The 57,671-nt window shown below is 36.0% G+C and carries 57 protein-coding genes (2 of these 57 cut by a window edge); 42 read left to right on the forward strand and 15 right to left on the reverse strand.

Features of this window, described 5'->3' with window-relative positions:
• From potC to ABN099_RS12575, 20 genes are all read left to right on the forward strand, one after another.
• Positions 1-567: the 3' portion of a spermidine/putrescine ABC transporter permease PotC gene (potC, locus tag ABN099_RS12480; RefSeq protein ID WP_349464136.1), read on the forward strand. It extends 216 nt beyond the left edge of the window; only the last 567 of its 783 coding nucleotides appear in the window; its start codon lies off the left edge, out of view; the stop codon is at positions 565-567.
• 114 nt (positions 568-681) lie between these two features.
• Positions 682-1,725 carry a spermidine/putrescine ABC transporter substrate-binding protein PotD gene (gene potD / locus ABN099_RS12485; protein WP_349464137.1) on the forward strand — a complete coding sequence of 348 codons (1,044 nt, stop codon included), beginning with the start codon at positions 682-684 and terminating at the stop codon, positions 1,723-1,725.
• A gap of 154 nt (positions 1,726-1,879) precedes the next feature.
• Positions 1,880-2,794, forward strand: coding sequence for an aromatic amino acid DMT transporter YddG (gene yddG / locus ABN099_RS12490; protein ID WP_349464139.1), 915 nt, complete (start codon positions 1,880-1,882; stop codon positions 2,792-2,794).
• A 230-nt stretch (positions 2,795-3,024) separates the two neighbouring features.
• Positions 3,025-4,299: a bifunctional O-acetylhomoserine aminocarboxypropyltransferase/cysteine synthase gene (locus tag ABN099_RS12495; RefSeq protein ID WP_349464355.1), complete on the forward strand. Its 1,275-nt coding sequence runs from the start codon at positions 3,025-3,027 to the stop codon at positions 4,297-4,299.
• A 442-nt stretch (positions 4,300-4,741) separates the two neighbouring features.
• Positions 4,742-5,329: a TetR/AcrR family transcriptional regulator gene (locus tag ABN099_RS12500; RefSeq protein ID WP_349464140.1), complete on the forward strand. Its 588-nt coding sequence runs from the start codon at positions 4,742-4,744 to the stop codon at positions 5,327-5,329.
• 26 nt (positions 5,330-5,355) lie between these two features.
• Positions 5,356-6,243 (forward strand): transcriptional regulator, encoded by an 888-nt coding sequence (locus tag ABN099_RS12505; protein WP_349464142.1) that lies wholly within the window; start codon positions 5,356-5,358, stop codon positions 6,241-6,243.
• The gene (locus ABN099_RS12510; protein ID WP_349464143.1) at positions 6,243-6,761 is read left to right on the forward strand and encodes a FidL-like protein; all 519 of its coding nucleotides are present in this window, start codon (positions 6,243-6,245) and stop codon (positions 6,759-6,761) included. Before ABN099_RS12505 ends, ABN099_RS12510 begins: the two co-directional genes overlap by 1 nt.
• A 680-nt stretch (positions 6,762-7,441) precedes the next feature.
• Positions 7,442-7,720, forward strand: a complete 279-nt coding sequence (locus ABN099_RS12515; protein ID WP_004249182.1) for a BMC domain-containing protein — start codon at positions 7,442-7,444, stop codon at positions 7,718-7,720.
• Positions 7,721-7,740: 20 nt separating this feature from the next.
• A complete protein-coding gene (locus ABN099_RS12520; protein ID WP_349464145.1) occupies positions 7,741-8,025 on the forward strand; it encodes a BMC domain-containing protein in 285 nt (94 codons plus the stop codon).
• A 14-nt stretch (positions 8,026-8,039) separates the two neighbouring features.
• Complete coding sequence (locus ABN099_RS12525) at positions 8,040-8,318, forward strand: BMC domain-containing protein (RefSeq protein WP_064721255.1); 279 nt, start codon at positions 8,040-8,042, stop codon at positions 8,316-8,318.
• A 71-nt stretch (positions 8,319-8,389) separates the two neighbouring features.
• Positions 8,390-10,054, forward strand: a complete 1,665-nt coding sequence (locus tag ABN099_RS12530; RefSeq protein ID WP_349464146.1) for an acetaldehyde dehydrogenase (acetylating) — start codon at positions 8,390-8,392, stop codon at positions 10,052-10,054.
• A gap of 26 nt (positions 10,055-10,080) precedes the next feature.
• Entirely contained in the window at positions 10,081-10,344 is a 264-nt protein-coding gene (locus tag ABN099_RS12535) for a EutN/CcmL family microcompartment protein (RefSeq protein ID WP_064721253.1), read from the forward strand.
• 7 nt (positions 10,345-10,351) lie between these two features.
• Positions 10,352-11,500: a 1-propanol dehydrogenase PduQ gene (locus tag ABN099_RS12540; RefSeq protein ID WP_349464148.1), complete on the forward strand. Its 1,149-nt coding sequence runs from the start codon at positions 10,352-10,354 to the stop codon at positions 11,498-11,500.
• Between the two features lie 56 nt (positions 11,501-11,556).
• The gene (gene cutC / locus ABN099_RS12545) at positions 11,557-14,988 is read left to right on the forward strand and encodes a choline trimethylamine-lyase (RefSeq protein ID WP_349464149.1); all 3,432 of its coding nucleotides are present in this window, start codon (positions 11,557-11,559) and stop codon (positions 14,986-14,988) included.
• A gap of 100 nt (positions 14,989-15,088) precedes the next feature.
• Complete coding sequence (gene cutD, locus ABN099_RS12550; protein ID WP_349464356.1) at positions 15,089-16,039, forward strand: choline TMA-lyase-activating enzyme; 951 nt, start codon at positions 15,089-15,091, stop codon at positions 16,037-16,039.
• A 10-nt stretch (positions 16,040-16,049) separates the two neighbouring features.
• The gene (locus tag ABN099_RS19085) at positions 16,050-16,622 is read left to right on the forward strand and encodes a BMC domain-containing protein (RefSeq protein WP_432807513.1); all 573 of its coding nucleotides are present in this window, start codon (positions 16,050-16,052) and stop codon (positions 16,620-16,622) included.
• Positions 16,622-17,266, forward strand: coding sequence for a phosphate propanoyltransferase (locus ABN099_RS12560; RefSeq protein ID WP_349464151.1), 645 nt, complete (start codon positions 16,622-16,624; stop codon positions 17,264-17,266). Before ABN099_RS19085 ends, ABN099_RS12560 begins: the two co-directional genes overlap by 1 nt.
• A 17-nt stretch (positions 17,267-17,283) precedes the next feature.
• Complete coding sequence (locus ABN099_RS12565) at positions 17,284-17,988, forward strand: hypothetical protein (protein ID WP_349464152.1); 705 nt, start codon at positions 17,284-17,286, stop codon at positions 17,986-17,988.
• 35 nt (positions 17,989-18,023) lie between these two features.
• Positions 18,024-18,437, forward strand: a complete 414-nt coding sequence (locus tag ABN099_RS12570) for a DMT family transporter (RefSeq protein WP_349464153.1) — start codon at positions 18,024-18,026, stop codon at positions 18,435-18,437.
• Between the two features lie 63 nt (positions 18,438-18,500).
• Positions 18,501-18,827, forward strand: a complete 327-nt coding sequence (locus ABN099_RS12575; RefSeq protein ID WP_432807514.1) for a DMT family transporter — start codon at positions 18,501-18,503, stop codon at positions 18,825-18,827.
• A gap of 251 nt (positions 18,828-19,078) precedes the next feature.
• On the opposite strand, the gene ABN099_RS12580 is transcribed toward ABN099_RS12575, so the two are convergent.
• Together ABN099_RS12580 and ABN099_RS12585 are read right to left on the reverse strand one after the other, a co-directional pair.
• Positions 19,079-22,156: a MexW/MexI family multidrug efflux RND transporter permease subunit gene (locus ABN099_RS12580; protein ID WP_349464155.1), complete on the reverse strand. Its 3,078-nt coding sequence runs from the start codon at positions 22,154-22,156 to the stop codon at positions 19,079-19,081.
• A 12-nt stretch (positions 22,157-22,168) separates the two neighbouring features.
• The gene (locus tag ABN099_RS12585; protein ID WP_349464157.1) at positions 22,169-23,275 is read right to left on the reverse strand and encodes an efflux RND transporter periplasmic adaptor subunit; all 1,107 of its coding nucleotides are present in this window, start codon (positions 23,273-23,275) and stop codon (positions 22,169-22,171) included.
• Positions 23,276-23,478: 203 nt separating this feature from the next.
• Here ABN099_RS12585 and soxR point away from each other — a divergent pair, with 203 nt between their 5' ends.
• Positions 23,479-23,928: a redox-sensitive transcriptional activator SoxR gene (soxR, locus tag ABN099_RS12590; protein WP_349464158.1), complete on the forward strand. Its 450-nt coding sequence runs from the start codon at positions 23,479-23,481 to the stop codon at positions 23,926-23,928.
• 1 nt (position 23,929) lies between these two features.
• On the opposite strand, the gene ABN099_RS12595 is transcribed toward soxR, so the two are convergent.
• From ABN099_RS12595 to ABN099_RS12625, 7 genes are read right to left on the reverse strand one after another with little or no spacing between them, the layout of a single operon-like run.
• Positions 23,930-24,379: a hypothetical protein gene (locus ABN099_RS12595; RefSeq protein ID WP_349464159.1), complete on the reverse strand. Its 450-nt coding sequence runs from the start codon at positions 24,377-24,379 to the stop codon at positions 23,930-23,932.
• Positions 24,366-25,070, reverse strand: coding sequence for a type III secretion protein (locus ABN099_RS12600; RefSeq protein ID WP_349464160.1), 705 nt, complete (start codon positions 25,068-25,070; stop codon positions 24,366-24,368). Before ABN099_RS12600 ends, ABN099_RS12595 begins: the two co-directional genes overlap by 14 nt.
• On the reverse strand, positions 25,051-25,611 hold the full coding sequence (locus ABN099_RS12605) for a type III secretion protein (protein WP_349464161.1): 561 nt from the start codon (positions 25,609-25,611) through the stop codon (positions 25,051-25,053). Before ABN099_RS12605 ends, ABN099_RS12600 begins: the two co-directional genes overlap by 20 nt.
• Positions 25,595-26,356 carry a type III secretion system inner membrane ring lipoprotein SctJ gene (gene sctJ / locus ABN099_RS12610; protein ID WP_349464163.1) on the reverse strand — a complete coding sequence of 254 codons (762 nt, stop codon included), beginning with the start codon at positions 26,354-26,356 and terminating at the stop codon, positions 25,595-25,597. Before sctJ ends, ABN099_RS12605 begins: the two co-directional genes overlap by 17 nt.
• A 2-nt stretch (positions 26,357-26,358) precedes the next feature.
• Positions 26,359-26,643, reverse strand: coding sequence for a type III secretion system inner rod subunit SctI (gene sctI, locus ABN099_RS12615; RefSeq protein WP_349464165.1), 285 nt, complete (start codon positions 26,641-26,643; stop codon positions 26,359-26,361).
• A gap of 20 nt (positions 26,644-26,663) precedes the next feature.
• Positions 26,664-26,921, reverse strand: a complete 258-nt coding sequence (gene sctF / locus ABN099_RS12620; protein ID WP_349464166.1) for a type III secretion system needle filament subunit SctF — start codon at positions 26,919-26,921, stop codon at positions 26,664-26,666.
• A gap of 29 nt (positions 26,922-26,950) precedes the next feature.
• A complete protein-coding gene (locus ABN099_RS12625; protein ID WP_349464167.1) occupies positions 26,951-28,027 on the reverse strand; it encodes a hypothetical protein in 1,077 nt (358 codons plus the stop codon).
• A gap of 287 nt (positions 28,028-28,314) precedes the next feature.
• Between ABN099_RS12625 and ABN099_RS12630 the strand changes: the two genes are divergently transcribed.
• From ABN099_RS12630 to ABN099_RS12715, 18 genes are all read left to right on the forward strand, one after another.
• A complete protein-coding gene (locus tag ABN099_RS12630; RefSeq protein ID WP_349464168.1) occupies positions 28,315-29,070 on the forward strand; it encodes a helix-turn-helix domain-containing protein in 756 nt (251 codons plus the stop codon).
• A complete protein-coding gene (gene sctC / locus ABN099_RS12635) occupies positions 29,054-30,784 on the forward strand; it encodes a type III secretion system outer membrane ring subunit SctC (RefSeq protein WP_349464170.1) in 1,731 nt (576 codons plus the stop codon). Before ABN099_RS12630 ends, sctC begins: the two co-directional genes overlap by 17 nt.
• Before the next feature lie 3 nt (positions 30,785-30,787).
• A complete protein-coding gene (sctW, locus tag ABN099_RS12640) occupies positions 30,788-31,870 on the forward strand; it encodes a type III secretion system gatekeeper subunit SctW (protein WP_349464171.1) in 1,083 nt (360 codons plus the stop codon).
• Between the two features lie 33 nt (positions 31,871-31,903).
• The gene (locus ABN099_RS12645) at positions 31,904-34,006 is read left to right on the forward strand and encodes an EscV/YscV/HrcV family type III secretion system export apparatus protein (RefSeq protein ID WP_349464172.1); all 2,103 of its coding nucleotides are present in this window, start codon (positions 31,904-31,906) and stop codon (positions 34,004-34,006) included.
• Between the two features lie 8 nt (positions 34,007-34,014).
• Positions 34,015-34,428 (forward strand): type III secretion protein, encoded by a 414-nt coding sequence (locus ABN099_RS12650; protein ID WP_349464173.1) that lies wholly within the window; start codon positions 34,015-34,017, stop codon positions 34,426-34,428.
• Positions 34,429-34,431: 3 nt separating this feature from the next.
• The gene (gene sctN, locus ABN099_RS12655; RefSeq protein WP_349464174.1) at positions 34,432-35,733 is read left to right on the forward strand and encodes a type III secretion system ATPase SctN; all 1,302 of its coding nucleotides are present in this window, start codon (positions 34,432-34,434) and stop codon (positions 35,731-35,733) included.
• Entirely contained in the window at positions 35,717-36,184 is a 468-nt protein-coding gene (locus tag ABN099_RS12660) for a type III secretion protein (RefSeq protein WP_349464175.1), read from the forward strand. Before sctN ends, ABN099_RS12660 begins: the two co-directional genes overlap by 17 nt.
• Positions 36,159-37,508, forward strand: coding sequence for a hypothetical protein (locus ABN099_RS12665; RefSeq protein WP_349464177.1), 1,350 nt, complete (start codon positions 36,159-36,161; stop codon positions 37,506-37,508). The genes ABN099_RS12660 and ABN099_RS12665 overlap by 26 nt, the downstream gene beginning before the upstream one ends.
• On the forward strand, positions 37,505-38,413 hold the full coding sequence (locus tag ABN099_RS12670) for a FliM/FliN family flagellar motor switch protein (RefSeq protein ID WP_349464178.1): 909 nt from the start codon (positions 37,505-37,507) through the stop codon (positions 38,411-38,413). Before ABN099_RS12665 ends, ABN099_RS12670 begins: the two co-directional genes overlap by 4 nt.
• 3 nt (positions 38,414-38,416) lie before the next feature.
• Positions 38,417-39,076, forward strand: coding sequence for an EscR/YscR/HrcR family type III secretion system export apparatus protein (locus ABN099_RS12675; protein WP_349464180.1), 660 nt, complete (start codon positions 38,417-38,419; stop codon positions 39,074-39,076).
• Positions 39,076-39,330: a type III secretion system export apparatus subunit SctS gene (gene sctS / locus ABN099_RS12680; protein ID WP_349464182.1), complete on the forward strand. Its 255-nt coding sequence runs from the start codon at positions 39,076-39,078 to the stop codon at positions 39,328-39,330. Before ABN099_RS12675 ends, sctS begins: the two co-directional genes overlap by 1 nt.
• 5 nt (positions 39,331-39,335) lie before the next feature.
• A complete protein-coding gene (sctT, locus tag ABN099_RS12685; protein ID WP_349464183.1) occupies positions 39,336-40,109 on the forward strand; it encodes a type III secretion system export apparatus subunit SctT in 774 nt (257 codons plus the stop codon).
• Entirely contained in the window at positions 40,102-41,163 is a 1,062-nt protein-coding gene (locus ABN099_RS12690) for an EscU/YscU/HrcU family type III secretion system export apparatus switch protein (protein ID WP_349464184.1), read from the forward strand. Before sctT ends, ABN099_RS12690 begins: the two co-directional genes overlap by 8 nt.
• Before the next feature lie 152 nt (positions 41,164-41,315).
• A complete protein-coding gene (sicA, locus tag ABN099_RS12695; RefSeq protein ID WP_349464185.1) occupies positions 41,316-41,822 on the forward strand; it encodes a type III secretion system translocator chaperone SicA in 507 nt (168 codons plus the stop codon).
• 1 nt (position 41,823) lies between these two features.
• On the forward strand, positions 41,824-44,070 hold the full coding sequence (gene sctE / locus ABN099_RS12700) for a type III secretion system translocon subunit SctE (protein WP_349464186.1): 2,247 nt from the start codon (positions 41,824-41,826) through the stop codon (positions 44,068-44,070).
• A 22-nt stretch (positions 44,071-44,092) separates the two neighbouring features.
• Positions 44,093-44,938 (forward strand): type III secretion protein, encoded by an 846-nt coding sequence (locus ABN099_RS12705; RefSeq protein ID WP_349464187.1) that lies wholly within the window; start codon positions 44,093-44,095, stop codon positions 44,936-44,938.
• Complete coding sequence (locus ABN099_RS12710; protein WP_349464188.1) at positions 44,938-46,164, forward strand: IpaD/SipD/SspD family type III secretion system needle tip protein; 1,227 nt, start codon at positions 44,938-44,940, stop codon at positions 46,162-46,164. The genes ABN099_RS12705 and ABN099_RS12710 overlap by 1 nt, the downstream gene beginning before the upstream one ends.
• Positions 46,165-46,327: 163 nt before the next feature.
• Positions 46,328-47,407 (forward strand): IpaD/SipD/SspD family type III secretion system needle tip protein, encoded by a 1,080-nt coding sequence (locus tag ABN099_RS12715; RefSeq protein ID WP_349464189.1) that lies wholly within the window; start codon positions 46,328-46,330, stop codon positions 47,405-47,407.
• A gap of 140 nt (positions 47,408-47,547) precedes the next feature.
• Here the strand turns inward: ABN099_RS12715 and ABN099_RS12720 are convergent, their stop codons facing one another.
• The 6 genes from ABN099_RS12720 to ABN099_RS12745 form a co-directional block, all read right to left on the reverse strand.
• Positions 47,548-49,500 carry a TonB-dependent receptor plug domain-containing protein gene (locus ABN099_RS12720; protein WP_349464360.1) on the reverse strand — a complete coding sequence of 651 codons (1,953 nt, stop codon included), beginning with the start codon at positions 49,498-49,500 and terminating at the stop codon, positions 47,548-47,550.
• 279 nt (positions 49,501-49,779) lie between these two features.
• Positions 49,780-50,628, reverse strand: a complete 849-nt coding sequence (gene modD / locus ABN099_RS12725; RefSeq protein WP_349464190.1) for a ModD protein — start codon at positions 50,626-50,628, stop codon at positions 49,780-49,782.
• Positions 50,625-51,449 (reverse strand): class I SAM-dependent methyltransferase, encoded by an 825-nt coding sequence (locus ABN099_RS12730; protein WP_349464191.1) that lies wholly within the window; start codon positions 51,447-51,449, stop codon positions 50,625-50,627. Before ABN099_RS12730 ends, modD begins: the two co-directional genes overlap by 4 nt.
• Positions 51,450-51,457: 8 nt before the next feature.
• The gene (locus ABN099_RS12735) at positions 51,458-52,231 is read right to left on the reverse strand and encodes an ABC transporter ATP-binding protein (RefSeq protein WP_349464192.1); all 774 of its coding nucleotides are present in this window, start codon (positions 52,229-52,231) and stop codon (positions 51,458-51,460) included.
• Complete coding sequence (locus ABN099_RS12740; RefSeq protein WP_349464194.1) at positions 52,228-53,226, reverse strand: FecCD family ABC transporter permease; 999 nt, start codon at positions 53,224-53,226, stop codon at positions 52,228-52,230. Before ABN099_RS12740 ends, ABN099_RS12735 begins: the two co-directional genes overlap by 4 nt.
• The gene (locus ABN099_RS12745) at positions 53,223-54,254 is read right to left on the reverse strand and encodes an iron ABC transporter substrate-binding protein (protein ID WP_349464195.1); all 1,032 of its coding nucleotides are present in this window, start codon (positions 54,252-54,254) and stop codon (positions 53,223-53,225) included. The genes ABN099_RS12740 and ABN099_RS12745 overlap by 4 nt, the downstream gene beginning before the upstream one ends.
• 234 nt (positions 54,255-54,488) lie before the next feature.
• Between ABN099_RS12745 and gntR the strand changes: the two genes are divergently transcribed.
• The 3 genes from gntR to gntU form a co-directional block, all read left to right on the forward strand.
• The gene (gntR, locus tag ABN099_RS12750) at positions 54,489-55,484 is read left to right on the forward strand and encodes a gluconate operon transcriptional repressor GntR (protein ID WP_349464196.1); all 996 of its coding nucleotides are present in this window, start codon (positions 54,489-54,491) and stop codon (positions 55,482-55,484) included.
• A 377-nt stretch (positions 55,485-55,861) separates the two neighbouring features.
• On the forward strand, positions 55,862-56,413 hold the full coding sequence (gene gntK, locus ABN099_RS12755; protein ID WP_349464197.1) for a gluconokinase: 552 nt from the start codon (positions 55,862-55,864) through the stop codon (positions 56,411-56,413).
• On the forward strand, positions 56,410-57,671 hold the 5' portion of the coding sequence (gntU, locus tag ABN099_RS12760; RefSeq protein WP_349464198.1) for a gluconate transporter. 76 nt of this gene lie beyond the right edge of the window; the window shows 1,262 of its 1,338 coding nt (coding positions 1-1,262); its start codon is at positions 56,410-56,412; the stop codon falls past the right edge of the window. Before gntK ends, gntU begins: the two co-directional genes overlap by 4 nt.

Consider the following 57,671-nt stretch of genomic DNA (forward strand, 5'->3'; position numbering starts at 1 on the left):
TTTGCTACCTTAATTGGTTCATTGGCGGCAGTTGCACTATATCGCTACCGTTTTCGTGGCAAGAAGTTTGTCGGCGGAATGTTGTTTGTGGTGATGATGTCCCCAGATATTGTTATGGCAATATCACTGTTAGTTTTGTTTATGATACTGGGTGTTTCATTAGGTTTTTGGTCGCTGTTAGTTTCGCATATTACATTTTGTTTACCCTTTGTTGTTGTAACGGTTTACTCCCGATTAAGTGGTTTTGATGTAAAAATGCTAGAAGCAGCAAAAGATTTAGGTGCGGGTGAATTTACTATTTTACGTAAAATTATTATGCCTCTTGCAATGCCTGCAATCGCTTCAGGTTGGTTATTGAGTTTTACATTATCGATGGATGACGTTGTGGTTTCCTCTTTTGTAACGGGTCCTAGTTATGAAATATTGCCATTAAAAATATACTCAATGGTAAAAGTTGGTGTATCACCAGAGGTTAATGCGCTCGCAACCATCCTATTAGGTCTATCATTAGTATTAGTATTAATTAGCCAGTTGATCTTAAGAGACAGAACAGGAAAAACGGCATAATTTACACGTATTAGTACGATTTTTCGTACTTTTTGGGGTCTATATGACCAATCTGTTGGAGGTAGGCTGACCGCCTATTTGATATTAACGCATCAACCACTGAAGGAAACATAAATGAAAAAGTGGTCCTCTGTGCTTGCTGCCAGCGTAATGGCATTAAGCATGGGCACAGCATCGGCTGATGATAGTAAAACATTATATTTTTATAACTGGACGGAGTATGTGCCGCCTGGTTTGCTTGAACAGTTTACGAAAGAAACTGGGATTAAGGTGATTTATTCTACCTATGAATCCAACGAAAGCATGTATACCAAACTAAAAACCTATAAAGATGGGGCTTATGATTTGGTAGTTCCTTCAACTTATTTTATTTCTAAAATGAGTCATGAGGGAATGCTACAGAAAATCGATAAATCAAAATTAAGCAATTTTGCTAATCTTGACCCAAGCTTATTACATAAATCTTTTGATCCTGAAAATGACTACTCCATCCCTTATATTTGGGGAGCAACAGCGATAGGGATTAATGGCGATGAAATTGATGCTAGCAGCGTCACTTCATGGGCTGATTTATGGAAACCTGAATATAAAGATAGCCTACTGCTTACTGATGATGCGCGTGAAGTATTTCAAATTGCACTGTTAAAGCTAGGATATTCTGGCAATACCACTGATCCTAAGCAGATTGAAGAAGCTTATAAAGAGCTACAAAAGTTAATGCCAAACGTATTAGCTTTCAACTCTGACAACCCTGCGAACCCTTATATGCAAGGGGAAGTTAATTTAGGGATGATTTGGAATGGCTCGGCATTTATTGCACGAGATGCTGGTGCTCCTATTGATATGGTGTGGCCAAAAGAGGGGGGTATTTTCTGGATGGATAGCCTCGCGATCCCTGCTAATGCAAAGAATGCTGAAGGTGCCCATAAACTTATCGACTTCTTACTGCGTCCTGAAATTGCTGCAAAAGTCGCTGAAAATATTGGTTATCCAACACCTAACTTAGCAGCACAAAAACTACTGCCAAATGTTATTACTGAAGATAGCTCGCTTTATCCAAGTGAAGAGATCATTAATAAAGGTGAATGGCAAAATGATGTGGGTGATGCCACCATATTATACGAAAGCTATTACCAAAAACTAAAAGCAGGGCGTTAATATTTAGCTTATTTTGAAAACCACCTATTAAGGTGGTTTTTTTTATAAGAAAAGCGTAATACTTTCGATGTACTTGAGCGCGTGATAAGAAATTGACCACAATTTATTTTACTATTCTACGTAATGGCAACCATTTAAACATAAAGGCACAAAAATGTTATCTAGTTCATCAAAAGGGACATTGTATGGTGTTGTTGCCATCTTACTCTGGAGCACGATCGTTGGATTAATTCGTAATATCAGCGAATACTTTGGGGCTGTGGGGGGAGCTGCTCTGATTTACTCGACGGGAACGCTTTTTCTTCTTTTGATCTTAGGTGTGCCTAAATTATCACTGTATCCCAAAAAATACCTTTTCTGGGGTGGTTTACTATTCGTTACCTATGAAGTCTGTTTATCATTAGCCCTTGGTTTTGCTTCAGATAGAACACAAGCAATAGAGCTTGGTATGGTTAACTATTTATGGCCAAGTTTTACGCTGGCATTGGCAGTCTTGCTTAATAAACAGCGTTTCTCTATTTTATTGATTATCGGATTATTATGTTCATTTAGTGGGTTAGTTTGGGTTGTTAGTGGGGATAATCCTCTCACTATTGAAGGTTTATGGCAGAATGTTCAAAGCAATCCATTAAGTTATATATTGGCTTTTTCAGGGGCAATATTATGGGCGTTTTATAGCAATTTAACTCGCCTTATATCTGGTGGTTATAACGCAATAGTGCCTTTCTTTTTACTCACCTCGTTGGCGCTTTGGGGACAATATCTGTTTTCATCCCCCGTTGAATGGGTAATAAACAGTAAAAGTATCACTCTGTTATTGGTAACGGGTGCCGCTATTGGACTTGCCAATGCAGCGTGGACAGTTGGTATGATAAGAGGCAATGTGACATTACTTGCAACGCTTTCTTATTTCACCCCAGTTATCTCTACGGCATTCTCGTCTTTATTACTATCAACAGCGCTCTCTTTCTCTTTTTGGCAAGGTGTAATGATGGTAACTGGTGGCTCTTTAATTTGCTGGCTAGCGACTCGTCAAAAAACGATTAAACCCGTAAAAATAGCCAAATAATACCTAATTTACCCCTTTAATCAGCCAAATTGAGCACTAATCAGTGAATGGATTTAACCAGGCTAATTTGTATATTATTAGAAGTTGAAATTTTTTCACTATGCGACAAGTGAAATATCGGCTTATCTATATTACTTATAAAATGAATAGTCACACTTAGAACATTCTAACTAAATAGAAAGAGTGGGCTAAGTAATATGATAAGAGCAAATGCAACAAAAGGGATTGCCATGAAACTTGAAACACTTTCTGTCCACGCCGGTTATTCACCTGATCCAACCACAAAAGCAGTCGCTGTACCTATTTATCAAACCACGTCGTATGCGTTTGATGATACCCAACACGGTGCTGATCTGTTTGATTTAAAAGTTCCCGGAAATATTTATACCCGCATAATGAACCCAACCAATGATGTATTAGAAAAAAGGGTTGCAGCATTAGAAGGTGGAATTGCATCTGTTGCAGTGGCATCCGGTATGGCGGCGATTACTTACGCTATTCAAACTATCGCCCAAGTAGGAGATAATATTGTCTCTGTCGCTAAGCTTTATGGCGGCACCTATAACTTAATGGCGCACACTTTTCCCCGCATTGGTATTGAAGCACGTTTTGCACCTCATGATGATATTGCAGCACTGGAAGCACTAATTGATAAGAACACCAAGGCAGTATTTTGTGAAACCATTACAAATCCAAGCGGTAATATTGTTGATATTAAAGCATTAGCTGATGCTGCTCATCGTCATGGAGTGCCACTAATTGTTGATAATACCGTTGCCACTCCTTATTTATGTCGTCCTTTTGAACATGGTGCCGATATTATTATTCACTCTTTGACTAAATATATTGGTGGTCACGGTAACTCTATTGGCGGCATTGTGGTGGATTCAGGCAAGTTCCCTTGGGCTGAACATAAAGCACGTTTTGAAATATTAAACACACCGGATGTTTCTTACCATGGTGTCAATTATGTTGAGCACTTTGGTGCAGCGGCATTTATTGCCCGATGCCGCGTAGCGCCACTTCGTGGAACAGGTGCTGCATTATCACCTTTTAATGCTTTCTTGATTTTACAAGGTTTAGAAACGCTGGCGTTACGCATGGATAGGCATACTGAAAACGCGCAAAAAGTAGCGGAATATCTGCAAAGTCATCCTCAAGTGGTATGGGTAAAATATGCAGGATTAAGCAATCACCCCGAACATAATTTAGCCGTGCGTTATATGTCAGGTAAGCCAGCGGGCATTCTCTCTTTTGGTATTAAAGGTGGAGCAGAGTCTGGGGCGAAATTTATTGATGCCCTGCAATTAATTGTACGCTTGGTCAATATTGGTGATGCCAAATCACTGGCTTGTCATCCAGCATCAACTACCCATCGCCAATTAAATGATGAAGAGTTAGAACGCGCAGGTGTATCACGAGATTTAATTCGCTTATCAATAGGTATTGAACATATTGACGATATTTTAGAAGATCTAGAGCAGGCATTAAAATTAAGCATTTAAAATTTAAATAACGAATTAATAAAAAAGAACCTCATTATATTTAATGAGGTTCTTTTTCGATGGGAATATTTTAACGAAACTCAAATACTCATTTTCGTTAATTAAAATAGTTATCAAACATAATATATTCATGATGCAATGGTATTAATTTTTTTTAAATTACTTTTATTATAGGTAAGTAATATTATTGATAAAAAATAAACCATTATTTCTAATGGTTTTTATTTCTTGATAATTATCAATTGTTATTGTGTTTTACTTAAGTGATTATATTGTTTAAATCAATCTTTACTATTTTATTTTATATTTTCAAAAATAGTATAGTTAAATAAATAAGGGAGTGTGAAGTGAACGACATTATTTATAATTAATCGACTTGAGTCTAAAAGGGATTGATTTCGATCAATAAGGAACATACCGACTGGTCGGTATCATCCATATTATGAATACAACTGCGCATCACCGAAAAAAAGATCCTATCCGAGTTCAAGAGCAATTACTGGAAGCGGCTAGTGTTATTGTTGCTAAAGATGGGATCGCGTCTTTATCTTTAAACGCAGTTGCAAAACAAGCTGGCGTAAGTAAAGGCGGATTGCTTCACCATTTTCCGGGCAAATTAGAGCTAGTTCATGCGGTATTTAAGCGTTTGTTAGCTATTATGGATAGCCGGATTTCAGTGATTATGGAACAAGATCCTATTAATGCTGGTCGCTTTTCACGTGCATATTTAACCTATATTTCGGATTTAAAAGAGTCAGATGAAAGCCGTCAATTGGCAATACTCTCTTTAGCGATGCCAAACGAGCCTATTATGCGTAAATGCTGGCGCGATTGGATGCTAGAACATTTAGCTAAAGGTGATGAATTAGATAATAGCTATTTAGGTACGTTAATTCGTTATGCCGCTGATGGGCTTTGGTTATCTGAATTAACGGAAGGTCCAACTATTTCACAAGAAGAACGTAATGCATTAGTAGAAAGATTATCAAAGATGACTTTTGACTATATTTCTCATACAGCAAATCAGTAATTTTAATCAGGATGAATGAGGGCACAATGAAATACAAAATAAATGCCTTGATTTATTACGACGCAACGGATGGCGCAATATCATTAGAAAAAGAGAGTGTAGATACACATCTTTCTATTACCGCTAATGCGTTACTATTTTACTTTATTCAGCATCCAGGTGTGGTCAATCGTGATGATGTATTAAAATGTGTTTGGGATGACAATGGGCTTGTCTCTTCAAATAGCAATTTAAACCAATATTTGAGTTTATTACGAAAAACGTTTCGCCATTATGGTATTGAAAATATTATTGTCACTATTGCCAAAGGACGATTAGAGTTTAATCCGGATATATCTGTTGAGTTAATTGATGACTCAACATTATTGCCAGCAACTCAATTCAATACAGAAGTAGCTGTCGCTGAGAATGAACAACCGTTATCGGAAAAAAACACAACGGATGTTATATCAGCAGATATATCAGCACATATAACATCAGAAGAGAGCCAAAGTAGTAAAGAGGATCTGTTATCGGAACATTTGCAGCAAAAAACAACGCGCCCAGATATTTGCTGGTATTTGGCAAGTGCTGGCTTTCTTTTTGCAGCACTCTTTCTTGCTATTGTCACTTTCTTTAATCAACACCACTCAAAACCTATTACGCTTACACCATTAACGCATAATAATTGTGAATTACTCTCTAATGAAGCGATGATTAATTCAGCAGTAAGCGATAATTATGTACAAAATTTTGATGCCGTAAGAAATAAGCTCAATTTACAATGTGTGAACGGTGAGCGTTTTGTCTTTTTCTATGGCGACAAATTACAAACCAATGGGTTAGGGCGCGTATTTCTTGCCCATTGTGCAAAGAATGAAGATAACCCTTTTAGTTATTGTGATAATTACTTCTACTATTCTTGGAAATACTAATGAAAATCTCAGGGAAACTTTTATGCCTGCTTTCGGCCCTGATTTTTATCTTGGTCGCATTATATTCAGCAACAACATTCCTTTCTGCAAAGAGTGAGGGGGTGATGGTCTGTTCTACAAAAGGCATTATGCGTTTTGAGAATATGGAAGCTGAAAATGTAAACGGCAATTTTCACTTCTCATTTGGTGCAAATGGCAAAGGTTCTATTGTTGTTGAAGGCTATACAGATTCGAAAGCGGGTTGGCTCTATTTACAACGTTATGTGAAATTTGATTATACCACGAAGCGAGTTTCACCCACTGAACGCCACTACTTTGTTAGTCAGTGGGAGTCTAGTGCTTCTTCTATTGATGAATCTCCAGATGTTATTTTTGACTATTTTATGCGTGAAATGTCAGATAGCCATGATGGGCTGTTTCTTAATGCTCAAAAGCTTAATGAAAAAACCATCTTATTAAGTTCGCTTAATTCTCCACTCTATATTTGTACCTTAAAACCGGGCAGTAAATTTGATTAACTGTCCTGATTATCTCATTCTATTTTTATAAGGTGGCATTTCTATTGCCACCTTTTTCGTTTATTTAAAACCTGATTTATTGCTTTCAATCCACTGACCTTATTCTGTTTATTATCGTGTTACTACTTCGACTCCTCTTATTCTCTCTTATCCACCTTTGTTATTCGTATCGATTATCTGAATGGCTTTTATGGTAGAGAATGATAATGCCCGCTTTTTTATAGCTGCCACGAAGATTGAGATTTGATAAATACGTTATCAATAAAAAATAGCACGATTTGTATATAGACTTGATTTAGCCTTTTTCGATTATTGATCTCACGTTGAAATATCAGTGATATCCCGCACATCTTTCCTGACTTTCTATACTGGCTTTTTGCACCTTTTCAACATCCTCCTAACAAAGTTAATTCGTCTTTTTTTTAATCTATTTTTTATAAAACCCCATAAATTTAAAACCATGTAAAAAGGAAATTATCAGCATTAATAGATAAATGCGGGCATAAATAACGCTAAATACCAGAGTTAAATGCTATATGTTTCAACATTCTGGATTTATATGTTGTTTTGTTTTTTAGCCGTTATAGTGGTTTTGAAACCAAAGTCTGCGTTTAAAAAATCACCACGCAGACACAATGGGCAAACGTAAACCGTTAAACGGCTTCTCGGAGGAAATGAAAATGGGTGATGCATTAGGTCTGATTGAAACCAAGGGTCTGGTGGCATGTATTGAAGCCGCTGACGCTATGTGTAAAGCCGCGAATGTTGAACTAATTGGCTATGAAAATGTTGGTTCAGGTCTCGTGACTGCGATGGTGAAAGGCGACGTAGGCGCAGTGAAAGCTGCTGTGGATTCAGGTGTGGAGTCAGCACAACGCGTGGGTGAAGTGGTTACATCGCTCGTGATTGCTCGTCCTCACAATGACATCAACAAGATTGTTATCAAGCACAAGGCATAGTTTTTGCCGCAGGAGAACGTATGGGTGATGCATTAGGACTTATTGAAACTCAAGGCTTAGTTGCTTGTATTGAAGCAGCTGATGCGATGTGTAAAGCCGCCAATGTTGAGTTAATTGGCTATGAAAATGTCGGATCTGGCTTAGTAACCGCCATGGTGAAAGGTGATGTAGGTGCAGTGAAAGCTGCCGTAGAGTCCGGTTTAGAATCAGCTCAGCGTGTTGGCACAGTAGTGACTTCATTAGTAATCGCTCGTCCACACAACGATATTCAAAAAATCGTTGCCCAGTACAAAGTGACTGAATAACGAAGGAAATTGATATGAAAGAAGCTCTTGGTCTTATTGAAACCAAAGGTCTTGTGGCATGCATTGAAGCGGCTGATGCAATGTGCAAAGCCGCCAATGTTGAACTGATTGGTTATGAAAACGTCGGTTCAGGACTGGTTACTGCAATGGTTAAAGGCGATGTCGGTGCGGTAAATGCAGCGGTTGAGTCTGGTGTTGAAGCGGCAAAACGTATCGGCACTGTGGTGACTTCTCGTGTTATTGCAAGACCACATAACGATATCGAGAAAATTGCCGAGCAGCACAAAGCCTGATTATTCAGGTGCAGTAAAGCAAAAAAACAAGTTATTCAGCTAAATTTTTTAACTCCTGTTTGGGGGATACCATGGTTGCATTAGATAAAGATTTGCAATCCAGACAACTGGCTCGTGAGCTAGTTCGTAATGCGAAAAACGCACAGCAAATTTTTGCTAAATTTTCGCAGGAAAAAATCGACAGTATTGTAAAACACATCGCATTTGAAGCCGCTCGTCATGCAGAAGAGTTGGCGAAAATGGCAAATGAAGAGACAGGCTTTGGTAAGTGGGAAGACAAAGTACTGAAAAACACCTTCGCGTCATTGCGTGTGTATGAACATATGAAAGATATGAAGACCATTGGCATTATCAATGACGATAAAGTAAAAAAAGTCATGGATGTGGGCGTGCCTTTAGGGGTTATCACTGCACTGGTACCTTCAACTAACCCAACTTCAACCATTATCTATAAAACGTTGATTGCCCTAAAAGCGGGTAATGCGATTATTTTCTCACCACACCCAAATGCAAAACAGTGTAGTTTTCGCACATTAGAAATTGTGAAAAAAGCGGCATTAGAAGCGGGTGCACCAGAAGGTATTGTTGATGGTGTGACATTACTGACTCTGGAAGCAACCAAAGAATTAATGCACAGCAAAGATGTGTCATTGATCCTCGCGACGGGTGGTGAAGGCATGGTACGTGCGGCTTATGCTTCAGGTACGCCAACGATCAGCGGTGGTCCGGGTAATGGTCCTGCATTTATCGAACGTAGTGCAGATATCAAAAAGGCAGTGAGCGATATCATCACCAGTAAAACATTCGACAACGGTGTTATCTGTGCATCAGAACAGTCCATCATTGTAGAACGTTGCATTTATAACGAAGTACATCGCGAATTATTAGCGCAAGGTGCTTACTTTATGAATGACGAAGAAGCAGCAAAAGTCGCTTCAATGTTACTGCGTGCAAATGGCACCATTAACCCAGCGGTTGTGGGTAAAGATGCAATTTATTTAAGCCAACGTGCGGGCTTTAGCGTACCAGCAACGACGCGTGTATTAATTGCGCTGCAAGATACGGTTTCACCAAAGAATCCGTACTCACGTGAAAAACTGTGCCCAATCTTAGGGATGTATATTGAAGAAGATTGGAAATCAGCCTGTAGTCGAGTGGTTGATTTGCTGACTAACGAAGGTTTAGGTCACACCTTAGTGATTCATACCCAAAACGAAGATGTTATTCGTCAGTTCTCTTTAGAAAAACCAGTAAACCGTATTCTGATTAATACCCCAGCGGCATTAGGCGGTATTGGTGCAACAACCAATATCACACCAGCATTAACGCTAGGTTGTGGTGCTGTTGGTGGTGGATCTAGTTCTGACAACGTAGGTCCAATGAACTTGCTGAATATTCGTAAAGTCGGTTATGGCGTGCGTACTATTGAAGAGCTAAAACAGCCTTGTCCTTTAGCACAAGAAGCTGCTCAGCCAGTTGTTCCTGCTTGTTCTGCTGCAAGTTCAAATCATCAAACAAGCATCCTTGAAGACGCTCGTTTTCAATCACCTTCTTTAACGCCAGTTCATGCTGAATGTGCAACTGCACAGCGCCAAGTACAAGGTGATGATCGCTTCGGCGCAACATCTTCCTACGCTGTAGCAAGTACATGTGTGCAACAAGCAGCACAAGGTGATATTACCGAAGAAAATGTGGAACGCATTATCAAGGAAGTTCTCGGACGTCTGAGTAAATAACTCATTGATATAAGGCGATATAAACCATGATCCTCGCAAAGGTAATCGGACACGTAGTAGCGACACAAAAAAGCCCTGAGCTCAAAGGCAGTAACTTACTGATGATAGCAACTTTGGATGATGAGCTTAAGCCACTGAAAAACAAAACCTATGTTGCAGTGGACAGTGTAGGTGCAGGTATCAACGATGTTGTGTTGGCTGAAGAGTACTTTGCACTGAACAAAGATCGTTACAAGGCGATGTCAGTGGTTGCCATTGTTGAGAAGGTTTATCGGGACAGTAAGGAGTAATAACGACATGAGTGAGTTTCTGATAAAACCCAAAATTCAGTTTGGCACCAATGCACTGAGTTTTCTCTCTGGGTTAACTGCCCGCCGCGCATTTGTGGTGACAGATAAAGCAATGGTGAAGTTTGGCTTTGCAAATAAAGTTACCGACAAGTTATTGCAACGGGGTATCGAGTTTCAAGTCTACGATGATGTGGCATCTGATCCTGATATTTCAGCCATTGTCAGTGGTATGAAAATCATGGATGCCAACTATCCTGATTTGGTTATCGCACTCGGTGGTGGATCAGTGATTGATGCCGCGAAAGCCGTTATGTACTCCCTCTGGCACACCCGTAAAGAGAGCAACAGAACAAAACCACAATTTATTGCTATTCCAACCACCAGTGGTACAGGTTCGGAAGTGACCTCTTTTTCAGTCATTAAGTCACGCAGTGAAAAGCTGGTATTAGTTGATGAGTTTATGTTGCCTGATGTTGCCATTCTCGATCCTGAGCTGGTGAAATCTGTACCACCTGCAATTACCGCAGATACAGGTATGGATGTGCTTTGTCATGCATTAGAAGCCTATGTTTCTAAAGCGGCATCTGATTTTACCGATGCGATGGCAGAGAAAGCCGTCAAGTTAGTGTTTAGCCATTTGATTGATTGCCATCATCAAGGTGAAAACCTGTTAGTGCGCGAAAAAATGCATAACGCCTCTTGTATTGCTGGCATGGCATTTACTAACGCCTCACTGGGAATTACCCACAGTCTTGCACATGCTTTAGGGGGTGTTTTCCATGTACCTCATGGTCGAGCTAATGCGTTATTGATGACCCATGTTGTTGCCTTTAACGCCAATCTGCATGGTGATTGTGGTAGTGAAGCAGCAAAACGTTACGCCTATCTTGCTCAAAGCTTAGGACTTCCGGCTAATACGGTAAGAGAAGGGGTAACCAGTTTAATCGTCGCCATTAATGTATTGAAAGATGAAATGGGTATGCCGAAGAGTATTCGCGATACCGGTGTCAGTGAAACGGATTTTTATGCCCGTTTAACGGAGATGGTCGGACAGGCTTTACGTGATAGTTGTACGCCGACAAATCCGCGTGACGTGAACACACACCAATTAGAAACATTGTATCGTCAGGCATTTGCCGGTGTATCACACAGTTAATGCTCAACCGAATGAATACCGATTAGGTCAAGTAAAGAACATCAGGAGAGCCTCACATGGCCAAATATTCTTTGACGCCACGCGTAAAAATGCTGGCAGAACGTTTAGTCTCACGTAATAGTTCGATAAGCACAGAACGTGCAACCATTTTTGATTCATTAGACAGCAGCATTGCTGGTGTGCCACAAGCAATTAAACCCGCACAACGTTTTTATGAATTTATTCGTCATTTTCCAAGCTATATTGCACAAGATGAACTGCTCATTGGTAGCCAATCATCTACACCACGTGGTGCTATTTTTCATACTGAAGAAGAAGTACGCAGTGCATCGATTTACCGCTTTTTAAGTGGTCAGAATAGTATTGGATCGCCAGATTATATGCTGGTGGTTAACCAAGGCTTTTTAGCGATCAAAGCACAGCTTGAAGAGAGAATTAGAAGCATTGGCAGTGCCGTAAACCGTAGCAGTATGGATGAAGCGAATTTCTGTAAATCAGCCATTTATGCTTGCGATGCAGCACTCTATTTTGCCCAAATTCTTTCTGCTAAAGCGGAGAATTTAGCGGCGATGGAAGGTAATCCATACCGCAAAGCTGAGCTACTGGAAAGTGCCGCGATTTTACGTAAAGTACCTGCAAAACCTGCAGAAACATTTAAAGAAGCAAGCCAAGTATTCTATTTACTGCAATTAATCTTACATCTGGAAAACGGCAGCTATGCGGTTAATCCAATGGGATTTGATAAAGCGTTATATCCATTCTATCAGCGTGATATTGACCAAGGTCGTTTAACACAAGCACAAGCTTATGAAATTGTTGAAAGTTTATGGCTGAAATTGGCTGAGCTTTCAGAAGTTCGTGCAACGAAAGAAGTTGATGGCTATCCGATGTTTGATGCGATGGTACATGGCGTTGATATCAATGACTCTCGGGTTAGCATTAATGAGTTATCTGAAATGTTATTGTCAGCACGCGCTAACCTGTCAACATTACACAGTTCACTGCAAGTTCGTTTATATAACGGACGCATGAATAGTCAGCCTCAATACTCAGCACCATCAGCAGGTTTTGTTGCACCAACGGCACAAGCGGATAGCGAATGTAAAGTAATGGAAGGTTTAACGCCTCGTTTACAACGTTTACGTAACCGTTATTTAGAAGCGCGTCCAAGTGTCTCTATTTATAGGGCATTAGCGTTTACTGAAATTGTGCGTGAAAACCCAGGCTTACCGCCAATTTTACTGCGTGCTAAAGCATTCCGTCGTGCTTGTGAAACTGCACCTATCTTAATTCAAGATGAAGAGCTGATTGTTGGACACCCTTGTGGAAAACCGCGTGCTGGCGCTTTCTCTCCTGATATCGCATGGCGTTGGGTTCGTGATGAACTAGATACCATGAGCACGCGCCCACAAGATCCCTTTGTTATCTCTGAAGAAGACAAAAAAGTTATCCGTGAAGAGCTAGTTCCTTTCTGGGAAGGTCGCTCTCTTGATGAGATTTGTGAAGCTCAATATCGCGAAGCGGGTGTGTGGGAGTTTAGTGGCGAAACGTTTGTCAGTGATCTCTCTTATCACCAAATCAATGGCGGTGGCGATACTTGTCCGGGTTATGACGTCTTACTATTCACTAAAGGTATGAATGGTATTAAAGCCGATGCTCAGGCAAAGCTGGCTGAATTAAATATGGATAATCCTGCTGATATCGACCGCATTTATTTTTATAAAGCATCGATTGAAAGCTGTGAGGGTGTTATCGCTTATGCGCATCGTATTGCTGAACATGCGCGTGAATTAGCATCAAAAGAGAGCAATCCACAACGTCGTGAAGAGTTACTGACCATAGCGCAAGTTAACGAAAACGTACCCGCTAATCCACCAAAAACGCTGCAAGAAGCACTGCAAAGTATCTGGACTGTTGAATCACTGTTTGAAGTTGAAGAGAACCAAACAGGTCTCTCTTTAGGTCGTTTAGACCAATATTGTTTCCCAATGTATGAAAACGATATCAAAACAGGGGTTTTAACTCGAGACCAAGCACTGGAAATGATGCAAGCCTTTATCATCAAATGTGCTGAACTAATGTGGATGTCGAGTGAGTTAGGTGCGAAATATTTCGCTGGCTACCAGCCATTTATCAACTTAACGGTGGGTGGACAAAAACGTACTGGTGGTGATGCCTGTAACGACTTAACATTCCTTATTATGGATGCGGTGCGCTTTGTAAAAGTGTATCAACCATCACTGGCGTGCCGTATTCACAATCAGTCACCGCCACAATATATGGAAAAAATCGTTGATGTCGTTAAAGCTGGTATGGGCTTCCCTGCATGTCACTTCGATGATTCTCATATCAAAATGATGCTACGTAAAGGCTTCGACTTTGAAGATGCGCGTGACTACTGCTTGATGGGTTGTGTTGAACCACAAAAATCAGGTCGTATTTATCAATGGACTTCAACAGGTTACACCCAATGGCCTATCGCCATTGAGTTTGTGCTTAACCGTGGTCGTATGGTGCTGTTTGATAGCTACCAAGGCTTAGATACTGGCGACCTACGTGACTTACGTACCTATGAAGATTTCGACAGAGCAGTTAAAGAACAAATTGCGCATATCGTTCGTTTATCCGCAATTGGTACGGTTATTAGTCAGCGTGTACACCGTGATGTTGCGCCAAAACCATTAATGTCGCTGTTAGTTGAAGGTTGCATGGAACAAGGTAAAGACGTTACTGCGGGTGGTGCGATGGTTAACCACGGTCCAGGTCTTATCTTCTCTGGCTTAGCAACGTATGTCGATTCAATGGCGGCTATTCGCAAACTGGTTTACGACGATAAGAAATATACCTTAGAACAGATCCGTGATGCGCTATTAGCTAACTTTGAAGGTCATGAAGAGCTATTACGTGACTGCTTAAATGCGCCGAAATTTGGTAACGATGATGATGTTGTTGACCAATATGCGCTAGATATTACGGAATGGACTGAGCGCGAATGTCGTAAATACAAAATGCTCTACTCCACATTGAGCCACGGCACGCTATCTATCTCTAACAACACACCAATTGGTGAATTAACTGCAGCGACACCAAATGGCCGTTTAGCGTGGAAACCATTATCAGATGGTATCAGCCCAACTCAAGGTGCTGATAAACATGGTCCAACGGCGATTATCAAATCAATAAGTAAGATGAATGTTGAAACTATGAACATCGGTATGGTTCATAACTTCAAATTCCTAAAAGGCTTGCTAGATACCAATGAAGGTCGCCAAGGTTTAATTACCCTATTAAGAACCGCTTCAATTCTGGGTAATGGTCAGATGCAATTTAGCTATGTCGATAATGAAGTGCTGAAAAAAGCGCAAATTGAGCCTGAGAAATATCGTGATTTAATCGTCCGTGTTGCTGGCTACAGTGCTTACTTCGTTGAATTATGTAAAGAAGTTCAGGATGAAATTATTAGTCGTACTGTGATTGAGAAGTTCTAAATCACCCTAAAGGGATGGCAAAAAGTCATCCCTTAAATCGACAAAATAAGATTTAAATTTATCGAACAAGGACGTTTGATGCTGATTTGGAGGCGTAATGATGGAGACGGCAGCAGAAATTAGAGGGCGGATATTTAATATCCAGAAATACTCTATTTATGATGGTGATGGTATTCGTACTCTGGTTTTCTTAAAAGGCTGTAATATCCGCTGCCCTTGGTGTTCAAATCCAGAAGGTCTTAGCAGTGAATTTCAAGTGATGTACTCCCACGACAAATGTGTTGATTGCGGTAAATGCGTCGATGTTTGTCCTGCCGGTGTGCATTACATGGCAACCAATGAAAATGGTAAACAAGTTCACCGTGTTGATCGCGCAATAGATTGTATTGGTTGTCGTAAATGTGAAGAGGTCTGTATTTCAGATGCACTTGATATTATGGGAAAAGATGTCTCTGTCTCTGAATTAATGTCGATCATTATGCAAGATTACGATTTCTATGTCTCTTCAGGTGGTGGCGTCACTATCGGTGGTGGTGAGATGAGTTTACAGACTGATTTCGCTGTTGCGCTGTTGCGTGAATGCAAAAAAATGATGATCAATACCGCTGTGGAAACACAAGCGACCACTAACGTGGCGAATTATGAAAAATTAGCGGAAGTCGTTGATCAATTTCTTATTGATATCAAACACATTGATACTCATCAGCATAAAGCGTTATTTGGTATTGGTAATGAAAATGTCCATCGTAATTTAGAAAGATTAATGGAGTTAGGCGCAAATGTGGTTATTCGCATGCCATTAGTGCGTGGTTATAACGACTCTTACGATGCCATTACAGGGGCGATTAATTACGCAATGGAACTCTCAAAACGCGGCAATATTCAGCGTATTGATATTCTTCCTTATCACCAATTTGGACGTAATAAATACCAAAAATTGGAAATGATCTACCCAATGAAAAACGATCCAAGCTATACGCCAGAAGAGTTAGATAGTTTAGAAGCCTTCTTTAAGAAGTTTGATTTCGATATCCGTCTTGTCCGTCACTAAGTAGGAGAGAATGATGAAAAGCTTAGGTGTTATTGAAACACGAGGATTAACCGCCGCCATTCAAGCCGCAGATGCAGCTTGTAAAGCGGCAAATGTTGAAATTATTGGATACCGAAAAGTAGGCTCAGGATTGGTATCTGTCTGTTTCCAAGGTGAAATCAGTGCCGTTAAAACAGCGATTGATCATGGTGTTGAAGTGGTAAGTCAATCTGAATTAGTGATTGGATCACTGGTGATCGCAAGACCTGAGCCAAGTGTTATCACTAAATTATTGACTATTAAAGGTAAGAAAAAAGACCAACATGCTGAGGCTGTTAAACCTCATGTTATCGCTAGCAAAACGGTTAATACTAAAGTTGTAGATGCTAAAGCTGTTGAAACTGAATTGATTAAATCAACAGTAGAAAACGGTGTAGAAAAATCAGCAGAACAAGCGGTAGAAAAACCAGCAGTATCTTTATCAGTAAAAGCAGCGGCTGATCCTCTTATACAAAATGTGGCATCTGAAACTAAAGCAGTAACAGATAAAACAGGGCAGAGTAAGAAAGAGAATAAATCAGAGAGTCGTAAAGGTAAAAAATAATGATAAATCAACAGCTCATGGGGAAAATACTTTCACGATTACCCACTCATAGCGATGTTGTCGGTAATCTTAAAGAAATGGCAATTCCCGTTGGTATTTCTAATCGCCATGTACATCTTTCACAACAAGATGTTGAAGCATTATTTGGCAAAGGTTACCAACTCACCCCGTTTAAAGATCTTAAACAACCGGGTCAGTTTGCAGCAAAAGAGTGTGTGATTGTGGTGGGATCTAAAGGTTCAATTAGCAAAGTGCGTGTTTTAGGACCTGTTCGACCACAAAGCCAGTTAGAAATTTCGAAAGCGGACTGTTTTGCTTTAGGTGTTAAAGCGCCAGTACGTGAATCGGGAGATTTAAGGGGCTCGGGTCAAGCTGTATTAATGGGACCTGCGGGGCATGTTGAACTAAAAGAGCAAGTGATTTGTGCCCAACGCCATATCCATATGAGCGAAGTTGATGCAGCAGTATTAAATGTCACTAATGGGCAAAAAGTACATGTCAAAACAGAAGGTGAACGTAGCCTGATTTTTGATGAAGTGGTTGTTCGCGTAAGTAGCCAATTTTCCTTGGAATTTCATATTGATACTGATGAAGCAAATGCGGCTGGTTTGCGTAACAACGATAGCGTATTTATTGTCAGTTAAGGCAATGAGGTGGCGTAATGGATAATCAATTAATAGAAAGGATTGTTGCCGAAATAGAAAAGAGAATGAAAAAATCGGTGTTGTTGGCATTAACACCCGCTGCGGGATATCAAGACGAAATTTGTCAGCGTATCGGGACTTTTTCAGCACTTCGTTTTTCTCTTTTTGTCACCGAGTCGGCAAAAGATTATCACGATTTGGCAAAGTGGCGTCATCTGGGGGATATGCACAGTGCTAATGAATTTAATTTAAATTTATTGTCGCCTTATCAAGCACTGTTTATCCCTTTTTTAGATAAGAAGCTGGTGGGTGAAATTGTTAATGGATTATTTATTAGTGAAGAAGGGCAGCTAATCCACGCGGCTCTTGCACAAAATATTCCTATTATTGCATTACCTTATTTCTGCCAACCAGAAAGTGAATTAAATGAGATTTTAGGTTTAAATAAAAATAATCAATATAACCTGCTTATTCAGGAAAATATTAATCGATTAAAATCAATGGGTGTGATTTTTTGCTCAATGAATGAAGTTGAAGATAACTTAGCTAACTATGAAATTAATAATAGAGCTAGCCCTGAATATAAACCTGAAATAAAGAAAGAACATAGTGATCGCTATATTACTTTGAACGAAGTAATGAATAAGCCCGGAGAATATAGTTTATCTCAAGATAAATTAACTGATTCTGCAATTGAATATTTAAAAAGTTTTAAAAATTAATCTTAATCTATACCCAATAATTCAGGAGCTTTATTATGTCACCAAAAGCAAAATCATGGCTTTGGATGCTAGCGGTTATTATTTCAGAAACATCCGCCACTTCTACATTAAAGATGTTTGATAATAGTGAAGGTACAACCAAAACATTACTATTAGGTCTTATTGTTGTTCTTTATGTTATTTGTTATTACTCATTATCACGTGCAGTTAAAAATATTCCTGTTGGTTTAGCTTATGCTACATGGTCTGGTACAGGTATTTTAGTGGTCTCTTCTTTAGGGATGGTTTTTTATGGTCAGCACCCTGATACCGCAGCAATGATAGGTATGGCAGTTATTGCCAGTGGTATTGTGATTATGAATCTCTTCTCAAAAATGGGCTCAGAAGAGGAAGAAGAAACCGCACAGACACCACCGGTTAAACAAGCTACATCGTCAGCCAATAAATAACTCTATTTATTCGCAGATAAATAATAAATAAAAACGTTATTAATATAAATAAGGATAACAATTATGCTTACCGGATTCTTATGGCTGGCGCTCTCTATTGGTTCTGAAATTACGGGAACCTCTATGATTAAAAAAACCAATGGCTTTAGTAAATTAGCGCCTTCTATTTTAGTTATTGTTGCTTACTGTATCTGTTATTTTGCATTAACTCGCGCAATGGGATATATCCCAGTAGGTGTCGCTTATTCTTTGTGGTGTGGATTTGGTATTGTTGGTGTGACTTTAGTTGCCATGATCCTATATAAACAAAAGCCAGATTTACCAGCCGTATTTTCAATGGCATTAATTATCTCTGGTGGGATAATTATGAATACATTCTCAACAATGTAATTACACTATTAATTATCTTTAATAGAAATACTGATGCTATATGAAATAGGATCAGTGTTTCTATTTTTTTAAATATAAAACTATTACATTGTATTTTAACACGATGATTTTTGTTAATGATTTTGGTTAATAATTTTATTTTAAAAGTAAGTAGAGCTTACCTTGATAACATTAAAGATAACATCCCCATGCATTCACAATGGGGATGTTTCTACGACATTACTGCTTGTAATTGCTTTTTATTTTGTAGGCTACAACTCTCGGACTTGCTGTAACTGCTTTTGACGTTCCGTTTGTGCGCTGATTTGATGGTTTCGGGCTAAAAAACTGTACATTGTTGGCAAGACAAACAGAGTAAATAGTGTGCCGACTAACATACCCGACACAATTATCAGCCCTAATCCATAGCGGCTATTAGCACCTGCACCACTGGCAAATAACAGAGGGATAAGCCCAATGACCATCGCGGCAGTGGTCATTAATACTGGGCGTAAACGAATTTTAGCGGCTTCAATAATCGCATCATGGCGATTAAGATTTTTATGCACCTGTAACTCATTAGCAAATTCCACCATTAAAATACCGTGTTTACTAATCAGCCCAATTAATGTCACTAAACCAATTTGCGTGTAGATATTTAACGTCACCACACCCAATGCTAAAGGCACTAATGCCCCACAAATAGAGAGTGGAACAGTGATTAAAATAATGAGTGGATCCACTAAGCTTTCATACTGGGCTGCTAATACCAAATAGATAATGATCAGTGCCGCAATAAAGGCAAAGATTAATGTATTACCTTCTTGCTTAAATTGGCGAGAGTCTGATTGCCAGTCATGGCTAAAGCCAGTAGGTAAGTTATCTGCCACCGTTTCCAGAAAATCAACTGCTTGCCCCATGGTGACGCCAGGTGCAGGAATCGCTTGGAAAATGGCGGCATTTTGTTGGTTAAACTGGATTAATTTATTAGGTTCGACTTGAGTCGTAATATTTACCACAGTCGATAGCGGAATTAACACATTATTTTGAGTTCGAATATAGTGACCTGCAAGTGCAGCAGGAGTTAAACGCTGATGACGCACACTTTGTGGAATAACATCATAAGAGCGGCCGTCCATACCAAAGCGATTGATATAGTGTTCGCCTACTAACAGAGAAAGTGATTCACCAATATCTTGCATACGAATGCCTAGGCTATTGGCTTTAGCGCGATCAATAGCGACTTGAACCACGGGATTGTTGTAGTCTAAATCACTATCAACCACCACAAAGAGACCGCTTTCTCGTGCTTGTTGTTTGATATTTTCCATGGTTTCAAATAAAACGGGATAACCTAATGGGCTACGTAATACCATTTGTACTGGTAATCCACCAACAGAGCCGGGTAATGAGGCTAATTGGAAAGCAAAAATACTGGTACCTTCAACATCACTCACCCGATTTTGTAAGTCAGCTTGAATCTGATCTGCTGTGCGCTCACGACCTTTCCAACCATCAAAGTTAATACCACCAAAACTTGCTGATGGTCCATCAGTGCCGTTAATTATCCATGTGCTATCTGTTTCTGGCAGACTCCTATAAATATCATCGAGTTTCTGATTAAAACGCTCTGCATAAGTTAAGTTTGCATGTTGTGGTGCTTTTACGGCGGTTAATACGCTCGCTTGATCTTCTGATGGTGCTAATTCTTGTTTTGCTTGACCATATAAAAACGGCAGACTAATAAATACGGCTAGGGCAAAAGTGGCAGTTAACCCGCGATGTGTTAGCGAAAAATTGAGTAAATAGCCGTAATAGTGCGCTATTTTGTCAAAAACAAATTCCGCAGCTTTTGCCATTTTGCCTTCGTTCTCTTTAGGCTTAAGCATGAGTGAACTCATGACGGGTGATAATGTTAAGGCGACAATACCAGACACAATCACACTGCCAGCAAGCGTGATGGCAAACTCTTTAAATAAGGCCCCCGTTAAACCAGCCATTAAGCCAATAGGTGCATAAACGGCGGCAAGTGTAATTGTCATGGCAATGACCGGACCTGCGACTTCTCTTGCACCGACTAAAGCGGCTTGAACAGGCGATAATCCCTCTTCAATATGGCGATGGACATTTTCAACCACCACTATCGCATCATCCACCACAAGACCTATTGCTAATACCATCGCTAATAGGGTGAGTAAATTGATACTAAAACCGAAAGCAAGCATTAATCCAGCTGCGCCCAGCATTGATAATGGGATCGCTAATACTGGAATTATCACAGAACGAAATGATCCTAAACAGAGATAGATCACCGCGATCACGATCAAAATGGCTTCAATTAAGGTCTGAACCACTTGATCAATAGAAGCTTTAATAAAACGTGAGGTCTCAAATGCTAGTTCGACTTTAACACTGGGTGGTAAGGTTTTTTCGATATCAGCAAGATTTTCACGAATGCCATCTACTATCACCAATGGGTTACCTGTTGGCGTGGGAAACAAGCCTAAAAATACTGCTTTTTTACCATTCATTATGCCGCTGGTTTCTGTTGCTGCGGCACCTAATTCAACAGTACCGATATCTCGTAAACGTATTAGGCTATTGCCATCATTACTGATAACCATATCTTTAAACTCTTCGACATTGGTTAAATCGGTATTAACGTAAACGTTAGCAATAACAAACTCGCCTTCAACTTTACCGGGTGCTGCTTGATAGTTATTACGGCGCACGGCATCGGCAACATCACTGGCGGTTAAATGACGTCCTGCTAATTTTTCACTATCTAACCACAAACGCATTGCTAGTTGTTGACCACCAAATACTTGAACTTTCGCTACACCATTAATTGATGAAAACATCGGTTCAACAACACGAGAAAGATAATCTGTTAACTCAGGGATAGAGAGCTGTTCACTAGAAAAACCAACATATGCAACGGCAGTAGATTCACCCGATGAAAGTTCTACAACGGGATCATAAGCCTGCTCTGGTAATTTATAACGAACCTGATTCACCTTTGCCATCACTTGCGTTAGTGCTTGAGTCGGGTCGCGGTTTAGCTCCATTCTTACTGTAACTAAGCTTTTTCCTTGTACTGAAGATGATGAAATATAATCGACACCTTCAACAGAAGAGACCGCTTGTGTAATAGGTTGAGTCACAAATCCTTGCATCAATTCTGACGATGCACCGGGATAGTCTGTTGCAATGGTGATAGTCGAGTTTTTTAGCATCGGGTATTGGCGAATTGGCAATTTACTGAATGCAAAGGCACCCAATAAAAAAATCAGGGTACTCACTACTAATGCCAATACAGGACGCCGAACAAAAATATCGGTAAATTTCATTATTAACTCCTGTTATGGCTTAGTGCTGATTGATTGTGCCAATGTGAGTGTATCTTGCTCAATGGGCTCAATAGTCATGCCATCACTGAGTTTGATTTGACCTGATGAGACCACTTGATCACCAAGAGATAATCCCTCTTTAATCTCAATAATGCCGTTGTAGCGCAATCCAACTTTCACAGAGACACGCTTAGCGATAAGGTTTTTTTGATTGTCGAACTGCGCTACAAACACGGTATCTCCATAGGCTGTATAGGTAACAGCGGTTTCCGGTACAGTTAATACTGACGGACTATTAGGAGATGTCACTTGAACGCGAGCAAACATACCCGCCTTCAGTTGGTTATCTTTATTTGGCAAAACAGCTTGTACTTGAACAGTACGAGAAGAGCCTATTAGCGGATCAATGGCATTAATTGAACCTGTAAATACCCTGTCAGGGTAAGCATCTACTTCGATCCTAATTGGCTGTTTGGTTGAAATTTTGGGTGCCACTTGTTCATCTAATGAAAAATTTAATTTTAGATGGCTAGCATCAACTAAAGAGGCAACACGCTCACCCGCATTAAGATATTGCCCTTCATGAACAAGCCTTATCCCGACAATGCCATCAAAGGGGGCTTTAATGGTTTTTTGTGCAATACGCGCTTTTACTTCACGAATTGAAGCGGCAATCATATCACGCTCAGATAATGTGCTATCTAACTGCGCAGCTGCGGCAACATTTTTACTATAGAGTTGACGAGTACGAGAATAGAGTTTTTCCGCATTGGTAAGTTGTGCTTGAAGCCGTAATAATTCAGCTTGTTCAGGCTCATCATTTAGTTTTGCCAGTACCTGACCCGCTTTAACAACTTGTCCTGATTCAAAATTTATAGTGGCAATACGGCCATTTGTTTCAGCGGCAAGATAGATCTGCCGAGCGGCTTCTAATTCGCCAACACCTTGCATATTATTCGGTAGTTTGGAGGATTGTACTGTGGCTAATGCCACCTTAGTGGATGGATAAGCAACTTGCTGTTTTTCATCTTGTTCTGATGATGTTGTTGCGTAAACCATGGCACCTGCACTCACTAAAAAGAGTGAGGCGCAAACAATAAGAGTGAGTTTTTTATTCATTTTATCGCCGATCCCATAGTAAAAATTTTTCTCTATTTTTATGATGTTATGTGTTGGTTTTTCCATTAGCGCTGAAATAAGCCGCCATTGCTGTTGTCGCTAATTCTCAATAATTTTAAACATAACAGCCAACATCCCACTGACTTGACTTAATGAGAGGAGAGGACTATAAAACCTCAAGTTAAGTTGAGGTCAAGAGAAAAATGGAAAAAGAGAAAATAGATTTTAATCGGGCATTAACCGTCGGTGAGGTTGCAAAACGAAGTGGCGTGGCGATATCAACACTACATTTTTATGAAGCGAAAGGATTGATAGAAAGTTACCGAAGTGCAGGTAACCAGCGGCGATATCCACCGGTTGTGTTGCGCTATGTGGCAATTATCAAAGCAGCGCAAAGTACAGGTATTCCATTAAAAGAGATCCAAGAAATTCTTGGAAAATATCCACCTAATAGCAAATTAACAGCAGATCAATGGCACGAAATATCAACGGATTGGAAAGTGAGGTTAGATGAACGAATTCGCCGGCTTAAGCGGCTACGTAATGGGCTTGATCACTGTATTGGCTGTGGATGCCTCTCTTTAAGTGATTGCCCACTACGTAATCCCGATGATGTATTGGGTGAAAAAGGACCAGGAGCACAAATTTTATAGCTCAGAATGAGAATGTTGCACTATCTGGTTTGAAAAACTCTGAATATTCTTCTTGGTTATCTATTATCCCAACCATTTCTAATACAAATTGATGATAAAAACCTTGATAGGAAATATAAGCAAGTAAAGCCTGGTTAATGATGCCTTTATTTTCAGTATCTTCTAGCTCGCTTTGTTGATGAGCATAAGTTAATAGAGCAAGTTGACGTTTTTCTTTTAATGTTTGATTACCCTCGTTTTTTACATCAAAATTTTTAAGAAAATCCAACACATCTTTTGGTGTATTAATTTGTGTCTGTTGTAGCAGTTGATAAAAGTAAGGGTTTAATATCGCCATTAAAGGATCAAGCTGATCATCTCCCATTGCAGCGGAAGAGAGTGATGCAGGTTGTTGTATTGACTGTTGATTATATAAATTATGGGGTGCGTTTAAGCCATCAATCTTCATCATTAACCTCGCTTTTTATATAGGGATCTGAATCGTTTGATAATTGAGTCTCATCGAGCACATCGAATTTAGTAATATAATTTATGAGTAAATCTTTTATTTCTTGATTAAAAACAGGCTGATAGCTTTCAGAAAATGGTTGGTGAAATTGCGACTGTAGATCTCTCATTAAAAGAGCGGGATCAAAAAATGCGATTTGATCACCTGTATTTATTGATATAACCGTACTGTTATGAGTAATAAATTCTATGTTTTGGTTATTAAGTGCTTTTTCGAGGTGATCCTTCAACGTTGCAGGTATTTCTAAGGTGATTTTTTTATCTGCTGGTGATGTGGCAATCAGGCGTTGAGTTAACTCAAGTTGTATTTCTGGTGACTGAAAAAATTGGGCAATAGTTGCTGTTATTTGCTCTCTCTGCTTTATTTCATCTTGTAATAATTTATCTTGGTATTGTGCACAAAATCGTAATATATCCGCTAATAATGCTTTTAATCCCTCACTATATGACTGCTTTATAAATAGTGCTCTTTTTGACTCTAGCTCCTTATTTGTATCAAGAATAAATTTTTTGGCACTATTTTTTGTTGCCAGATTTATTTTATGAATTTTATCCAATTGTCGGATATAACGAGCTCGAATAATTACACCTTCACAGGTATATTTTAACAGTGTTTCAGGCAGTGAGCGCAGCATAATTTAATACCAAAAGAAAAAGAGAACGAGATAAACCAATAGAGTCAGGTAATGTTATTTGTGATATTTCGACATCAAAAAGTAAAATAAATCGTTGAGATAACGCTGTCGAGATAGAAGAAATAAAATGAAATAACAAGTGATAACCAATGGTAAGTGCTGGTATTCCTTGAAGTTGGTTATCATCATCCTTATTAATATTAACAATAGGATAAAGTGATAAAAATGCCTGTAACGATTTATCTAGACGATAATAATTTTCTGATAATAAAAGAGAATTACGCGAATAAAAATAACCTAAAAATAGAGCACAACGAGGGAGGATGTGCCAAGAACTAACGATTTTCTCTACAATATCGTCTGTTGAATAATCTAATTCAGGGAGTAATTTATATTGTTTAATTAATTCATGATTAGCGATTTTCTGCCAAATTAAAGAGTCATCTTTAGAGGCTAATGTAGGATAACTAGAATGAATATAACTTAGCGGTTCATACATAACATTAGCGAATAGTTCAAATTGCTTAGGTGTTAGGTTCATTCTTTCCCTCTACTATGGTCACTTTTTTGTGGCGATAAACCATATAGATAATGGTAAAAACAACAGCAATTCCTACCAATAATAGACTGAGTAATATCCATGGATTAAAGAATAGAGAACTATTTTCTGATGAAGGTTTAGCTTTTATCACATTGAACTTATTAATATTTCTTGGATACAGCAATACAGTTATATTTTCCTCATCCATATCACTAAATGCATTATGGATAAAGGCACGTATATCTTCACCAAGTTGATCGCTATTAAGTACGCTGTCTTCATAAAAAATAAGCGCAGAAGAGTGAGGTTTTGGGATCACTCGCTCTGTAGGTGATAGCGGATAACTGATATGAACTCGCGCATCAATAATACTATCAATAACAAGTAAAGACTGTTCTAGTCGCTGCTCAATTGCTGAAATAAGCCGTGCTTTTTCTGCTTGTGGTGATGAAACGAGTGCATCAGAAGGAAAAAGCTGAGTCACTTCAATTCGTGCAACAGTAGGTAATTGATATTCTTCTAGTATTTGAATCGCAAGTGCTACATCTTCTTGCTTTACTGTAATATCAAATAATCCTTTTCCAAGTGCTGCACGTGTACTGGATATTTGATGTTTTTGTAAAACAGCTTGAATTTCAGTCGCTTGACGTTGATCTAAATTAGTGAGTAATGATTGCTCTTTACAACCACTTAGCAATGAAACCAAGCTGAATAGAAAAACAAAGAGTAAATATCTATTTTTCATTACTATTGTGCCTTGAGTAATGTTTCAACGATATTTAGTGATTTACGAGCAAGTGTGCTAGCTAAATTCATCGTGATGGTATAATCATTTAGCGTAGTTTGTAATTTTGTATAACTTTGAATATCAGAAAGTTGGCTTAATGTGGCTAGCTTTTCTTGAATTTGCGCCTCATATTGAAAGCCACTGGTAATACTTCTTGTCATCATTGATGACAAAGTATCACTCTCATTGTTATTTTTATCTGACAGTGCAGATAAATTGACCGAAGTAACAGGGGTAATTGCCATATATTTTCTCCATTTAATAATTAACGCATATTCCCGATGATGCTCATTGCAAGATCTTTTACGACCTTAATAGAGGTAGATTGGGCATTACGTGTAATATTATATTCAGCAAGTCTTGCTTGATAATCAGCTAATGAAGCCGCATTTGAAGTATCCGCTTTTAAATTATCAAGTGCATCTTTTAGAGCATCACTTTGATCTTTTACTGGTTCTACAAAATAATCATTAACAGTTTTGATTGCACTGACATCATCATTTGCTGGCGCATTTGTAGCCATAATATAATTCCTCTTAATTTTAGTTTGCTCTATAGTCCTTGTGGAAAATAGCGATGTTGGTTGTTAATAAAAATATAGCCTTTCTCTTCTTTTAACGTTGCTTGATAGTTTGAATCAGGATTACTTATGTTCTCATGATAAGTAATAAATTTTCTTCCGAAAATTGCAGTTTGTTTTTTTATATAGTTATCAATAATGGTTTTATTCTCTGAGGTTAAGCTGTCATCAAAAATAAATATTATTCCATTCTTCTTTTCTTGAATGGTATAACTAGTTTCTTTTATGAAAGAAAGTTTATTGATATCGTCAATGATTTTAGGGAGCGATAAACCATAGCTATTTATTTGGCAATTTAAAGGAATAACTTTATTTATAGCTTTTATGATATTTGTTTTTTCATATTCATTGTGATAAATGAAGTTTATTGTAGGTTTTTGCTTATCTTTTAATATTAGGTTGTAAATTTTATTATTATTTTCCTCATTAAATAATGAATTTATATTACTTGTGTCTATATATATAATGTTACTATTAGTCTTAGTTGATTTCATTTCATCAGGAAATAAATTGTCATAAATACAATAGTAATCATTCTCACCATTAAATCCTTTAAAATTTAAACTATCTAATGACGTTGAAGCTATTTCTTTTGGCTCGGAATGAGGCATAAATAAAGTAAATACAATTAGTGGTAGTATTATTAATGCAAATATTCCTACTATCATTTTTTTTGTGTCAAATTTTCTTTTAAATTTTTTAAAATGAGAGGGAGATAGAGGTGAGTTATTTTTATTGCTAATTAAAAAAATAGGAATATCATTCAGATAAAATATTTTATCTATCTCTAATAAAAAGGGTTTCTCTATATCATCTTTTATTTTACTGTTTTCAATTTTAATTGTATTATTTTTTATATTATCTTTATCCAGTGTAACAGAGAGTGTTTTTTCTTCTACTTTATCATCACAAGGGATGTAAAGTGTCGCTTTATCATTATTGATGTTTTTAGATTTATTTTTATAAAGAGAGATAAAATAACGGTCAGAAGTTAAGGGGAATATTGTACCCTTTAATGGACCGTGAAGAATATATATATAATAGAACATAGAGTTAACCTGATGATTATTTATTATTAATTTGCTATTGATATAGCTTAATGATTTGCTGATAAAAATTCTTTTAAAAAAGACACATGTTTTTTATTTGTTATTTCATTTTATTTAATAGGCTCTTTTTTTTTAAATAATAAACGAAAGCATCTTGAGGATTGCTTTTATAGTTAATTGTTGGTGATATTATTGTGAAAATATATAAAATAACAAGAGTAAGATTCCTTTCATTAACTAGTCTATGTAGTGCATTGTTTTTTTTAAATTATTTTGAGGTATTCCGCATGTTGATTAATGATGTAAAAATAAGTGGTAATAAAAATATATTAATGGGGCATTCATTGTTTTTTTGTATCCCTGAAGGCAATGAGTTTCCTATAAAAATATGTGATGAAAAAAACAATAAAGTAATAAAAGGAAATGCATTTATTTATAGTGCAAAAAATAGTGATGTCGTTTTTCAATTTGAAAATAACTCTTGGAAAATAGAAAAACGCTCTTTTTTTATTTGTGCAAGATTATTGGCATTTATTGATTATGCTCGTGATTTTTCAAAAATGACAGCAATAGGATCTGAATTTGATATTAATCAACAGATTTTTTATATAGAAAATATAGATAAGAGTTTGGAGTATGTTCTGATTAGCGAAGCATTAAAAAAGGAAAGCCAACTAGAGCCACTTTTTGTCACGATAAGACATAGTGAAAGTTATTGGCTTATTTTACATCTCATTAGTTATTTAGATGAGAAAAAAAGCAATATTGCACAAATAGGAGAACGATATGGAGTATCTGGCACACACTTTAGGCGGTTATGTAAGCGCTATTTAGGCAACTGTGGCAAAAGCCAATTGCGTTCGTGGAGAGCAGCATCGTCTATTTTAACTACATTATCAACGGATGAATCCTTAACTCAAATTGCCGTAGATAATGGATTTAGTTCGGCATCTCATTTTTCTAATGAAATTAAGTTGCTATTTGGTATTACCCCGACTGAATTTCGTCGAATTGGTCATCTTTTATATGAAAATAAAAAATAAGATCCTTTGTATTATTGCGCTAACTCTATGTTGTAGTTTTACAGTTCAAACTCAGGCAGCAGAAGGTAAAGTGATTTATACACATCAGGTTAAAAAGCCGGATATGTTTATTGCTGTAGATACGAGAATTGAACAATTTTTTTATGTGTTATCAGATAAACTAAATAAACCATTTATTCTCAGTAGTGCGGTTAAAAAGATGAGAATAACAGGAAATTTTGATATTTCTTCGCCTGAAGATGCTTTTGAACTGATAGTGAGAAGAATGTCATTACTCTATTTTAATGATGGTAAATCAGTTTATGTTTATGAAAGTAATGAAATACGTCAAGAGCTTTTTCAAGTCAAAAACATAGGAATGAATGAGCTTAAAGACTATTTACAAGATGTTGGGTTATATGATCAACGTTTTCCATTACGGTCTGGCAGAGATCAAAGAACCTTCTATATTTCTGGTCCACCAATTTATATTAAATTAGTAAAAGCCGCGGCTGATTATCTAGATAGTGATGCTCAAGAGCAAATGAGCGAAAGTATTAATAACCAAGTGCCAATAGGAAGTTCTCGCTATGGTGATGATTTTGTCCAAATTTTTCAATTAAAAAATACATTTGTTCAAGATAGAACATTTTCTTTGCGCGACGAGAAAGTAGTATTACCAGGTATCACTACTGTTTTACAGCAACTATTTATGCCAACAACAAATGGTATACAAAAAACAAGACCTAGCCAAATAATAGAACGCACAGATATATCATTAGAAAATAGCGGAGAAATTAGTGAGGAACAAGGCAATCAGATAGATAATTTATCAAACCCATCTGTAGCTACAAAAATAGGTCAATATAATGTTGAGTTAGTACCATTACCGGCGTCAAATAGCTTATTAGTTAAAACTAGTCGAGAAGGATTAGCGTTAGTCAGTGCTTTGATTTCTCAATTAGATAAACCAAAGCGACAAGTAGAACTGTCGTTATGGATTATTGATATTTCTAAAAATAGTGCAGATAGCTTAGGCGTAAATTGGCAAGCAAGTTATGGCTCAAATAAAGGCTCATTCTTTTTTAATTCAGCCAGTCTAAGTGCAGCATCTGGTTTAAATTTCTTAGCAAAGATTAAAGCATTAAGTGAAAATGGCGAAGCACAAATGGTCTCTCGCCCTATTATTTTGACTCAAGAAAATACACCTGCCATTTTTGACAACAACACTACCTTTTATACCCAAATTAAAGGTGAACGCGTTGCCACATTAGAATCAACGACTTTTGGAACCATGATAAGTGTATTACCTAGAATAGGTGAATTGAATAAAGATATCGAAATGATCATTAATCTTGAAGATGGAGCAGGAAAAAAAGATGGAGATGGTGATGATGAAAAAATTGAGAATTTACCCGTTATTAATCGAACAAATATTAGTACCGTTGCCCGTGTTTCAGAAGGTGGCAGTTTATTAATTGGTGGCTATACCCGTGAAGACAATATTAAAGCTGAGTCTAAGATACCTGTATTAGGTTCAATTCCTTTAATCGGTGGATTATTCCGTTATAGCTCTGATAATAATAAGAAAATGGTGCGTATATTTATGTTGCAGCCTCGTTTATTAGAAAAAACGGATACAGAGTTAATGGAATCTTTGACTGAAAATCCATTTCAACCAATTAATAATAAAACGTCACAAGCATTGCAACAACTTCAAGTTTTTATGAGGTAAGTAATGATTGGATCGATTAATAGCACAACACCTAGCACGGTAATAACTAAAGAGAGTACAACCAGTAAAAAGAGTCAACAAGAAACAGAATATAAACAGCCAAAAATAAGTGAAAAGCAAAATTATCAAAATCAATTAGCTGAAATTGCTGATGATATGTCTATGGTTGCGACACAGTTCTCACAAAGTTTTGGTAAGCGGTTAGATAGAAAAGCGGAAAAAGGTAAAAGCACTCTTTATATAACAGAAGAAGGAGCAGACAAAAAACTTGATAAAGTAATGATGATGTTTAAAAAATCAGGGCGAAGTTTGCAAGAATTACTTAATTTTTTACGTAAAATGTTCCCTGATGAAAGTGACCTCGTTATGGTATTACGAGAGTTATTAAGAAAAAAAAAGTTAGGTGCACAACTTGATGCTGGTATAGAAAATGAAATAAATCGCTTAATGAATAGCGAAAATGCAAAAAATATTCGTGCGGGGATAAATATTGCTCTTCAGGCGAGAACATTTGCTAAATTACTTTCTTTAAATCCATCATCTTTACGAGAACTATATCGTAGTTATCTTAATCTTGATCTCGACCCTATCTATTTTTTTCAAATGTGGATTGATGAGTATGATATTAATCAATGTACTATTATATTAAATTTTCTTACTCAAAGTCTGATTTGTGATATGCAGTCATTAATGCCAAGTTGTTCTCAAAGTACAGAGTTCGGTCAATTATTAGAGAGAGTTAATAAGCTACGTAGCTTATATAGTTTTATTGATATAAGTATGAAAGTTTTTTCTAAAAAAGAGCTTAAAAATACAATATCAGAAAAAGATCTTTATCAGCTAATATTATATGGAATGACATATCCAGAAGAAATGCAGGATTTCTTAAGTACTTTGTTAAAAGATAAATGGTTCGACTTTCTTATAAATATAAAGATGAGATTATTACAAGAAATAAAAAATATGTTTAAAACTTATCCTGAGTCATTATATTTATCTGATGACTTTAGAGATAGTTGCCAAATAATAGTACAAAAATTTATAGATAAATATATATCTGTGGAACAATATCAAATAAGAAAATAATATAATAACTAATAATTATTAATGGATAATTCTATGATTTATAGATTTCTTTTGGCAATAAAAAACCGACCAGAGCTTATTGTATTATCTATTATGATCCTTGTGATCATGATGTTAATTATTCCATTGCCAACTTATATTGTTGATTTTCTAATAGGGCTAAATATCACTATTGCTCTACTTATTTTTATGAGTTCATTCTATATCACTAGAATATTGAACTTTATGACTTTCCCTGCACTATTACTTATCACCACTCTTTTTCGTCTCGCCCTCTCTATTAGTACTAGTCGATTAATTTTATTAGATGCCGATGCTGGTGAAATTATTACTTCTTTTGGTGAGTTTGTTATTGGTGAAAATTTAGTAGTAGGGTTTGTTGTTTTCTCTATTGTTACTATTGTGCAATTTTTAGTTATTACAAAAGGTTCTGAACGTGTTGCTGAAGTGGCGGCACGTTTCTCTTTAGATGGTATGCCAGGAAAACAGATGAGTATTGATGCTGATTTAAAATCCGGCATCATTACCAATGAAGAAGTTCAAATAAGAAGAAAAGAGCTAGGGCAAGAAAGTCAGCTTTATGGTTCCTTTGATGGTGCAATGAAATTTATTAAAGGTGATGCTATTGCAGGTATTGTGATTATTTTTGTTAACTTAATTGGTGGTATATCTGTTGGTATGGCTCAAATGGATTTATCTATTTCACAAGCCTTACATACTTATACATTATTAACAATTGGTGATGGATTGGTTGCACAAATACCAGCATTGCTGATTTCTATTAGTGCTGGTTTTATTGTAACAAGAGTAGGTGGTGAAAATAAAAATTTGGGCTTTAGTATTATGAATGAGCTATTAGCTCAAGATTTTGCTTTGCTTGTTACTGCCATTCTCGCTTTTGTTATTGGCTTTTTACCGGGATTTCCTACACCTGTTTTTCTTATATTATCTGCAATATTAGGAAGTTACTTCTTTAGAAAAACATGGAAAAATAAGAAAAAAGAAATAACAACTACATCTAGTAATGACGCTAGTGAAAATACAGCAGAAGAAGGCGAAGGTAAAAAAGGATTAATTTCAAATCTTTTTTCAGGTAAGAAAGAAGAGGCGGAAAATAGTTTATTAACCGAAAACATTTCACTTTTGCAAGCAGAAACAGTACCTTTAATTATTACCGTATCAGCTAAGAAAAAAAACTATCTAACAAAAATCGTATTTGATAAGTGGTTGAAAAAAGAGTTTATATTACAATATGGTGTTTTGTTGCCCGATATCATTATTCATTACTCTGAACTGGTTGATGAAAATAAAACGCTTATTTTGATTAATGAAGTAAAAGCTGAAGAATTTGATTGTCCATTTCCTTTAAATTATGTTGAAAATCCTAATGATGAGTTTCTTTCTCTCTCATTTGAAATAACAGAAATTAAAGATGGAAATGTAAAAAATTATTGGGTTGATGAAAAAGATAAAGACAAGCTAAATAGCTTAGGATATATATTAAATTCGTCAGAATCTTATTTCTATAAAAAGTTTTCTAATTTAATCACATTAAATATTGTTGAGTTTTTAGGAATACAAGAAACAAAAAATATTTTAGATAAAATAGAAGAGAAATCACCTGAATTGATGAAAGAGTGTTATAGGCAAGTTTCTATTCAACGTATTAATGAAGTACTACAACGCCTTATACAAGAAAAAATACCCATTAGAAATATAAAAACAATTATTGGCGGATTAGTACAGTGGGGAGGTAAGGAAAAAGATCCAATCCTATTAACAGAACATATTCGCTCATTACTTTCACGCTATATTAGCCACTTTTTCTCAAAAGATAATTGTATTAACGTTATTATATTATCTAATGAATTAGAAGATGTTATTCGTAGTGGCATAAGACAAAGCTCTTCAGGAACATTTCTAAATTTAGAACCTGCAGAGCTTGATATGGTAATAGAAAAAGTAACACTAGCAATTGATGATATAAAATATATTCAAAATTATGTGTTTTTAACTGCAATAGATATAAGAAGGTTTGTAAGGAAATTGCTGGAAACTCAATATCCACAATTATCAGTATTATCTTATGATGAAATATCATCTGATATTGAAATTAATGTTTTGCAATCTATTTAGGAGATATTATGTCTTTTGATCTTGCCAGTTTAATAATGGATGCGATGAATGTAATTGGTCGCAATGATCTTTTTTCAGAAGGGAAGTCTATTGATAACCATTCTACAATTACAATTAGTTTAGGAGATATGCCAGACATTAATTTATTAGTCGTAGATGAAGTTCCTATGATTTGGTCAGTACTATATGAATATGATGAAAATTTATTAAAGCAATGTAGTTTTGAATTATTACTCGATAATATTAATAACCAAACTGAAAGTTTTCATCCTGGTCAACCCGCTTTAGTAAAAGTAGAGTCAGAATTAGAATTACGAGCTTCTTTTATGCCCGTTGCTCTACAAAATGGAGAATCTATGGCAAAAGCAATTGATGAGTATTTTCAAACTATGAATAGAATACATCAACAATTCATCGATTAATAAATGAATAACGTACTTTCTATTTTTCATTACGCAGCACACCCAACCCGAATACAAGGAAATATTCTTGAGGTGATGTTGCGTAATGTATTTATTGGGGAAATTTGTTACATAAAAGAATCGATTACTAGTGAAGAGAATATTGGCGAAGCGATTGTTATTGGCTTTCGTAATGGTATTACTATTTTAAGTATGATGGGAAGCCCACAAGGATACTCTTTACAAATAATCATAGAGCCAACAGGAAAAGCATTTTCTGTTGCATTAAGCCTTAATATATTGGGAAGCATGATCGATATAAAAGGCAATTGTTTGCTCCGTTTTAATGATAATGAAGTTTCTGAAGATGTATTTTATACAAATTTTCCTATAGAAGGTAATCCCCCTTTATTTAGTGAAAGGAGACCGATTACAACGGTATTTGAGTCAGGAGTGCGTGCTGTTGATGGATTATTGAGTTGTGGATTAGGTCAACGGATGGGCATTTTCGCCAGCGCAGGAACGGGTAAAACAATGTTGATGAATATGTTTATTCGTTTTTCTCAAGCAGATGTTTTTGTTATTGGACTGATTGGTGAAAGAGGTCGAGAAGTTACCGAGTTTGTTGAAGAATTAAAGCAAGACAAACGATGTGAAAAAACGGTATTGATTTGTTCAACATCGGATCAGCCAGCAATTGAACGCTGTAATGCTGCTTTAGTTGCAACAACAGTGGCTGAATATTTTCGAGAACAGGGAAAGAATGTTGTTCTGTTTATTGATTCTATGACTCGCTATTGTCGAGCATTGCGAGATGTTGCGCTTACCGCTGGCGAATTGCCGGTTCGTAAAGGTTATCCCGCTTCTGTGTTTGATAAATTACCCGCAATTTTAGAACGACCGGGAGTGACAAAAAGTGGTTCTATCACTGCATTTTATACTGTTTTATTAGAAAGTGATGATGAACCTGATGCTATTGGTGAAGAGATTCGCTCTATTCTTGATGGGCATATTTATCTTTCACGTAAAATTGCCGCTTCTGGTCATTATCCGGCTATTGATATTTTGGGTAGCGTCAGCCGTGTTTTTCAACAAATTACGAGTGTTAAACAACAACAATCCGCATTAAAAATAAGGCAAATTTTGATGCGTTTGCAGGATATTAAATTGCTGCAAGAGCTTGGTGAGTATCATCAAGGTGAAAATGAATTAAATGATGATGCTGTTAATAAGCAAGCTTTAATAGAGGCTTTTCTAGTTCAATCATTTACAGAAAACGCTGAATTTCAACAAACATTGAAACAACTTTATGCGCTTGCCCCTTAATCAGAGAGTATTAATTAATGCTATCGCTAAACGTCAAAAAAGAATAGAAAAAGAGCAACGAAAGCATCAGCAATTAATTATTGACGCTGAAACGAAAAAAGAAGAGCAACAACAATTAGCGCTTGCATTGAAAAAAGAAATTTCTGCTTATGAAAAATCAGGACTTTACTCTTTAATATCATTAAACCAACAAAAACGTAAACAAGCGATTGTTTTATCATCATTAAATATCTCTACTGCTCAACTTAAAGAGATTGAATATAAATTAATTCAATTGAAAAGTGGTAGCCTTGAATTAAAAAAGGAAAGACTACTGGCTATAAAAAAACAAAATAAAATGAAGCTTTATTTTGAAAGAAAAGCATTAGAAAAAGAGTTATACATTGAACGATTAGAACAAAATGAAATACAGGAGATGGCATTATATGACTCAAATAATATCGAATGGTGATAAAGTAATTTTAAATTCAATGAATGACTTGGATAGAAATAGTGATTTTAAAACCTTATTGAAAATGGCTCATGTAATGCAGGGTGATTCTAATAATTTAAAGTTATCGCCTGAAAATATAAAAAAACTAAAGCAAAAACTAAATTTGATGGAGGGTCTTAGTGGAAAAGAAGATGTATTAATAAATGACACTTTATCTGAAGAGGTAAAAGAGAGTGAAGATTTTACAACGAGTAAAAATGAGAAAGAACAACTTGAGAATATTGAGGGTTTGTTATTAAATCAAAAACCTTTTTTTCTTCATAAGTCCGGTAATTTAAGAGCGTCACAGAGAGTACAAGACGTAGATTTTATTAATAATAAAGCGCCTTATATGCATGAAAAGATGATGAAAAAAGACTTTTCTGAAGATACGCTTCAATTAAGTAACCAAAAGAGAAAAAATTTATCTCATCTTCATGCCGAAAAACAAATATCTGTACCCGTTAAAATAGCAGAAAAAAATAATACCATTTCTGCTATTGCACAAAAAAAAGCAGAAAAAAATAATGAAGAGATTAAACCAGTTAAAACCGTAATAAAGGATAAATCATACGTTAATAATGCAGACATGGTGGCAATCAATTTACCTTCTTCTGAAGAAAAAACAGTATTTAAAGATATAGATAAAGATATAGATACGGTTTTAACTAAGAAATATGCCATGGTAGATCTTCAACCAAAAAAAAATAGCATTGATTTAGAGTCAATCGAGAAACAACATGAGAGCTTTTCAGCTATTCAAACTGAAAATATTGAAGATAATAAAAATATTTTTAGCTATAGAGAAAATCAAAATAGCCATAATCTAAACAATATTAAGAATAAAATAATATCATCATTAAATAGAGTAATAGATTCTGATATAAAAATAGATGGAGGCAATAAGAAAGAAAGAACAATAGATTCTAGAAATATTGCACTCTCTAATATTCAAAATCCTCAAATTCAACCATCAGTTATATTGCCAAAAACAGCAGATAAAGTACTTGAAATTCCTTCTTGGAAAATTTTACATAAAAAAATATCAACAATTACACAGCCACCAAGTATTACTTATGTTTTCAAACAGTGGGGAAGTGATACTCATCAAATGCAAATTAACTTTATAGATAGACAGATTCAGTTAGTTGCATCAACGGGGCGTGTCTATCAATCGTCTTTGGATAATGTTAATCAATATCAAGGTCGGTTTACATTAGCATTAAATTCTGAAGATAAAAATGCACATTGGCACATTAATGCAATTGATACTAATGCGGATAAAGAGAGAGAAAGAGAATGATTAGCGAGCTCGATTCAAAAGATACAGAGCTCAATAATAGAGGTAATGATGCGATAAAAATATTGTCATCTTTATTTATACCTCAAGCAGTAAAAGTATCTGAACGCTATTTTTTAATAAAGGGAGAGAGCGCTTTGGGCTCTTTAACTGGCTTAGTGGCAGTTAATCAAGCGATGGATATTGCTTATCCTAAAAAAAATATTGATTGGCTCCAAGTTCCTTTTTCTTATTTACAATCACTTTTTTCTCAGGTTTTCTCACAATTATTACTTCCTTTTTCAAAAGAACCAATGACATTATCTGTCGATAATATCTGGGTAGAAGAGCAAAAGAGAATACTTTATCCGGTTGTGAACACGGAAATAGGTGATGTATTTATTTGCGATATAAAAGGTAAGTATGAATGGATCCCTTTATCAGAAAACAGAATAGGTTCAGTAGCTAAATTTAATTTTGGCTATAGTAAAATATCTATTTCATTATTAAAAACACTCTCTTTAGGTGATGTTTTTTTAATTGATAACGTCTCTTTTTCACTATTTATTGGTGAGAGGAGATGGATGGGATTTAAATGGAAAGGGGAAGATACCGTGGAATTAGAAGAATTATCTGATAGCTTAGAAATAGAAGAAAAAAAAGATATTGAAGAAGTAAAAAAAGAAAAAATAGACCTAAAATCTATTGGTATTATTCCTGTTACCGTCTCTTTTTTATTGGCAAGTAAAGTTTTATTGATTGAAGAGATAGAAAATTTAAAGCCCGGACAACAGATTACATTATCAGAAAATGTTTCTCGTCATATTACATTAGCTGTCAATGGAACACCAATTGCTCGAGGTGAGCTGATTAAGGTTGGTGATAGATTTGCCGTTGAGATTCAGCACTCATATTCTTCATGTGAATAATTTATGGATAGTTCAACAAACTTAATTTTAACACTGGCTATTGCAACGTTAGCACCTTTTATTATTGCAGCAGGAACATGCTATTTAAAATTCTCAATTGTTCTTGTTATGACGCGAAATGCGCTTGGTGTTCAGCAAGTTCCATCTAATATGGTTCTCAATGCTATTGCTTTGATGATGGCATTATTTGTTATGACACCTATAGCAAAAAATACTTATCAATATCTTGTCGAAAATCCTATTGATATATCATCACCTGATTCTTTTGACAGATTCTCTGATGATGCCTTAGGAGAGTATAAACGGTATTTATATAAGTATTCTGATCCAGAATTATTAAACTTTTTTGAAGAGGCTCAAGGTAATAGACCTAACAGTTATGGAGATAAAGAGAATATAGAAAACTCTTTATTATCCTTGTTGCCTGCCTATGCATTAAGTGAAATAAAATCTTCTTTTATTATAGGGTTCTATCTATATTTGCCTTTTATTGTTATTGATTTGGTTGTGTCATGTATTTTGTTAGCACTTGGTATGATGATGATGAGCCCAATTACATTATCTGTACCATTAAAATTAATTTTATTTATTGCAATGGATGGCTGGACATTATTATCAAAAGGATTAATTAATCAATACTTGGATTTAATGGCGGTAAATTAATGGATATGATCTACGCTGCAAATAAAGCCATTTACTTGATTATTGTGCTTTCTGCTGGACCTATTGCAATAGCAACCTTTATTGGACTTGCTATCGGCTTATTGCAGACTATTACTCAAGTACAAGAACAAACATTACCCTTTGGTGTTAAATTAGTGGGTGTTTTCGTTTGCTTATTAATCACTATGGGATGGATGGGTGATAAAATATTAGTGTACGCAAAAGAGATGATAGCAATAGGGCTATCAGGATAAATCGTATGTTAATATTATTTGAGAACATAAAGATTTACTTAGTCGATCTCTTATTGCTTGCTGCGAGATTGATTCCCACTTTTATGTTTATACCCTTTTTAAATAGTAAGGTTCTTAATAGCCAATTATTAAAATATGTTGTTATTTTTTATATTGCTATGGGGATAAAACCCAGTATTACAATTGTTGATTCTACAAGAAATTTATGGGGTGTTATTTTAATCAGCGAATTAGTTATTGGTATTTTTATCGGATTATTACTTGCTACACCATTTTGGATAGCCTCTGCTTTTGGTGAATTTGTTGATAACCAGAGAGGGGCGAGTATTGGTGATACTATTAACCCTACCACTGGTATTGAGTCTTCTGAATTTGCATCATTAACTGGACTTTTTTGTGTTGCTTATTTTTTATCAACAGGTGGTCTATCAATATTAATGAATACATTAAAAGAGAGCTACGAAATTTTTCCAATGGGATATTTTAATAGCGAAATCGGCTATGCCTTTATTGGTCAATGGTTGAATAATATGGTAAAAACCGCCATTATTTTAGTCTCTCCTGTACTTATTATTATGTTTTTAAGTGAAGTCGCACTAGGCGTGTACTCGTTATTTTGTCCTCAGCTAAATGCATTTTCATTATCATTATGTATAAAAGGTATAATCGCATTTTCAGCATTATTACTCTTTTTTACTTCTGCACTGACAAATGAATTATCTGATTTTTTTAATAATAGATACTTTTATGATATTTTTATGAGTATTTATCATGGCTGAAAAAACAGAAAAGCCAACCCAGAAAAAACTTGATGACTCGGCAAAAAAAGGGCAAACATTTAAAAGTAAAGAACTAACATCGGGTTTAGTTTATCTCATCGGTGTTATGTATTTATTTCATCAAGTTAATTTAGATGAATTTAGTCGGTTTTATCAATCACTATTACTTTATCCTAATAATATTACCTTAAAAAGTTATGTGGAAATAATATCAAAAATATTTTTTGATATTGTATTACCTATATTAGTTGTTACTATTTTATCTGGAACAATCCCTTCATTATTCTCATCTCGATTTAAGCTTGCGACAGAAGCTATAAAGATTGATCTTAATCATATTAATCCCATATCTGGCTTTAAAAAAATATTTAGTATGAGAACAATAAAAGATCTTTTTAAAACGTTATTTTTCATACTTATATTTCTGATTACTTGTTCTTTATTTATTGTTTTGCATGGATCTGAGATATTTTTATTATATCGCTCTAGTTTAGAACAGATTATTGATAAATGGTGTTCACTGGTTGTTAGTTTTATATTTGTTTTTTTTATTTTATCTATCCCCATCCTTATTTTAAATATTATTGCTGATTTTTTACTTTTTATGAAAGATATGATGATGGAAAAGCATGAAGTAAAACAAGAAAACAAAAATATGGAAGGTGATCCAGAAATAAAATCAACACGAAAACAGTTACACCAAGAATTACTTGATGAGCCGATGAAGCAAGTTATTCGTGATTCATCCGCTGTCATTGTTAACCCTACGCATGTCGCTATTGGTATCTATTTTGATCCAGATAATGGAATTATGCCTTTGGTTTCATTGCGTTGTAAAAATGCACAAGCATTAGCAGTTAAGGCTTATGCAAAGAAAATAGGTACACCTGTTGTTCGTTATCCTGAACTAGCGAGAAAAATTTACCATAAATATCATTTATTTGAAGTAATGATAGACAAGGATTTATTAGATGTTATGGATATTTTAATTTGGCTTAAGAAAATAGAAATAGAAGGTATGTTAAGAGAAGAGATGGATTATATAAATGAATAATTTAAAGATAATAACAAGCTAAGTTTAAATTATATAAAAAAAATCATATTTATTTTTATAAATATGGGCGTGTGTTTTATTAAAGTAATTAAATAACCGTTATTTTAAAATATCACCATTAATTATTCATCTTAGATGAAAGGATTAACACAATGTCATTATATGAAAAAATGTCAGAAAAAGAACTTGATCAATTAGCAAGCTATATCGTTTCTATTGTTCAAAATGGGACTTCACTCAAGGACGAAAGCTCAATTCCAGAAGGATTTATGGAAGGAATTTATTCATTCGCTTATGACTTCTACCAGAAAGGAAAACTGGACGAAGCTGAAGCTATCTTTAAATTTTTATGTCTTTATGATTTCTACAATGTTGATTATATCATGGGATTAGCCGCTGTTAATCAATTGAAAAAACAGTATCAGGCTGCAGTTGATCTTTATGCGCTAGCTTATCTTAATGCTAAAAATGATTATCGACCTGTTTTTTATGCCGGGCAATGTAATCTATCTTTAGGTGAAAAAGAGAAAGCAAAATACTGTTTTAATCAAGTTGTTGAAAAAATAAATGATGAATCAATAAAAGAGAAAGCGATGGTCTATTTAGAATCGCTAAAAGATGTTCCTCTCGTTGTAATTGATGAAAGTAAGGACGAATAGCATGAATAGTAAAATTAATAGCGATATTAACTACGAACGGAAAGTTTCTACTTTCTCACCATCTAAGGAGGTAGAGAAAGTAAATAAAGAGAGTGTGAAACAAGCTCAGATAATTAATACTATTACCAATGAAAAGGTAATTAATGAGGTTATTTTAAAAGATAAAAATATTACTGAATATCCTGTTTTAAGAGCACCAATAGAACAAGAAAAAAGTAATAAAAAAATTGATACCAAATCAGATTTAAATTTTAATATAAAAACTGCAGAGCAGCAAGAAGCTAAGGCACAGCTATATCCGCAGAAAACACAAACAGAAGAAGTATTAAATAGCCCTACAGAGTCAAATAAAAAAGAAGAGGTTTTAGTTAATCAAAAGCATCTATATGATGAGCAAAAGCAGCGCAGTGCAACCCCAAATGTCCGCTCAAATCAACCTACTGTAACCGAAAAACCTTTATTAGATTCTGCTTCAAATCGGTCGAAAAGTTCTTCATCAAAAGGAACAAACGATTTTCTTTATCTACAATTATCATATCAAAACTTAATAAATCAGAGTATTTTAGATAAACTTAAAAATGTCGATAATTTGGATTACTATCTAGAAAAACTAGATAAGTTATCTCAAGGTGTTGATGGACTAAAAAATGATTATCAATCTATTTTAGATGATATGAATAAATATAAAGATGCTTATACTGATTATTGGATGGAAATCTATAATCAAATTAAGGATCATAAGTTTAAAACCAAAGAAGAAGTTATTGCCTTTTTAAAAAATAAAAATATTCCTAATTCTGTTATTAATAAATTACTCTCTACAAAGATTAATAGTAGAGAGGAGATGGAAGCTTTTCTTAAAGATAACTTTCCCTTTATGGATTTACCTGATAGCACTAAAGATTATACTTTAGCTGATATTGATAACTTATATAATAAATTAGCTCATTTTTTAGATGAAGCATTTAAATATATGCCAAATGTTTCTATGAGCAATGATAAACTTAATTCAATTACATCAAATCATAATGAATTAAATTCATTAATTAATAAAAAAAATGATGAGTCAATCAAGAATAGATTAGATAGTGCAAAGGATATTTATCAAAAATTAACGGAATCACAAAGTAAAATAGAACTAGAAATTGCATCGCATTCACTATCGGGAATGGCACTGCTAACTTTCTTATTAGCTAAATTGCGAGAGCTAACACTAAAAGTCACCTTAGAACGTGCTGAAGGCGAGCAAAAATTATTTGATGAAATGCAGGAAGTTACCACTAAATCATTAAAACAAAAAATTGAAGATCAAAAAGCTCAAATTAAAAAACAGGAAGAAATTCAATATTGGGCTGGAATTGGGTTAAAGATACTCGGTGGATTACTGACACTTATTGCGGGTGTTGCTTCAATTTTTACTGCGGGTGCTTCACTGGCTTTGGTTGGCGTTGCTGTGGTGATGATGGCAGCCAGTGTGACTTTAACGGTTGCCGATGAAATTTATCAAGCGATAAATAAGAAATCATTTATGGATGAGGCAATGGCACCTGTTACAGAGGCGATAGGTGAAGTTGTCGATAAGATTGTTGATGCGATTGTCGATATGTTGAACTCTACCTTAGATGCATTAGTCGCTCTAGGTTTAGATAAAAGCACCATTCAAAAAGCTAAAGAGGCAATGCAAGAAAAGCTAAAAATGGCGGTAAAAATTATTGTCACCATCGCGCTTTTGGTTGGTGGTGTTGCCTTAAGTTTTGTTGCGGGATCAGCGGCTAATGCAGTGACAAACGTAGCTAAAAAGATATTTACTGAACAAGTTAAAATGACATTAAAGAAAATGATGCATGATTATCTTGAAGCTATGTTAGGTAAAATGGTTAAAGAGATAATTATGGAGACGCTGGAGAATCTTTTAAAATCAATTAATAAAGTGCTATCTAAAGATTTTACTGCTCATGGATTAAAAACCTTAAATAGAACGGTTGTGATGTCAAAATTAGGCACAGCATCAGCTTCAAGTGCTGTTAATATATATACAGCAACGATTACCGATAAAATTATTAGATCAGTTGCGGATACTAAAAAATTACAAGCCATATTAGATATGATCCAAAAACTAATAGAGAAAATTATGGATAGTTATCACGATCAAGTAGATACATTAACTGAGATATTACAGAATATGAGTGATAGTTTATCTGTAAGTAATAAAGCAAGAGCTAATATTGTAAAAAATATTACTATTTAATTCCTTTAATAGGAGTGAAATTATGATGTCTAATGTAAGTAATAACTTAAATAATATAAGTGTTATAAAAGAACTTTTAAAAAATAATATAAACGAGCAAGAGGGTGTTGAGCTTAATAATAAAATTTATAATGATAAAGAAGGTGAGAAAAAAATAAAAGATATAGTTAAAAAGGATATGGAACAAATAAGTCGGTCAGTTCCAGAATTAAAAAAGCCAGAAAAAGAAAAACAAAATATCCAATACTTAATTGATGAGTTACAGAAAAACAATCGGTCACAAAATAATAATCCAATAAAACAAGGTGGTTTTAATTTTATTTCTAATGAAATGATGAGTATTATTAACTTGATGATTGATTATTTAAAAATCATGATCAAAAAATATGAGTCATCAAGAGAATTAGGAAACTTGTTTATGACTATGCAAGTGGATATCGCTAATAAAATAAAAGATGATCTATATAAAAAAGCAGATCTTATATTATCTGCTGCTATTTCAAGTGCTGCGGTTTCCATGGCTATTCATGGTATTGGTGCTTTTACCTCAATAAAGGGAATAAACAAGGGAGTATCCCCTGGTGAGACAACTAATAAGACTATGATTAAAGGTACATTTATTTCATCAACGGCAGATCCTGTTTCAAAAGTAGTTGATAGTTCTATACAAAATGATGCATTACGTATAGAAGGAGATATTAAAGTATTAGAAGCCAGAAGTCATGCAACAGGGCAAATTGATAGTAATAATTCTGAAATTCAACGTGAAGCTTTAGATATTATTAAAGCGCTAATACAAGCTATGGAGGCAATTATTCGCGCAAATCAAGATGCTGCTTCAACGATTTCGGGTAATGTAAGAGGTTAATGTTAATAGTGGTAAACCCAACTAGCTATAATAATATCAAATATAATGAATTTATGTTAAATAATATTGATAAAAAGAGTGATTCTATTTCAGAGGATAATAAAAAAATAAGAGTAGAAGATTTTAATAGAGAAGGGAATGAAGTTAAATTAAAACTACAGGGTAATCTTGATAGGTATCTTTTATCAGATTCTGAAAATTTTAAGAATCATCACTCAGTAAAAGAAAATATCATTGTTAACAAAAATAAATATGCAAAAAATAGTCATAATGCAATAAGGCTAGAAAAACAGATATCAGATTTACAGCATATAGATTTAAAAATAAATTCTTCACAATCTCATTCTTTGCGTGAGTTTTTTAGTGAAGTAAAAAATTCTATTGTATGTGGAAAATATGATTATTTAGATATATTTAAAGATACCTTTTCTAACTATATGAATTATGTTAATGACCTTAAAATAGCAACATCTTCATTAAGTAAATATACAAAACCAGGTAGTAAGTCTGAGTCTGTAAATGTCAAATTTTCCTTATTTAAAGATAGGATAGTTGACATTAAAAGAAAATATGAAGATATGGCTGGAGCTAAATATTTTTTTCATTCTCGTTTGCTTTTTCAGCATAAAGAGAATGGAAGTTATCTTCGTAAAATAGATGTTCACAGCATATCTTATATTAATAAAAATCAAGTAGATGATGCAATATGCTCAATAGAAAAATTATTAAAAGATATTAAAGGGATAAAAATAATAAAAAATGATAAATCATCAGAAAATAATCAGGATATTGATATTAGATTTATAGGTAATATTGATTTTTCTGATATAGATCGCTTTATTAAATCTATAGATGATAGTGTGTCAACTGTAAAAGGTATACTCTCTGATAACGAGCTTAAAGAAAAAAGGAAAGAATTATTAAAAGAAAATACAAGTTTATTTGGTGTTGTAAGACCTGGGTTTGATATTGAAGCTGAAATGGATAAAGTTATTAAAGAAAACAATATTAAAAAAGAGGAGTCTAAAGGACGTAATATATTACAGCATGAATTTGATTTATTTAAGAAATCATTAGATGCTTTAGAGAAAAAAATAAATACTAATCTTGATGAGCTATCTAAAAAATACAGCACCGCAAACAGTAATTACGATAACTTTGTGAAAATAGTCAGTAGTACAATGAATACATTACTGGAAATGGCAAAAGGATTTTTACGTTTTTAATCAAATGGTTGTATTTATTTTATAATTATACTAAAACAAATTTATAGTTTTGACTTTAGGTAAAATAGTAGCTAAAAATGCTGATACTTAACTTGTGGCTCTAAATATAATTTTATAAATTATAAGGAGCTACTTCTTTTATTTAAAATATAAGAGGTTAGTTATGAGCAGTCAAGCAATTAGTAATGTTAATAGTCTTGAGTACAATAAAAAATTACTAACAGAAAATCATTCTTCTGAAAATAGCCGTTATATTGGTGAAAAAGGAGATATGAAATTCGCGCAAGAAGATTTTAACCAAGAAGGATATAAAGTAAAAGAAAAACTACAAAATAAAATTAATGATTTTATTCCAATGAAATCTACTTATTTAGTCAGTAATTACTCTTTAAAAGAAGAGGAAATGATTAATAGAAATAAGTATGCAAGAAATATCAACAATACCAAAATACTAGAGCAAGAGATATCTAAAATTCAACATGCAGACGCTAAAGTGAATGGCAGAAGTGGCTCAAATACTGATTCATTACATGATTTTTTTAAAGAAGTAAAAGATTCTATAGTGACAGGTAAAAGCGATTATTTAGATATTTTAAAAGATATTTTTTCTAAATATATGGATTATGTAAATAAATTAAGAACTATATTATCTCAATTAAGTGAAATGACTAAGGCAGGAGAAAAAGATAATACCGTTAATGTGGATTTTTTCAAATTATTTGATGCTTTAAAAGATTTAAGAGATAATTATACCGAAAACCCTAATTCTAATAAGCACTTTTTTAAAATGAGTATTGATTTTATTAGAGATGAAGACGGTCGTTATTTTAGAGTAATAGATGGAGAGAAAATATATTATGAAGATGTTAATCAGGTCAATAATGCAATAGACGCAATAAAAGACTTGTTTAAAGGAATAAAAGGCTTTAATTTTAAACCTAATATTAATGATTTTTCACCCTCTGTTTTCGCTGAATTTACTATGGCTATAGATTTTCATGATTTAGATAAAATTATTGAAAATGTAAAAAGAAGAGCTGAGGGTGATCATGACATATTACAAAGTGAATTTAATTTATTTAAAAATTCATTAGATGCTTTAGAGAAAAAAATAAATACTAATCTTGATGAGTTATCTAAAAAATATAGTGCAGCAAATAGCAATTACGATAACTTTGTTAAAATAGTCAGTAGTACAATGAATACCTTATTAGAAATGGCAAAAGGTTTTTTGCGTTTTTAATTTCGCTTCTCGTTTTAATGGACGAATTTACGCGAGATATTTATTATGGATGATAAATCATGGATGGTAAAATAAGCGCTGTTATTATAAAAATAACAGCGCTTCTCTTTTATTAAATTTTAATCATTTAATTGAAATAATTAAAACTTGTATTCAACGCCTAACCAGTAATTACGACCATCTTCCATATAACCTTGTGTATATTCGTAAGATTTATCGAATAGGTTATTGATTGATGCATTAGCAGAAACGCCATAACCAAAATCATAATCTAAACGCAGATCTGTTTTTGCATAACCTGCCAGTTTGTCATCTTCATCAATGCGGTTATAAGTCCAGCCTTGAGCTTCTTCCATAATGGTAAAGCGAACTTGTTCAACAGGAATAAAAGTAACCCACATATAGGCTTTATGTTTTGGTAAGCCCTCAATGTGTTCGATCTGTTTAGGATCACTGTGGATATAGCTATAGTTTACGCCAAGCTCTAACCAATCCGTTACGTTACCTTTAGTACCTAAATCTAAACCAACATAGTCAATACGTCCGCTATTTTGGTTTTGGAAGAAAGCAGTACCATTACGATAAACGGTGTGTGCCATAATCGCATCGCTGACACGATTGTAGTAAACGCTAGTTTGGTAACCCCAGTTATCGGTGATGTGACCTTCATAAGTTAAATCGAAAGATAAAGCGCGTTCAGGATCTAAATCAGGATTAATAATCCCTTTTGATCCATCTTTTGGTTTCTCAGTGGTGTAACGCTCTTTTTGTGTAGGGAAACGGCTACGATCAGAAACAGAGAAGCGCACTGCGTCATTGTTCACTAAGGTGTATTTCGCCATCATCTCCCAGTTAAACGCGGTCTGTTTGTTATCATCAGCGCCTTTGTCGGTATCAACACTATCACGCCAGTCATAGCTAATCGCACCCACTAAATCTAAATCGTTAGTGGCAGCCCACTGATATTCAGAGGCTAAAGACCATGTTCTATCTTTATAACGCATCCAATCACCATTTTTCTCTTTTTGAGAGCGGTGAACGTCATCTTTCCAGTGTGCTGCAAAAGAGAGCAGATCATTTTCGCGAGTATCAATGCCTAACTGTAATGCGGCTCCTGTGCTGTAGTCATCATAATGACTATAGTCAACGTAGTTGCCTTTTTTAGGGTACATATAAAGGGTGTTTTCAAATTTGTCGTGATAAGCACGGCTTTGCAGATTGATGCCATCGGTAATTTGAGTTACACCGTTATAGTAAAAACTCTCTTTGTTGTAGTCAGGCCATGCCCAGTATTTATATTTGCCTTTTGCATTGCTGCTGGTATTTGGTGGGCTATTTTTTTCGCCATCTTGTTTGATATAAGTAAAGGTATATTCATCAGAAGCGCGTGGTGTCCAACCTACTTTGATCATGCCACGTTTGTCATCAGTCGCTGAATTATCACGACGTCCATGAGTGCCTGCATTCTCGTTATTTTCATCAGCGCCCGGAATGGGGGTAAAGCGTTGCTTTAATTGGCTCCCACTAACTTGAATAAAACCTAATTCATTACGTACACCTAAACGTGCACTCATGTTATGTGCATAATCTGCACCACGCGCAAAACCTTGAGAATAAGCAATGCTGCCTTCTAATGGTTTTTTCGGTATTGCCGTGGTGATATTAATCGCCCCCCCCATTAAGTTAGGGCCTTGTAGTAATGAGGTGTAGCCTTTATTTACTTCAATGCTTGCCAGATCGTTGGTGGTAAAACGGGCTAAGTCTAAGTTACCATCATAAGGCACATAAGTAGGAATACCATCAAAGAATACCGGTACTTGGCGGCTATCAAATCCGCGTACTTTAATGGTGTATTCATTACGGTTACCTGATTTTTGCATCACCACACCAGGTAATGTTGCAATAGCTTGTGCTGCATTGACTTTATTTTGTTCCAGCATCTGTGCTTGTGTTAACACATCTGGATTTGCCGCTATTGGGCTACTCCAAACGGTTAATAAGTCAGGTGTTGATTGACCATAAGTAGTATCAGCAAGCGCAATACTTGGTAGTAGGGCGAGAGATAAACAGTAGCATAGAGGTTTTAATTTCATCATTCCAATCTCAATTTGCAATCTATATATAAGTTTTTATATAACGAGTTGCGCAAAAATAAATGAATAAAATGAGCACTTACTAACCTGTAAGCGCTCGGTTTACTTATAAAACAAATTCATCACGTTGAAAGTGACTCAAGTACGGCGAGACATTCCTCTATGCCGACACTACAGCCTCCTTGTAGCTTACTTCACTGTATTTACAACGTGCATTTCCTTTGTTTATTATTGATTAAATATGTAAATGCTCACTAACTTGTAAGTTACTATTTTTATTTAATCTTTTGGGTACAGACGAACTTTAATATCTGCCGGTGGCGCATAATAAGGCGCAGACGTTACCATTAAGGTAATGCCTGTTTGCGCATAATTTTCGATGGTATTCAGGTTAATACCGCCAGCGACTGAAAGATGGCAATGAGGTGCAATCTGAGGTGCTTCTTGTTGCAACTGTGCAATATCTTCAATAGAGAACTTATCAAGCTGTAAAATATCAGGCTGGGCTTTTAGCGCTTCTCTTGCTTGTTCTATATCATCAGCTTCAACAACCACACATTTTTCAGGTGCAGCTTGGCGTAATTGTTTAATGTGCTGCGCCCAATTATCGGGTTCTGATAAAAAGCGACGATGATTAGCAAACAATAAAATCGTTTCTGAACAACCTTGGCGATGAATAATACCGCCACCAGCTAATACGGCTTGAGTTGCAAGCAGTTTAGTATTTGGGATGTTTTTACGTGTACAGGCAATTTGCCCTTTAGGCTGATAGCGATGGTAAATTTCGAGCATTTTCGCCATATAGTCGCTAACGCCACAACTCCACTCCAGTACGTTTTGTACCACTTTCCAGCCTTGGTGAAGTGCATCAGCACGCCCTTCAGCAGTGATAAGCAAAGTACCTTGATCTGCAAAATCGCCATCTTGCAAGTGTGTTACAACAGTTAAACCCAGTTTTTCAAGTAAACGACGAGCAAGTTCGATACCACTCACACAACCTGCTTCACGACGAGTAAATGTCATGATGCCCAGTTGTGCTTGAAGATTTAGTGCGCGACTCGTTAAATCACCATACTGAATGTCTTCCATCAGCAAGTTATCTAAAAAGGCATCAGGGTAATAAATCATAGCAATAACTCACTTTCAGGCACCACATCCCAAGAGACCATCGCCCAATCGCGGGTTGGTGAAATCAGAGAAACACCGTTTTTGATGCTGTCATGATAGTAAGTTGTCAGGCGAGAAATTTCGTCTTCACTTAGTGGTCCTACTGAGAAATTGATACCCTCAATAAACTGTTCTAAGGTGTTGAAATTACTTTGACAATTACGGCTGCGAATATAATCAACTTTAGGGTGAATACCCATTTGGTTAAGCATATTAACCGCATAAATATAGGTTGGTAGTGTAGGCACTTCACGACCTAATAGACGAATAATGCGTTGATCAACAAAGGTGGGTGAAACGGTGTGTGTGGTGTAAACCCGCAATTTAGCTTGGCGATTAAGTTTAATCAGTGCCGCTTTTAAATCCATAACTAGGGTCGAGCGAGAAGCAACCGCGATATCACAACGTGGTAGCTCATTCCAACTATCTTCCCATGAGCAAGTGATAAATTGCGCATGGTGAATGCCAGCTTGTTCTGCTCTACGTTTAGCAACGGCTAACATACCGGTGCTGTAATCAATCCCGATAACTTTTTTGAATTTATCAGCAACGTGAATACTAATAGAGCCAGGACCACAACCCACATCGAGTAATGTTTCTGCACCGGTAAAATCCATCATTTCACGAAACTTAATTAAGTAAGGATCGTTAGGATTAGCACAAGTTTCTGCCATTTTTTCAGCACGTTTATCCCAATGTTCAGGCTCTTTTTTAGTTCTTTCTGCCTGTACCATATGGTTTTTATATAGCTCATCAAAATCTGTTGTTTCTATCGTATTCATATTCTTGCCTATATTCTGTTTTTATTATCCGAGTAGGCGTGAAAATGCGCCTGAATGTCTGTCGGTTTTACACCATAAAGGTGCGCTAAATTATCGGGTGTTAATAAGATATTTGGGCTATCTTGCAAAACGTGAGTATGGGGTGTTAGCAAAATCACATCATCAGCCAATATTGCGGCATGTTGTGGATGATGGGTTGACATAAATACACTGATACCAAGCTGTTTTAATGCTTTAACTTGGGTAAGCAGTTTGATTTGATTACCAAAATCTAGGCTAGCAGCGGGTTCATCCATCACCAGCAGTTGTGGCTGTTGCACTAATGCTCGCGCAATTAAAACCATCTGTTTTTCCCCCCCACTTAGGGTATCAAAGGTTCTATTGGCAAGATGAGAAAGTGAAAGCAGTTCTAAGGTTTCCATTGCCATTGTTCTATCTTGTTTATTCGGCATAGAAAAAAAAGATAAATGCGCACCGCGTCCCATAATCACCATATCTATTACATTGAAAGCAAAGGGGATATGGCTTGCTTGTGGTACATAGGCAATCACTTTTGCCAATTCTGTCGGCGACCAATCTGTTAGCGGTTTATCAGCGATGGTAATTGTGCCACTAATTGCGGGTAATAAGCCGAGTAAGGTTCTCATTAGGGTGGTTTTACCGCAGCCATTAGCACCCAATAAACAGATAATTTGCCCCTGTTTGATACTAAATGAGAGCTCTGTAATTAAGGCTTTATTTTTATAGCCAATGGCAAGTTGGTTTGCCTTTGCAATAATCATCCACCTCTCCTTGTTCGTAGTAACAACATCAAGAAGAAAGGGGCACCAATAGCAGACGTTAAAATACCTAAAGGTAATTCAATATTGGCGATAGTACGCGCTAATGTATCGGTGATTAACAGCATAATTGCACCCACAAGTAAGGAAACGGGTAGCTGCTGGCTGAAGTTAGCGCCAACTAACAATCTAGCAATATGTGGAACAATTAATCCGAGCCATCCAATAATGCCAGCAATAGAGACTGCACTGGCGGTGATTAATGTTGCCGAAAGAATAAAAACAAGCCGTGTAACTTCAACATTTAGCCCAAGTGATCGTGCTTCTTCATCAGATAAACTAAGGATGTTCATCCTCCAACGCAGCAAAATAAGAGGAATAAAGCCTATTAACATTAATGGTGCGACAGAGAGCAAATCAGAAGCGGTAATAGCAGAGAGCCCACCCAATAACCAGAATGTAATTGAAGGTAATTGCGTATAGGGATCGGCTAAAATTTTCATCAGTGAAATTGCCGAGCCACACAATGCACTAATGGCGATACCCACTAACACGAGAGAAAGCACCGGATCGTGTTGTCTTGCTAATTTAGCAATAAAGTAAACTAAGGCAACCGTAACAAGTCCACCCGCAAAGGCGAAAAGCTGAATAGAGAGCATTGATTGTCCAAGAAAAATACCTAACACAGCACCGACACCCGCACCCGATGAAACCCCTAAAATATCAGGTGATACCAGTGGGTTACGAAACATACCTTGATATGCAGCACCCGCAATCGCGAGTCCTCCACCGATTAATATTGCCGCTAATACCCGAGGAAGCCTAATTTGCCAAAAAACAGTTTCAGTACGGCTATATTCAAGACTACCTGAAATTTTATTACTAATCAGAGTCCAGAGCTCATGAGTGGTAAGTGAATACTTACCACTAGTAATAGCGATTAATGCAGTGAGAGAAAATAATGCTAGCAAAAGCGTGATACGTGCTGATTGACTCATGAAGACCCCAGCAATTGCTGACACTGATCAGCACTCAATTGCGTATGGTAAAAATGAGCAAAATAGTTTTGTAAGTCATGTGCCGCTTGTTTTTCTAACCGAGGATCAAAGTGACTTTGCAAACGACGCATACCTAATAGGCGATTAATACCAGGAGGTCCATCTAACCAACCAAAAGGCAGCCCTTTAAATAGTAATACCTGTTTATTTTTAACGGCTTGCGTACTTTTCCAAACGGGGTCTTGTGTGATTTGCTGATACGCATTTTCATCTTGCGTAATAATAATTTCAGGATCCCACATTAAGAGTTGTTCAGGTGAAATATCGGTAAGACCTGTAAAATCAGGTACATCGACCACATTCTCAAAACCGAGCATTTCGATAGCTTCAGTATGAATAGAACCTCTTGCGCCGGTTTGTAACCCTTTAGCGCCACGAGCAAGATAAAAACGTGGTTTCTCTTTTTGCTGTGAAGCAAATAGCAGCGCATCATCAATATATTGTTGAGCGATTAATACCAGTTTTTCTGCTTTCTCATTTACACCTAGCAGTGCACCTGTTTGTCTTAATTGTGCAGGGCTATCTTTTAGCGTGCCATCAATCAAAACATAAGGAATACCGGTTTGGTCTGATACCCGTTTGGCTAATGAGCGATAGGTTTCATCAACATTACCCACATCAAGAATAATATCAGGCTCTAAGGTCATTAATGCTTCTAAGGATAACGTACTGCCGCGCCCGGAAAGACGTCCTAAACGAGGTAGTTTGCGTAACTCTTGAGCAAATAGTGCACTTTTCTCTAGACTAAGAGAGGAGAATCCCAATAGTTTCTCTGGCGCTAATGCCAGTAACAGTTGATCGGTGGGGGGACCTGCGCTAATCACTCGATTAATGGCATCAGGTGCAGGTATATGACCAAACTGTGCGGCTATACGTGATGTAATGGCGGCTCTTACTGAATGCGGAAGTGCCGAAAGTGTTGCAATCGTTGTTAGATAGGTAAGAAATAGTCGTCTATTGATAGCCATAATTTTACACTGTTATATTTGTTTTATATTGATATCGTTATTTCGTTTATTATATAGCGAAGAATACTATATTTCTCTTGGTTTAAGTCAAGGGATCGGTAGACAAAATCAAATCTCACGACACTCTTAATAAACTTTATGCAAAATAGTGTATAACGTAGGGATATAATCGATTTATTGAAAAATAAAACGCATATTAATAATGATGATGTTTGCGGATAACCACGATATAAAATGAAAAAAAAACGCCCCTCATTACAGGATGTTGCGGATCGGGTTGGTGTCACTAAAATGACAGTAAGTCGTTTTTTACGTAACCCAGAACAGGTTTCTGAAGCTTTACGAGAAAAAATTGCTCGTGAATTAGATAGCCTTAATTATATTCCTAATCGCGCACCTGATATTTTATCTAACGCCACGAGTCATGCGATAGGTGTGTTATTGCCCTCGCTGACTAACCAAGTTTTTGCTGAAGTTATCCGTGGTATCGAATCAGTAACCGATAAATATGGCTATCAAACCATGCTCGCACACTATGGTTATCGTGCTGAAAAAGAAGAAGAGCGCCTGTTATCTCTGCTCTCTTATAATATTGATGGACTTATTCTTGCAGAACGTAATCACACACCTAGAACCTTAAAAATGCTAGAGACAGCGGGCATTCCGGTTGTAGAAATCATGGATAGCGTATCGCCTTGTTTTGATTCTGCGGTGGGGTTAGATAACGTTGAGGCATCTTATCAAATGGTGAGTAAGATGATCAGCCGAGGCTGCAAACGTATTATTTATCTTGGGGCAAGACAAGATGAGCGTACCCTTATGCGATTGCAAGGCTATGAAAAAGCGATGCAAGAAGCCAATTTACCAGCAGGTAATGTAATGACACCTAAAAGCTCTTCTTATTCATTAGGTGCTGAATTATTACATGCTGCACGTCAGCAATATCCTGATTTAGATGGGCTTTATTGTACCAATGATGATATTGCCATAGGGGCTGTTTTTGAGTGCCAACGTTTAGGTATCACTGTGCCAAATGAGATAGCGATATCAGGCTTCCATGGTCATGATGTTGGGCAAGTAATGACGCCTCGTCTTGCTAGTATTTTTACACCTCGTGATGAAATGGGACAACAGGCGGCTGATTTATTACTTAAACGAATGAAAGGTAAAACAGTTCGCGGGCAAGTTATTGATGTTGGTTTTCGTATTATTACGGGTGAAAGTATATAATCCATTTAATTTATTGATTTATAGATAAAAAATAAAACAAAACAATTTTTAACCCTATCATTTTTATGCAGTGATAGGGTTTTTTATCGCCATTTTTATCGCGACTGTTCTTTAGTGAAATTCTATTTTTCTCTTTTCTATAAAATAAGACATTGGCTTTATGGGGATAAAACAGTGGCGCAAAATTTGTCAGCTATCGAGCATTTTGTTGTAACTATGTTGATCACTCGATATTCATTTGCGAGTAACTTCACATTTTCACTTCTTAGTTTACTTCCACTGTTGTTTTTATCTTCAGTGATCAGGTAATGTTACCCGTAACAGTTACGGGTAACATTACAAAAAAAGACATCAGTGTCTGCCTTAAGGAGCAATATATGAGCGATACCCAATCCCTACACCATGTGTTTATTTTAATGGGGGTATCAGGCAGCGGTAAATCTGCAGTAGCAAGCGGTGTTGCACAGCATACTGGCGCTGCATTTTTAGATGGAGACTTTCTTCATCCTCGCACCAATATCAACAAAATGGCATCAGGCAATGCATTGAACGATGAAGATCGTAAACCTTGGTTAAAAGCCTTAAACGATGCGGCATTTGCGATGCAAAGAACCAATGAGGTTTCGCTAATTGTCTGTTCTGCATTGAAAAAACAGTACCGCGATATGCTAAGAGAAGGTAATCAGTGTCTGCACTTTTTATATTTAAAAGGTGATTATGCTCTGATTGAAAGTCGCTTAAAAGCGCGTAAAGGGCACTTCTTTAAACCTCAAATGTTAGTGACGCAGTTTGAAACCTTAGAAGAGCCAACACAAGATGAGAAAGACGTGTATGAAATTGATATTTCAGCACCTCTTGATTCGGTTATTGAGCAAGTGATCAATACCGTTAAGTCAGTAACGACGGCTTCTAAGGAGAATAAAATATGAGCACATTGACGCTTGTATTAACGGCAGTTGGCTCTGTATTACTGCTACTATTTTTTGTTATGTATGCCCGTTTACATGCCTTTATTGCATTAATGATTGTGGCTATTGGTGCGGGTATTTTTTCAGGAATGCCATTAGAAAAAATCACTCAAACTATGCAAAACGGTATGGGAGGTACACTTGGATTCCTCTCTATTGTGGTCGCATTAGGGGCAATGTTCGGTAAAGTGCTACATGAGACTGGCGCATTAGACCAAATTGCGGTGCGCCTATTAAAATACTTTGGTGAAAAACGCGCTAATTATGCGTTAGGTATTGCGGGGCTTATCTGCGCGTTACCGCTGTTTTTCGATGTTGCTGTTGTGCTGTTAATTGGTGTGGTCTTTGCTGTTGCTCGTCGTACTGGCGGTAATGTAGTTAAAATGGCAATTCCTCTATTCGCGGGTGTTGCAGCCGCCGCAGCGTTCTTATTACCGGGTCCTACACCGATGTTATTAGCTGACCAAATGGGTGCGGACTTTGGTTGGATGATTTTAATCGGTTTATCTGCTGCGATCCCGGGAATGTTACTTGCAGGTCCTATTTTCGGGAACTTTATCAGCCGTTACGTGACCTTGGATTTACCTAAAGATTTGGCAGAGCCTAGTTTAGGTCAAAATAAAATGCCTTCTTTTGGTTTTAGCCTTGCACTCGTGTTATTACCTTTACTCTTAGTGGGATGCAAAACCATTGGTGCGCGTTTCGTTGAGAAAGGTTCTGAGCTATATAATATTCTTGAGTTTGTGGGTCATCCTTTTATCGCTATTTTAGTTGCTTGTTTAGTGGCAATTTATGGTTTAGCTATTCGCCGTGGTATGAGCAAAGAAAAGGTGATGGAGATCTGTTCTGCGGCAATTCAACCTGCAGGGATAATCTTATTAGTGACTGGTGCGGGTGGGGTATTTAAACAAGTGCTGGTGGATTCTGGTGTCGGTCCTGCATTAGGTAATGCATTAATTGGTGCGGGTATGCCAATTGCAGTAGCGTGTTTTATATTGGCAGGTGCAGTACGTGTTATTCAAGGTTCTGCCACCGTTGCGTGTTTAACAACGGTAGGTTTAGTGTTACCAGTTATTGGTGAGTTAGGCTATAACGGCGCACAAATGGCAGCGTTGTCGGTCTGTATTGCGGGTGGCTCTATTATTTTAAGTCACGTAAACGACTCAGGTTTCTGGTTATACGGTAAATTTACGGGTGCGACAGAAGCACAAACCTTAAA

The organism is Proteus hauseri (assembly GCF_040139125.1).
Classification (GTDB): domain Bacteria; phylum Pseudomonadota; class Gammaproteobacteria; order Enterobacterales; family Enterobacteriaceae; genus Proteus; species Proteus hauseri_B.

What these genes read in the sequence shown, in the direction of transcription:
- potD (WP_349464137.1), top strand. Translation starts at nt 682, where the DNA reads ATGAAAAAGTGGTCCTCTGTGCTTGCTGCCAGCGTAATGGCATTAAGC.
- yddG (WP_349464139.1), top strand. Translation starts at nt 1,880, where the DNA reads ATGTTATCTAGTTCATCAAAAGGGACATTGTATGGTGTTGTTGCCATC.
- ABN099_RS12495 (WP_349464355.1), top strand. Translation starts at nt 3,025, where the DNA reads ATGAAACTTGAAACACTTTCTGTCCACGCCGGTTATTCACCTGATCCA.
- ABN099_RS12500 (WP_349464140.1), top strand. Translation starts at nt 4,742, where the DNA reads ATGAATACAACTGCGCATCACCGAAAAAAAGATCCTATCCGAGTTCAA.
- ABN099_RS12505 (WP_349464142.1), top strand. Translation starts at nt 5,356, where the DNA reads ATGAAATACAAAATAAATGCCTTGATTTATTACGACGCAACGGATGGC.
- ABN099_RS12510 (WP_349464143.1), top strand. Translation starts at nt 6,243, where the DNA reads ATGAAAATCTCAGGGAAACTTTTATGCCTGCTTTCGGCCCTGATTTTT.
- ABN099_RS12515 (WP_004249182.1), top strand. Translation starts at nt 7,442, where the DNA reads ATGGGTGATGCATTAGGTCTGATTGAAACCAAGGGTCTGGTGGCATGT.
- ABN099_RS12520 (WP_349464145.1), top strand. Translation starts at nt 7,741, where the DNA reads ATGGGTGATGCATTAGGACTTATTGAAACTCAAGGCTTAGTTGCTTGT.
- ABN099_RS12525 (WP_064721255.1), top strand. Translation starts at nt 8,040, where the DNA reads ATGAAAGAAGCTCTTGGTCTTATTGAAACCAAAGGTCTTGTGGCATGC.
- ABN099_RS12530 (WP_349464146.1), top strand. Translation starts at nt 8,390, where the DNA reads ATGGTTGCATTAGATAAAGATTTGCAATCCAGACAACTGGCTCGTGAG.
- ABN099_RS12535 (WP_064721253.1), top strand. Translation starts at nt 10,081, where the DNA reads ATGATCCTCGCAAAGGTAATCGGACACGTAGTAGCGACACAAAAAAGC.
- ABN099_RS12540 (WP_349464148.1), top strand. Translation starts at nt 10,352, where the DNA reads ATGAGTGAGTTTCTGATAAAACCCAAAATTCAGTTTGGCACCAATGCA.
- cutC (WP_349464149.1), top strand. Translation starts at nt 11,557, where the DNA reads ATGGCCAAATATTCTTTGACGCCACGCGTAAAAATGCTGGCAGAACGT.
- cutD (WP_349464356.1), top strand. Translation starts at nt 15,089, where the DNA reads ATGGAGACGGCAGCAGAAATTAGAGGGCGGATATTTAATATCCAGAAA.
- ABN099_RS19085 (WP_432807513.1), top strand. Translation starts at nt 16,050, where the DNA reads ATGATGAAAAGCTTAGGTGTTATTGAAACACGAGGATTAACCGCCGCC.
- ABN099_RS12560 (WP_349464151.1), top strand. Translation starts at nt 16,622, where the DNA reads ATGATAAATCAACAGCTCATGGGGAAAATACTTTCACGATTACCCACT.
- ABN099_RS12565 (WP_349464152.1), top strand. Translation starts at nt 17,284, where the DNA reads ATGGATAATCAATTAATAGAAAGGATTGTTGCCGAAATAGAAAAGAGA.
- ABN099_RS12570 (WP_349464153.1), top strand. Translation starts at nt 18,024, where the DNA reads ATGTCACCAAAAGCAAAATCATGGCTTTGGATGCTAGCGGTTATTATT.
- ABN099_RS12575 (WP_432807514.1), top strand. Translation starts at nt 18,501, where the DNA reads ATGCTTACCGGATTCTTATGGCTGGCGCTCTCTATTGGTTCTGAAATT.
- ABN099_RS12580 (WP_349464155.1), bottom strand. Translation starts at nt 22,156, where the DNA reads ATGAAATTTACCGATATTTTTGTTCGGCGTCCTGTATTGGCATTAGTA.
- ABN099_RS12585 (WP_349464157.1), bottom strand. Translation starts at nt 23,275, where the DNA reads ATGAATAAAAAACTCACTCTTATTGTTTGCGCCTCACTCTTTTTAGTG.
- soxR (WP_349464158.1), top strand. Translation starts at nt 23,479, where the DNA reads ATGGAAAAAGAGAAAATAGATTTTAATCGGGCATTAACCGTCGGTGAG.
- ABN099_RS12595 (WP_349464159.1), bottom strand. Translation starts at nt 24,379, where the DNA reads ATGATGAAGATTGATGGCTTAAACGCACCCCATAATTTATATAATCAA.
- ABN099_RS12600 (WP_349464160.1), bottom strand. Translation starts at nt 25,070, where the DNA reads ATGCTGCGCTCACTGCCTGAAACACTGTTAAAATATACCTGTGAAGGT.
- ABN099_RS12605 (WP_349464161.1), bottom strand. Translation starts at nt 25,611, where the DNA reads ATGAACCTAACACCTAAGCAATTTGAACTATTCGCTAATGTTATGTAT.
- sctJ (WP_349464163.1), bottom strand. Translation starts at nt 26,356, where the DNA reads ATGAAAAATAGATATTTACTCTTTGTTTTTCTATTCAGCTTGGTTTCA.
- sctI (WP_349464165.1), bottom strand. Translation starts at nt 26,643, where the DNA reads ATGGCAATTACCCCTGTTACTTCGGTCAATTTATCTGCACTGTCAGAT.
- sctF (WP_349464166.1), bottom strand. Translation starts at nt 26,921, where the DNA reads ATGGCTACAAATGCGCCAGCAAATGATGATGTCAGTGCAATCAAAACT.
- ABN099_RS12625 (WP_349464167.1), bottom strand. Translation starts at nt 28,027, where the DNA reads ATGTTCTATTATATATATATTCTTCACGGTCCATTAAAGGGTACAATA.
- ABN099_RS12630 (WP_349464168.1), top strand. Translation starts at nt 28,315, where the DNA reads ATGTTGATTAATGATGTAAAAATAAGTGGTAATAAAAATATATTAATG.
- sctC (WP_349464170.1), top strand. Translation starts at nt 29,054, where the DNA reads ATGAAAATAAAAAATAAGATCCTTTGTATTATTGCGCTAACTCTATGT.
- sctW (WP_349464171.1), top strand. Translation starts at nt 30,788, where the DNA reads ATGATTGGATCGATTAATAGCACAACACCTAGCACGGTAATAACTAAA.
- ABN099_RS12645 (WP_349464172.1), top strand. Translation starts at nt 31,904, where the DNA reads ATGATTTATAGATTTCTTTTGGCAATAAAAAACCGACCAGAGCTTATT.
- ABN099_RS12650 (WP_349464173.1), top strand. Translation starts at nt 34,015, where the DNA reads ATGTCTTTTGATCTTGCCAGTTTAATAATGGATGCGATGAATGTAATT.
- sctN (WP_349464174.1), top strand. Translation starts at nt 34,432, where the DNA reads ATGAATAACGTACTTTCTATTTTTCATTACGCAGCACACCCAACCCGA.
- ABN099_RS12660 (WP_349464175.1), top strand. Translation starts at nt 35,717, where the DNA reads ATGCGCTTGCCCCTTAATCAGAGAGTATTAATTAATGCTATCGCTAAA.
- ABN099_RS12665 (WP_349464177.1), top strand. Translation starts at nt 36,159, where the DNA reads ATGACTCAAATAATATCGAATGGTGATAAAGTAATTTTAAATTCAATG.
- ABN099_RS12670 (WP_349464178.1), top strand. Translation starts at nt 37,505, where the DNA reads ATGATTAGCGAGCTCGATTCAAAAGATACAGAGCTCAATAATAGAGGT.
- ABN099_RS12675 (WP_349464180.1), top strand. Translation starts at nt 38,417, where the DNA reads ATGGATAGTTCAACAAACTTAATTTTAACACTGGCTATTGCAACGTTA.
- sctS (WP_349464182.1), top strand. Translation starts at nt 39,076, where the DNA reads ATGGATATGATCTACGCTGCAAATAAAGCCATTTACTTGATTATTGTG.
- sctT (WP_349464183.1), top strand. Translation starts at nt 39,336, where the DNA reads ATGTTAATATTATTTGAGAACATAAAGATTTACTTAGTCGATCTCTTA.
- ABN099_RS12690 (WP_349464184.1), top strand. Translation starts at nt 40,102, where the DNA reads ATGGCTGAAAAAACAGAAAAGCCAACCCAGAAAAAACTTGATGACTCG.
- sicA (WP_349464185.1), top strand. Translation starts at nt 41,316, where the DNA reads ATGTCATTATATGAAAAAATGTCAGAAAAAGAACTTGATCAATTAGCA.
- sctE (WP_349464186.1), top strand. Translation starts at nt 41,824, where the DNA reads ATGAATAGTAAAATTAATAGCGATATTAACTACGAACGGAAAGTTTCT.
- ABN099_RS12705 (WP_349464187.1), top strand. Translation starts at nt 44,093, where the DNA reads ATGATGTCTAATGTAAGTAATAACTTAAATAATATAAGTGTTATAAAA.
- ABN099_RS12710 (WP_349464188.1), top strand. Translation starts at nt 44,938, where the DNA reads ATGTTAATAGTGGTAAACCCAACTAGCTATAATAATATCAAATATAAT.
- ABN099_RS12715 (WP_349464189.1), top strand. Translation starts at nt 46,328, where the DNA reads ATGAGCAGTCAAGCAATTAGTAATGTTAATAGTCTTGAGTACAATAAA.
- ABN099_RS12720 (WP_349464360.1), bottom strand. Translation starts at nt 49,500, where the DNA reads ATGAAATTAAAACCTCTATGCTACTGTTTATCTCTCGCCCTACTACCA.
- modD (WP_349464190.1), bottom strand. Translation starts at nt 50,628, where the DNA reads ATGATTTATTACCCTGATGCCTTTTTAGATAACTTGCTGATGGAAGAC.
- ABN099_RS12730 (WP_349464191.1), bottom strand. Translation starts at nt 51,449, where the DNA reads ATGAATACGATAGAAACAACAGATTTTGATGAGCTATATAAAAACCAT.
- ABN099_RS12735 (WP_349464192.1), bottom strand. Translation starts at nt 52,231, where the DNA reads ATGATTATTGCAAAGGCAAACCAACTTGCCATTGGCTATAAAAATAAA.
- ABN099_RS12740 (WP_349464194.1), bottom strand. Translation starts at nt 53,226, where the DNA reads ATGAGTCAATCAGCACGTATCACGCTTTTGCTAGCATTATTTTCTCTC.
- ABN099_RS12745 (WP_349464195.1), bottom strand. Translation starts at nt 54,254, where the DNA reads ATGGCTATCAATAGACGACTATTTCTTACCTATCTAACAACGATTGCA.
- gntR (WP_349464196.1), top strand. Translation starts at nt 54,489, where the DNA reads ATGAAAAAAAAACGCCCCTCATTACAGGATGTTGCGGATCGGGTTGGT.
- gntK (WP_349464197.1), top strand. Translation starts at nt 55,862, where the DNA reads ATGAGCGATACCCAATCCCTACACCATGTGTTTATTTTAATGGGGGTA.